The organism is Zoogloea oryzae (assembly GCF_030161255.1).
GTDB lineage: Bacteria > Pseudomonadota > Gammaproteobacteria > Burkholderiales > Rhodocyclaceae > Zoogloea > Zoogloea oryzae.
Window position 1 is genome coordinate 1 of sequence record NZ_BSPX01000039.1, and the last position, 44686, is coordinate 44686.

Annotated in this window: 48 protein-coding genes; 19 read left to right on the plus strand and 29 right to left on the minus strand. The window is 68.3% G+C overall.

The genetic code is table 11. The features are described 5' to 3' along the window. The coding region (locus QQK25_RS13305; RefSeq protein WP_284188338.1) for a ketopantoate reductase C-terminal domain-containing protein at nucleotides 1-231 on the plus strand (231 nt) is incomplete at its 5' end. A 13-nt stretch (nucleotides 232-244) separates the two neighbouring features. Here QQK25_RS13305 and QQK25_RS13310 read toward each other — a convergent pair. Then, on the minus strand, nucleotides 245-1186 hold the full coding sequence (locus tag QQK25_RS13310) for a LysR family transcriptional regulator (protein WP_284188339.1): 942 nt from the start codon (nucleotides 1184-1186) through the stop codon (nucleotides 245-247). A gap of 133 nt (nucleotides 1187-1319) precedes the next feature. Between QQK25_RS13310 and uraH the strand changes: the two genes are divergently transcribed. The 8 genes from uraH to QQK25_RS13350 all read left to right on the plus strand — a co-directional run bounded on the left by uraH (nucleotide 1320) and on the right by QQK25_RS13350 (nucleotide 8691). Then, the gene (gene uraH / locus QQK25_RS13315) at nucleotides 1320-1670 is read left to right on the plus strand and encodes a hydroxyisourate hydrolase (RefSeq protein ID WP_284188340.1); all 351 of its coding nucleotides are present in this window, start codon (nucleotides 1320-1322) and stop codon (nucleotides 1668-1670) included. 31 nt (nucleotides 1671-1701) lie between these two features. Continuing rightward, nucleotides 1702-2901, plus strand: a complete 1200-nt coding sequence (locus QQK25_RS13320; protein ID WP_284188341.1) for a urate hydroxylase PuuD — start codon at nucleotides 1702-1704, stop codon at nucleotides 2899-2901. Nucleotides 2902-2920: 19 nt separating this feature from the next. Then, nucleotides 2921-3466 (plus strand): 2-oxo-4-hydroxy-4-carboxy-5-ureidoimidazoline decarboxylase, encoded by a 546-nt coding sequence (gene uraD, locus QQK25_RS13325; protein ID WP_284188342.1) that lies wholly within the window; start codon nucleotides 2921-2923, stop codon nucleotides 3464-3466. Next, complete coding sequence (gene puuE, locus QQK25_RS13330) at nucleotides 3463-4392, plus strand: allantoinase PuuE (protein WP_284188343.1); 930 nt, start codon at nucleotides 3463-3465, stop codon at nucleotides 4390-4392. Before uraD ends, puuE begins: the two co-directional genes overlap by 4 nt. A gap of 22 nt (nucleotides 4393-4414) precedes the next feature. After that, complete coding sequence (gene alc / locus QQK25_RS13335) at nucleotides 4415-5455, plus strand: allantoicase (protein WP_284188344.1); 1041 nt, start codon at nucleotides 4415-4417, stop codon at nucleotides 5453-5455. 10 nt (nucleotides 5456-5465) lie between these two features. Next, nucleotides 5466-5969, plus strand: a complete 504-nt coding sequence (locus QQK25_RS13340) for an ureidoglycolate lyase (protein WP_284188345.1) — start codon at nucleotides 5466-5468, stop codon at nucleotides 5967-5969. A gap of 311 nt (nucleotides 5970-6280) precedes the next feature. Further along, a complete protein-coding gene (locus QQK25_RS13345; RefSeq protein ID WP_284188346.1) occupies nucleotides 6281-7804 on the plus strand; it encodes a nucleobase:cation symporter-2 family protein in 1524 nt (507 codons plus the stop codon). Nucleotides 7805-7833: 29 nt separating this feature from the next. Beyond that, a complete protein-coding gene (locus tag QQK25_RS13350; RefSeq protein ID WP_284188347.1) occupies nucleotides 7834-8691 on the plus strand; it encodes an outer membrane protein OmpK in 858 nt (285 codons plus the stop codon). A gap of 54 nt (nucleotides 8692-8745) precedes the next feature. Here QQK25_RS13350 and QQK25_RS13355 read toward each other — a convergent pair whose 3' ends face one another. From QQK25_RS13355 to QQK25_RS13395, 9 genes are all read right to left on the minus strand, one after another. After that, nucleotides 8746-11010: a response regulator gene (locus tag QQK25_RS13355; protein WP_284188348.1), complete on the minus strand. Its 2265-nt coding sequence runs from the start codon at nucleotides 11008-11010 to the stop codon at nucleotides 8746-8748. A 9-nt stretch (nucleotides 11011-11019) separates the two neighbouring features. Continuing rightward, nucleotides 11020-11730 carry a substrate-binding periplasmic protein gene (locus tag QQK25_RS13360; RefSeq protein WP_284188349.1) on the minus strand — a complete coding sequence of 237 codons (711 nt, stop codon included), beginning with the start codon at nucleotides 11728-11730 and terminating at the stop codon, nucleotides 11020-11022. Between the two features lie 153 nt (nucleotides 11731-11883). After that, nucleotides 11884-12723, minus strand: coding sequence for a hypothetical protein (locus tag QQK25_RS13365; RefSeq protein ID WP_284188350.1), 840 nt, complete (start codon nucleotides 12721-12723; stop codon nucleotides 11884-11886). After that, complete coding sequence (locus QQK25_RS13370; protein ID WP_284188351.1) at nucleotides 12720-13436, minus strand: hypothetical protein; 717 nt, start codon at nucleotides 13434-13436, stop codon at nucleotides 12720-12722. Before QQK25_RS13370 ends, QQK25_RS13365 begins: the two co-directional genes overlap by 4 nt. Nucleotides 13437-13576: 140 nt before the next feature. Next, nucleotides 13577-14074 carry a siroheme decarboxylase subunit beta gene (ahbB, locus tag QQK25_RS13375; RefSeq protein WP_284188352.1) on the minus strand — a complete coding sequence of 166 codons (498 nt, stop codon included), beginning with the start codon at nucleotides 14072-14074 and terminating at the stop codon, nucleotides 13577-13579. Next, nucleotides 14071-14541 carry an AsnC family transcriptional regulator gene (locus tag QQK25_RS13380; protein ID WP_284188353.1) on the minus strand — a complete coding sequence of 157 codons (471 nt, stop codon included), beginning with the start codon at nucleotides 14539-14541 and terminating at the stop codon, nucleotides 14071-14073. Before QQK25_RS13380 ends, ahbB (QQK25_RS13375) begins: the two co-directional genes overlap by 4 nt. Continuing rightward, entirely contained in the window at nucleotides 14538-15563 is a 1026-nt protein-coding gene (ahbB, locus tag QQK25_RS13385) for a siroheme decarboxylase subunit beta (protein WP_284188354.1), read from the minus strand. The genes QQK25_RS13380 and ahbB (QQK25_RS13385) overlap by 4 nt, the downstream gene beginning before the upstream one ends. A 1-nt stretch (nucleotide 15564) precedes the next feature. After that, a complete protein-coding gene (locus tag QQK25_RS13390; protein WP_284188355.1) occupies nucleotides 15565-16749 on the minus strand; it encodes a cytochrome D1 domain-containing protein in 1185 nt (394 codons plus the stop codon). A gap of 4 nt (nucleotides 16750-16753) precedes the next feature. After that, on the minus strand, nucleotides 16754-17104 hold the full coding sequence (locus tag QQK25_RS13395) for a c-type cytochrome (protein WP_284188356.1): 351 nt from the start codon (nucleotides 17102-17104) through the stop codon (nucleotides 16754-16756). Nucleotides 17105-17242: 138 nt separating this feature from the next. Between QQK25_RS13395 and QQK25_RS13400 the strand changes: the two genes are divergently transcribed. Then, entirely contained in the window at nucleotides 17243-17836 is a 594-nt protein-coding gene (locus QQK25_RS13400) for an IMPACT family protein (RefSeq protein ID WP_284188357.1), read from the plus strand. A gap of 50 nt (nucleotides 17837-17886) precedes the next feature. Here the strand turns inward: QQK25_RS13400 and QQK25_RS13405 are convergent, their stop codons facing one another. Beyond that, nucleotides 17887-18201: a c-type cytochrome gene (locus tag QQK25_RS13405; RefSeq protein ID WP_153162908.1), complete on the minus strand. Its 315-nt coding sequence runs from the start codon at nucleotides 18199-18201 to the stop codon at nucleotides 17887-17889. A 64-nt stretch (nucleotides 18202-18265) separates the two neighbouring features. Then, the gene (locus QQK25_RS13410) at nucleotides 18266-19981 is read right to left on the minus strand and encodes a cytochrome D1 domain-containing protein (protein WP_438696438.1); all 1716 of its coding nucleotides are present in this window, start codon (nucleotides 19979-19981) and stop codon (nucleotides 18266-18268) included. A 281-nt stretch (nucleotides 19982-20262) separates the two neighbouring features. On the opposite strand from QQK25_RS13410, the gene cobA reads away from it, so the two are divergent. Beyond that, complete coding sequence (cobA, locus tag QQK25_RS13415) at nucleotides 20263-21030, plus strand: uroporphyrinogen-III C-methyltransferase (protein ID WP_284188383.1); 768 nt, start codon at nucleotides 20263-20265, stop codon at nucleotides 21028-21030. Nucleotides 21031-21362: 332 nt separating this feature from the next. Here the strand turns inward: cobA and QQK25_RS13420 are convergent, their stop codons facing one another. Further along, entirely contained in the window at nucleotides 21363-21653 is a 291-nt protein-coding gene (locus QQK25_RS13420) for a putative quinol monooxygenase (RefSeq protein ID WP_284188359.1), read from the minus strand. A gap of 125 nt (nucleotides 21654-21778) precedes the next feature. Between QQK25_RS13420 and QQK25_RS13425 the strand changes: the two genes are divergently transcribed. Further along, on the plus strand, nucleotides 21779-22600 hold the full coding sequence (locus QQK25_RS13425) for an alpha/beta hydrolase (RefSeq protein WP_284188360.1): 822 nt from the start codon (nucleotides 21779-21781) through the stop codon (nucleotides 22598-22600). Here QQK25_RS13425 and QQK25_RS13430 read toward each other — a convergent pair. From QQK25_RS13430 to polA, 7 genes are all read right to left on the minus strand, one after another. Further along, entirely contained in the window at nucleotides 22576-22938 is a 363-nt protein-coding gene (locus QQK25_RS13430; RefSeq protein WP_284188361.1) for a cupin domain-containing protein, read from the minus strand. The two genes, QQK25_RS13425 and QQK25_RS13430, sit on opposite strands and share 25 nt — an antisense overlap. Before the next feature lie 285 nt (nucleotides 22939-23223). Continuing rightward, nucleotides 23224-23787 (minus strand): hypothetical protein, encoded by a 564-nt coding sequence (locus QQK25_RS13435; protein ID WP_284188362.1) that lies wholly within the window; start codon nucleotides 23785-23787, stop codon nucleotides 23224-23226. Between the two features lie 112 nt (nucleotides 23788-23899). Beyond that, nucleotides 23900-24934: a UDP-N-acetylmuramate dehydrogenase gene (gene murB, locus QQK25_RS13440; RefSeq protein ID WP_284188363.1), complete on the minus strand. Its 1035-nt coding sequence runs from the start codon at nucleotides 24932-24934 to the stop codon at nucleotides 23900-23902. Then, nucleotides 24931-25776 (minus strand): NADPH-dependent 7-cyano-7-deazaguanine reductase QueF, encoded by an 846-nt coding sequence (gene queF / locus QQK25_RS13445; protein ID WP_284188364.1) that lies wholly within the window; start codon nucleotides 25774-25776, stop codon nucleotides 24931-24933. The genes murB and queF overlap by 4 nt, the downstream gene beginning before the upstream one ends. Nucleotides 25777-25784: 8 nt before the next feature. Next, a complete protein-coding gene (locus tag QQK25_RS13450) occupies nucleotides 25785-26978 on the minus strand; it encodes a lytic murein transglycosylase (RefSeq protein ID WP_284188365.1) in 1194 nt (397 codons plus the stop codon). Then, nucleotides 26978-27490, minus strand: a complete 513-nt coding sequence (locus QQK25_RS13455; protein WP_284188366.1) for a DUF2242 domain-containing protein — start codon at nucleotides 27488-27490, stop codon at nucleotides 26978-26980. Before QQK25_RS13455 ends, QQK25_RS13450 begins: the two co-directional genes overlap by 1 nt. 48 nt (nucleotides 27491-27538) lie before the next feature. Continuing rightward, on the minus strand, nucleotides 27539-30265 hold the full coding sequence (gene polA / locus QQK25_RS13460; RefSeq protein WP_284188367.1) for a DNA polymerase I: 2727 nt from the start codon (nucleotides 30263-30265) through the stop codon (nucleotides 27539-27541). A gap of 55 nt (nucleotides 30266-30320) precedes the next feature. On the opposite strand from polA, the gene QQK25_RS13465 reads away from it, so the two are divergent. Then, entirely contained in the window at nucleotides 30321-31046 is a 726-nt protein-coding gene (locus QQK25_RS13465; RefSeq protein ID WP_153162896.1) for an LOG family protein, read from the plus strand. 63 nt (nucleotides 31047-31109) lie between these two features. Beyond that, nucleotides 31110-31451: a DUF2782 domain-containing protein gene (locus tag QQK25_RS13470; RefSeq protein WP_284188368.1), complete on the plus strand. Its 342-nt coding sequence runs from the start codon at nucleotides 31110-31112 to the stop codon at nucleotides 31449-31451. Between the two features lie 72 nt (nucleotides 31452-31523). Here the strand turns inward: QQK25_RS13470 and QQK25_RS13475 are convergent, their stop codons facing one another. From QQK25_RS13475 to sppA, 3 genes are all read right to left on the minus strand, one after another. Next, entirely contained in the window at nucleotides 31524-32285 is a 762-nt protein-coding gene (locus QQK25_RS13475; RefSeq protein WP_284188369.1) for a tetratricopeptide repeat protein, read from the minus strand. Next, a complete protein-coding gene (locus tag QQK25_RS13480) occupies nucleotides 32263-34290 on the minus strand; it encodes a bifunctional 2',3'-cyclic-nucleotide 2'-phosphodiesterase/3'-nucleotidase (RefSeq protein WP_284188370.1) in 2028 nt (675 codons plus the stop codon). Before QQK25_RS13480 ends, QQK25_RS13475 begins: the two co-directional genes overlap by 23 nt. Nucleotides 34291-34425: 135 nt before the next feature. Next, nucleotides 34426-36261, minus strand: a complete 1836-nt coding sequence (gene sppA / locus QQK25_RS13485) for a signal peptide peptidase SppA (protein WP_284188371.1) — start codon at nucleotides 36259-36261, stop codon at nucleotides 34426-34428. A gap of 83 nt (nucleotides 36262-36344) precedes the next feature. On the opposite strand from sppA, the gene QQK25_RS13490 reads away from it, so the two are divergent. The 5 genes from QQK25_RS13490 (at nucleotide 36345) to QQK25_RS13510 (ending at nucleotide 40316) form a co-directional block, all read left to right on the plus strand. Further along, on the plus strand, nucleotides 36345-36758 hold the full coding sequence (locus QQK25_RS13490) for a CoA-binding protein (RefSeq protein ID WP_284188372.1): 414 nt from the start codon (nucleotides 36345-36347) through the stop codon (nucleotides 36756-36758). Further along, complete coding sequence (gene dapF / locus QQK25_RS13495; RefSeq protein WP_284188373.1) at nucleotides 36755-37594, plus strand: diaminopimelate epimerase; 840 nt, start codon at nucleotides 36755-36757, stop codon at nucleotides 37592-37594. The genes QQK25_RS13490 and dapF overlap by 4 nt, the downstream gene beginning before the upstream one ends. 25 nt (nucleotides 37595-37619) lie before the next feature. Further along, nucleotides 37620-38270, plus strand: coding sequence for a DUF484 family protein (locus QQK25_RS13500; RefSeq protein ID WP_284188374.1), 651 nt, complete (start codon nucleotides 37620-37622; stop codon nucleotides 38268-38270). A 201-nt stretch (nucleotides 38271-38471) separates the two neighbouring features. Then, complete coding sequence (locus tag QQK25_RS13505; protein ID WP_284188375.1) at nucleotides 38472-39656, plus strand: class I SAM-dependent rRNA methyltransferase; 1185 nt, start codon at nucleotides 38472-38474, stop codon at nucleotides 39654-39656. Between the two features lie 120 nt (nucleotides 39657-39776). Continuing rightward, the gene (locus QQK25_RS13510) at nucleotides 39777-40316 is read left to right on the plus strand and encodes a hypothetical protein (RefSeq protein WP_284188376.1); all 540 of its coding nucleotides are present in this window, start codon (nucleotides 39777-39779) and stop codon (nucleotides 40314-40316) included. Between the two features lie 48 nt (nucleotides 40317-40364). Here QQK25_RS13510 and ruvB read toward each other — a convergent pair whose 3' ends face one another. The 6 genes from ruvB to QQK25_RS13540 form a co-directional block, all read right to left on the minus strand. After that, nucleotides 40365-41432: a Holliday junction branch migration DNA helicase RuvB gene (ruvB, locus tag QQK25_RS13515; protein ID WP_284188377.1), complete on the minus strand. Its 1068-nt coding sequence runs from the start codon at nucleotides 41430-41432 to the stop codon at nucleotides 40365-40367. Continuing rightward, complete coding sequence (locus tag QQK25_RS13520; protein ID WP_284188378.1) at nucleotides 41429-42493, minus strand: AI-2E family transporter; 1065 nt, start codon at nucleotides 42491-42493, stop codon at nucleotides 41429-41431. The genes ruvB and QQK25_RS13520 overlap by 4 nt, the downstream gene beginning before the upstream one ends. Before the next feature lie 76 nt (nucleotides 42494-42569). Beyond that, nucleotides 42570-43061 (minus strand): DUF4442 domain-containing protein, encoded by a 492-nt coding sequence (locus tag QQK25_RS13525; protein ID WP_284188379.1) that lies wholly within the window; start codon nucleotides 43059-43061, stop codon nucleotides 42570-42572. Then, complete coding sequence (gene ruvA / locus QQK25_RS13530; protein WP_284188380.1) at nucleotides 43058-43645, minus strand: Holliday junction branch migration protein RuvA; 588 nt, start codon at nucleotides 43643-43645, stop codon at nucleotides 43058-43060. Before ruvA ends, QQK25_RS13525 begins: the two co-directional genes overlap by 4 nt. Before the next feature lie 12 nt (nucleotides 43646-43657). Next, entirely contained in the window at nucleotides 43658-44269 is a 612-nt protein-coding gene (locus QQK25_RS13535) for a glutathione S-transferase family protein (RefSeq protein ID WP_284188381.1), read from the minus strand. After that, nucleotides 44266-44686, minus strand: a 421-nt coding sequence (locus QQK25_RS13540) for a hypothetical protein (RefSeq protein WP_284188382.1), incomplete at its 5' end; no start/stop codon positions are given. The genes QQK25_RS13540 and QQK25_RS13535, both read right to left, overlap by 4 nt.

The following is a 44686-nucleotide window of genomic DNA, read 5'->3' on the forward strand; positions in this document are numbered from 1 at the left end:
CTGCGGGCCGAAGGGCTGGCGCTCGACGAGGCCGCCGCCCATGCCCGCGTCGCGGCGGTCGCCGCCGCAACCGGCGCCAACCGGGCGAGCATGCTGCAGGATGTGCTGGCCGGCCGGAAGACCGAGATCGACGCGATCACCGGCGTGCTGCTGGCGCTGGCCGACCGCCACGGCCTGCCCGCGCCCACCCATCAGGCGGTGTTCACGCTGGTGAAGCGGCTGGAAGGCTGAGCGGGGCGGGCCTTCAGTCCCCGGTAAGGGGCTGGAGTCGCTGGCCGCAGTCGGTGAGGAGGCGGCGGATCCAGCGGTGGGCCGGCGAGGCGTGGTTGCGCTCGTGCCACAGCTGGTAGAAGCGCATCGGCGGGAAGGGGATCGGCGAGGCGACGATGGCCAGCGGCAGCAGGTTGGCGTAGAAGCGCGCGAAATGCCGGGTGGTGGTGAAGATCAGGTCGGTGCCGGGCAGCAGATGCGGCGCCGACATGAAGGACTGCACCTCCACGCGCTCGTCACGGCTGATCTTGCCGGCGGCGAGCACGGTGTCGATCACGCCGCGCTGGGTGATTGCATAGGGCATGGGCACCACGTGGGCGGCCCGCAGGAAGTCCTCCACCGTGAGCCCCCGCGCCGCCAGCGGGTGGCGCGCCGACAGCAGGCACACGATCTCGTCTTCCATCAGCATCGACAGGTGCATCCGCGACGGCGGCTCGGGCCAGTTGCCGATCACCACGTCCAGTTCGCCCTCGGCGAGGGAGCGTTCGAAATCGAAACTCGGGCCCAGCGCCTGCACCGACAGGCGCACGTGGGGTGCCTCCTGGCGCAGGCGCTCCACCACCGCAGCGATGAACACCGGCGCCAGGTAATCCGGCGTGCCGATCCGGAAGGCGGTGCGGCTGGTGGCCGGGTCAAATTGCTCCGGCGCACAGGTCATGCTGTCGATCTCGGCCAGGGCGCTCTTCGCGTGGGAGAGCAGGGCCAGGGCCCGCTCGGTGGGCACCATGCCGTTCTTCTCGCGCACCAGCAGCGGATCGCCAAGCAGCGTGCGCAGCCGCTTGAGGGCGAGGCTCACCGCCGGCTGGGTCTGGTTGAGCCGATGGGCCACCCGCGACACGCTGCGCTCGCTGATGAGCAGGCAGAAAACCCGCAGCAGGGCGGTGTCGAGCTGGTCTTCGGGGCGGGTGCGGGTCATGGCCGGGTTCTCCGCGCGAGGTGTCGCGTGCTTGATATAAGCAAAAAGGTATAAGCGTTATTAGCTCATGTCCATTTAATTATTGTTGCTGTGCACTAAACTCAAATCAAGATCGCAGGCAGGAGATTGCTTCATGGGACGTCTGACCACGCACGTACTGGATACCGCATCCGGCAAACCCGGCGCCGGCATCCGGGTGAGCGTCATCCGCATCGACGGCGAGCGCCGCGAGCTGGGCGCAACCGTCACCAACCACGACGGCCGCTGCGACGTGCCGCTGCTCGAAGGCGCGGCGCTGGTGCCGGGCAGTTACGAGCTGGTGTTTGGCGTTGGCGATTACTTCCGCGCCGCAGGCGTCGAGCTGCCGGAGCCGCCCTTCCTCGACGAGGTGGTGCTGCGCTTCGGCGTGGCCGACGCGGACGCCCACTACCACGTGCCGCTGCTGGTTTCCCCGTGGAGCTACTCCACCTACCGGGGCAGCTGAGCTCCGCCCGCCCCCGCAAGGACGACGCGCCATGGAAACCTACCTGCTCGACTGGGCCAACCTGCTGCTGCGCTGGCTCCACCTGATTACCGGGATCGCCTGGATCGGCGCGTCCTTCTACTTCGTGATGCTCGACAACTCCCTGCGTCCGCCGAAGAAGGCCGCCGACGGCGAGCGCGGCGTGCATGGCGAGCTGTGGGCGGTGCATGGCGGCGGCTTCTACTGCAGCCAGAAGTTCCTCACCGGGCCGCGGGGCGAACCCCTCACCGACGATCTCCACTGGTCCAAGTGGGAGGCCTACACCACCTGGCTGTCGGGCATGAGCCTGCTGGTGGTGATGTACTGGATCGGCGCCTCCACCTACCTCATCGACACTCGCGTGATGGCGCTCGGCCAGAGCGCCGCGGTGGGCATCTCGGTGGCTTTCCTGGCCACGGGCTGGCTGTTCTACGACACCCTGTGCAAGGCGCTGTTCGGACGCGACGGGCTGCTGGCGGTGATCGTGTTCCTCTTCGTGGTGCTGGCCGACTGGCTGCTGCACCAGGTCTTCTCGGCCCGCGGCGCGTACATCCACGTGGGGGCGATGCTCGGCACGATGATGGTCGCCAACGTGTTCTTCCACATCATTCCGGGCCAGCGGCGGATGGTCGTGCAGATCCGCGCCGGCCAGCCGGTGGACCCGCGCCCCGGCCAGATCGGCAAGCAGCGCTCGGTGCACAACACCTATTTCACGCTGCCGGTGCTGTTCATCATGATCAGCAACCACTACCCGATGACCTACTCCCACGCCAACGGCTGGCTGGTGCTGGTGGTGATGATGCTCGCCGGCGTGCTGATCCGGCAGTTCTTCGTGCTGCGCCACCGGGGCCAGGTGAAGTGGTGGCTGCCGGTGGCCGGCGTGGCGCTGATCGCCACCCTGATCGTGCTGATGGCGCCCAGGACGGTGGATGCCGGCGGCGAGCAGGTGAGCCTCGACGCAGTGCGTCAGGTGGTGGCCCAGCGCTGCCTCGCGTGCCACAGCGAGCAGCCCACCCAGCCGGGCTTTGCCCAGCCGCCCAAGGGCGTGGTGCTGCAGTCGCCGGCGCAGATCGAGCAGCACGCCGCCAAGATGGCCGAGACCGTGGCGAGCGGCTACATGCCCCTGGGTAACCTCACCGGCATCACCGACGCCGAGCGCCAGCTGATCGCTCGCTGGCACGCCCAGCAAAGCGTGCCCCAACCTTCCCGCTGATCCCGACCGGTCTTCTGCCATGTCCGACATCCGGCTCACCGATTCCACCCCCAACGCCCTGGCCGCACTGTCGGCGCTGCCCCAGGCCGACTTCATCGCCCGCCTCGGCGACATCTTCGAGCATTCCCCCTGGGTGCCCGAGCGGGCCTGGGCGTCGCGCCCCTTCGCCAGCATCGACGCGCTGCACGCCGCGATGGTCGCCATCGTGGATGCCGCCAGCGAGGCCGAACAGTTCGCGCTGATCTGCGCCCACCCGGAGCTGGCCGGCAAGGAGGCCGCGGCCGGCACCCTCACCGCCCACTCCACCGGCGAGCAGCGCGGCGCGGGGCTCGACCAATGCACGCCCGACGAGATCGTCCGCCTGCGCGGCCTCAACGCCGAATACCGCGCCCGCTTCGGTTTTCCCTTCGTGATCGCGGTGAAGGGTCTGACCCGCAACCACATCATGGACGCCATCGAGGCACGCCTCGCCAACGACCGGCCGACGGAGTTCCGCGCCTGCCTCGCGCAGATCGCCCGTATTGCCCGCTTCCGCCTCGACGCGCTGCTGGGAGCCGCGTCGTGAGCACGGCCTACCCGCGCGACCTGATCGGCTACGGCCGCAACCCGCCCCACGCCGACTGGCCGGGTGGGGCGCGCATCGCGGTGCAGTTCGTCCTCAACTACGAGGAAGGCGGTGAGAACTGCGTGCTCCACGGCGACTCCGGCAGCGAGCAGTTCCTGTCCGAGCTGTTCAACCCGGCCAGCTACCCGGACCGCCATCTGTCGATGGAAGGCATCTACGAGTACGGCTCGCGGGTCGGCGTGTGGCGCATCCTGCGCGAGTTCGAGCGCCGCGGCCTGCCGCTCACGGTGTTCGGCGTGGCGATGGCGCTGGAGCGTCATCCCGAGCTGACCGCCGCCTTCCGCGCGCTGGGCCACGAGATTGCCTGTCACGGCTGGCGCTGGATCCACTACCAGAACGTGGACGAAGCCACCGAGCGGGAGCACATGCGCATCGCCATGGAGATCATCCAGCGCCTCACCGGCGAGCCGCCGCTGGGCTGGTACACCGGCCGCGATTCGCCCAACACCCGGCGCCTCGTGGCCGACCACGGGGGTTTTCTGTACGACTCGGATTACTACGGCGACGATCTGCCCTTCTGGACGTCGGTGACGAAGACCGACGGCAGCGCCGTGCCGCATCTGGTGGTGCCCTACACCCTCGACACCAACGACATGCGCTTCGCGCTGCCCCAGGGCTTCTCCCACGGCGACGAGTTCTTCGACTACCTGCGCGACGCCTTCGACGTGATGTACGCCGAGGGCGACGAGCGTCCGGCGATGCTGTCGGTGGGCATGCACTGCCGCCTGCTTGGCCGGCCAGGGCGTTTTCGCGCCCTGCAGCGCTTCCTCGACCACATCGAACGCCACGACCGGGTGTGGGTGTGCCGACGCGTGGACATCGCCCGCCACTGGATCGACCGCCACCCCCATCGCCCCCAGCCCTGACCGCGCACAAGGAACCCGTACCATGGCCAGCCTTCCCGGAACCCCCGTCTTCGCCCCGCCCGCCGAGCTGCCCGAATGGGCCGCGCGGGCGGTCAATCTCGCCAACCCGCGCCTCGGTGCCCGGGCGCTGGGCGCGTCGGACGACTTCTTCGCCGAAGTGGGGCGGATGCTCAACCCCGATCCCGCCGCCTTCGTGCCCGGCAAGTACGACACCAACGGCAAGTGGATGGACGGCTGGGAATCCCGCCGCAAGCGCGTCGCCGGCCACGACTGGGCGCTGGTGAAGCTCGGCGTGAAGGGCGTGATCCACGGTTTCGACGTGGATACCAGCCACTTCACCGGCAACTACCCGCCGGCGGTGTCCATCGAAGCCACGGTATCGGCCAGCGACGACGTGGCGACGCTGCAGGCCGCGGAATGGACCGAGATCCTCCCCGCCACCCCCCTCGGCCCCAACAGCCATCACCTGCTCGAATGCGGAAGCAGCGACGCCTGGACCCACCTGCGGGTGAACATCTACCCGGACGGCGGCATCGCCCGCCTGCGCGTGTATGGCCGCCCCGTGAGCGCCCTGGAAAGCCTGGCCGGCGACGCGCTGGTCGATCTGGTGGCGATGGAGAACGGCGGCCGAGCCGTGTCGTGGAACGACGCCAGCTTTGGCTCCAGCGTCGCGGCCCTGCTACTGCCCGGCCGCGGCATCAACATGGGCGACGGCTGGGAAACCCGCCGCCGCCGCGAGCCCGGCAACGACTGGTGCGTGCTGGAGTTGGGCGCCCCGGGCACCGTCGAGAAGATCGAAGTGGATACCGCCTTCTTCAAGGGCAATTTCCCGGACCGCTGCTCGATCCAGGCCGCCTGCGTGAGCGGCGGTACCGACCGCTCGATCACCACCCAGAGCATGTTCTGGCAGACCCTGCTGCCCGAGCAGAAGCTGTCGATGGACGCGGTGCACTGCTTTGCCGAGGAAATCGTCCAGCTCGGCACGATCACGCACGTTCGCTTCAACATCTTCCCCGATGGCGGCGTTTCGCGCCTGCGCCTGTGGGGCCGGCCGGCGCGCTGAGGGAGCCAACGTGAAACCCCCGGTCCTGCGCCCCGAGCCGCTTACCCGCGAGGCCTTCGCCCCCTTCGGCGAGGTCATCGAGGCCAGCGACGCGGTGCGCCATTTCACCATCAACGGCGGCAACACCGAGCGCTACCACGATCTGGCCGACATCGACGTCGGCCCCGACGGCCGGGTGATCGTGTCGATCTTCCGCGGCCAGCCGCGCAGCCTGCCCTTTGTGGTGGAGATGATGGAGCGCCACCCCCTCGGCACCCAGGCCTTCGTGCCCCTGAACGGCCGGCCGTATCTTGTGGTGGTGGCGCCCGCCGGGCCGGCGCCCACGGTGGCCGACCTGCGCCTCTTCGTGGCCCGGGGCGACCAGGGCGTCAATTACGGCCGGGGCGTATGGCACCACCCGCTGCTCGCACTCGACACGATCTCCGATTTTCTCGTCATGGACCGCAGCGGCAGCGCGCCGAACTGCGACGAAGTCACCCTCGACCTTCCCGGGCTGATCTCCCAGCCCGTCTGAGCGCAACCTGCGTTCTTCCTGCCATCGGCCCCGGTTGCGTACCGGGGCCTTCTCCCGGAGATGGCCCGGTTTCAGCGATGCCCGAACTTGGTGCTGGATGCACACAATAGATGCACGTTAGGCGACGTTAACGCCATTTAATGGCACTTTTAACGCCTTTTACTGCATTTTGCGGCATGGCATGTTTCTAGCTTTTCCTTTCCTGCAAGCGCAGGGCTGTGGTTGATGAAGTTCTCTTCCAGCGCAGCCCCTGTTCAACCCCGGTGTCGCCGGCAACGGTTGCGGCGGCCCAAACAGGTAAAGGAAAAGACATGTCGGACCTTGCGCACAAAGGTGCCGCCCCCGGGGCGGACGCGGTCGACGAGAAGCTGCCCGGCGGACGGCTGTTCGCCCTTGGCATGCAGCATGTGCTGGTGATGTACGCGGGCGCGGTGGCGGTGCCGCTGATCGTCGGGCGGGCCCTCAAGCTGAGCCCCGAGCAGGTGGCGATGCTGATCTCCGCCGACCTCTTCTGTTGCGGGCTGGTCACCCTGATCCAGTCCCTCGGCCTGGGGCGTTTCTTCGGCATCCGCCTGCCAGTGATGATGGGCGTCACCTTCGCCGCCGTCGGGCCGATGGTGGCGATGGCCAACGCCCAGGGTGGGCCGGAAGGTGCTCGGGCGATCTTCGGCGCGATCATCGGCGCCGGCATCATCTCGATCGCCATTGCGCCGGTGATGAGCCGACTGCTGCGTTTCTTTCCGCCGGTTGTGACCGGCACCATCATCGCGATCATCGGCATCAGCCTGATGCGCGTGGGCATCGGCTGGGCGATGGGCGGCCCGGCGCCCCAGGCCCAGAGCGTGGACGTGCCCAAGCTGGTGGCAATGGTGGACAAGGCCCGTGCCGATGCGGCCACCGCCGCGGCGAGCCAGCCTCCGGGTGCCAGCGCACCGGACCTCAAGCTGCCCGGTCCCGTCCCGATGAAGGACAACCCCAACTATGGCGCCCTCGACAACATGGGCGTGGCGGCCTTCGTGCTGGCGGCGATCCTGCTGCTGGTGCGCTACGCCAGGGGCTTCGTGGCCAACATTGCGGTGCTGCTGGGCATCATCATCGGCTGTGGCGTGGCGGTGGCGATGGGCAAGATGGGCTTCGAGAAGGTCGCCAAGGCCCAGTGGTTCGACGTGGTCACGCCCTTCGCCTTCGGCATGCCGACCTTCGACCCACTGATGATCCTCACCATGACCCTGGTGATGATCGTCGTGATGATCGAATCGACGGGGATGTTCCTGGCGCTGTCGGAGATCACCGGCCGGCGCATCAGCCACCGGGATCTGTCGGCGGGCCTGCGCACCGACGGCCTCGGCACGCTGCTGGGCGGCATCTTCAGCACCTTTCCGTACACCAGCTTCTCCCAGAACGTCGGCCTCGTCGGCGTGACCGGGGTGAAGAGCCGCTGGGTGTGCGTGGCGGCGGGCCTGATCATGCTGGTGCTCGGCCTGCTGCCCAAGATGGCCGCGCTGGTGGAGTCGGTGCCCACCTTCGTGCTGGGCGGCGCCGGGCTGGTGATGTTCGGGATGGTCGCCGCGACGGGTATCCGCATCCTCGCCAACGTTGATTTCAAGGGCAACCGCAACAACCTCTACATCGTCGCCATCTCCGTCGGCTTCGGGATGATCCCCCTCGTCGCGCCGCGCTGGACCCAGCAGATGGCCCACAGCCTGCACCCGCTGCTGGAGTCCGGAATCCTCCTGACCTCCATCGCCGCAGTGCTCCTCAATCTCTATTTCAACGGCGGCGAAGCTGACGAGCGCGGCGCCATCGAGGCTGCCCGCGTGGCCGAAGCCCACTGAACACCATCCAATCCTCAGGGAGCACAACCATGAAAACCATCCAGACCCTTGCCCTCGTTGCCCTTGCCGGCACCGCCAGCCTCGCCCACGCTGCCACCTGGAGCGACAGCTTCCTCGGCTACCGTTACGGCACCCAGTTCCATGAGCCGAGCAACACCAAGGACGTGCGCAAGCATGTGCTGCAGTACAGCCAGGCCAGCGGCTACGCGTTCGGCCAGAACTTCGTGAACCTGGACATCCTGCAGTCCGACAAGAACGACCCCAGCAGCGGCGGCGACACCGGTGCCACCGAGTTCTACCTCACCTACCGCCACCAGCTGCACCTGGGCAAGCTGCTCGAGCGTGATCTGTCCTTCGGCCCGGTGAAGGAAGTGGCCTTCACCGCCGGCTTCGACCTCAACACCAAGAACACCACCTTCGCGCCCCGCAAGCGCCTGCTGGTGGCCGGCCCGACGCTGAAGTTCAACGTGCCCAACAACGGCTTCTTCGACCTGAGCCTGCTCGCCGGCAAGGAGTGGAACCACTGTGGCCTGGCCAGCTGCACCGATCACGAGCATGGCTTCGACAATCAGCTGATCCTCAGCGCCGCCTGGGGCCTGCCCTTCCAGGCCGGCCCGGTGCCGCTCAAGTTTCAGGGCTTCATCAACTACAACACCGACAAGGGCAAGGACTACGCCGGCGTGAAGACCGAGGCCGAAACCCTGATGCGCACCTCGCTGATGGTGGATGTGGGGCAGATGGCCGCCGGGCGCAAGAACACCCTGCTGGTGGGCGTGGGCTACGAGATGTGGCTCAACAAGTTTGGCAACCACGCCACCGCGGCGGGCGTGACCAAGCCGGGCATCAACACCTACGCGCCCACCCTGCAGATGGAATGGCACTTCTGAGCTGGCCCGCTGGCCTACGGGCAGCCGGCCTTCGGGCGGCTTGCCCGGCCGGGCTCAGCCTGGCGCCGGGCCACTCCGGGACAGCCATTTGAGCAGGGTTTCGAAGAGGTGGTCCGGGTCGACGGGCTTGGCGATGAAGTCGTTCATCCCGGCCTCGAAGCAGCGGGCCTTGTCTTCGGCGAAGGCGTTGGCGGTCATGGCCACGATGGGCACCTGGGCGCCGCCGGGGAGCGCGCGGATCGCCCGGGTGGCGCCGGGGCCGTCCATCACCGGCATCTGCATGTCCATCAGGATCAGGTCGTAGGCGTTGCGGCGGGCCAGCTCGACGGCCTGCTGGCCGTCCTCGGCGATATCGACCTTGAGCTGCAGGTCTTCGAGCAGGCACAGGGTCACCTCCCGGTTCACTTCTTCGTCCTCGACGATGAGGATGCGCCGGCCCCGGTGGTCGCGGATCAGGGCTTCCTCGGCCGAGCAGTCGGCGGCCCGGTCGGGGGGGCTGGTGGCCGCGCTGCCCTTCTGCAGGCGGGCGGTGAACCAGAACCGACTGCCCGATTCGAGGGCGCTGACCACGCCGGCGTCGCCACCCATCAGCTGGGCGAAGCGGCGGGTGATCGCCAGCCCCAGCCCGGTGCCGCCGTAGCGGCGGGTGGTGGAGTTGTCGGCCTGCTCGAAGTTGGAGAACAGGCGCTCGGCCACCTCCGGCGCCAGGCCGATACCGGTGTCTTCCACCTCGAAGCGCATCAGCACACTGTCGGGCGTGTCCTCCACCGGGAGGGCGCGCAGGGTGATGCTGCCGGCGTCGGTGAACTTGACCGCGTTGGTGGCGTAGTTGAGCAGGGCCTGCTGCAGGCGGGTGGGGTCGCCCACCAGCGCGTCGGGTACGCCCTGGGCGTCGACCAGCAGGCGCAGCTTCTTGGCCTGGGTCTGGCTGTAGAGCATCGACGAGACGTTGGCGATGATGGCGCCAATATTCACCTCGGTCTCGTCGAGGGTGAACTTGCCGGCCTCGATCTTGGAGAGGTCGAGGATGGCGTCGATGACCTCCAGCAGGTGCTGGCCGGCCACGTTGATCTTGTCGAGGCGCTCGGCCTGGCGGGCGGTCACGCCGTCGCGGCGCAGCAGGTGAGCCATGCCGATGATGGCGTTCATCGGGGTGCGGATCTCGTGGCTCATGTTGGCCAGGAAGGCGCTCTTGGCGATGCTGGCGGCTTCGGCGATCTCGGCCTTGCGGCGCTCGGCGAGGTTGCGCAGGATCAGCACGAAATGGATGTCGTCGGGCTCGGTCATGCGCGACACGGAGAGCTCTGCCGCGAAGTGATGGCCGTCCTTGCGACGGGCCTGCACTTCCGACACCCGGCCGACGAGTTCGCCCAGATCGGGCAGGTGGGCGTCCCGCTCGGTGCTGTCGATGCCGATCCGGCTGGCTGTCGGCACGCCGATGAGCTCGCCGCGCTCGTAGCCCAGCATGTCTTCGGCGGCGGCGTTGGCCGAGAGGATGCGCCCGGCCCGGTCGGTGGTGAGCATGCCCTCGGTCATGCTCTCGATCACCGCACGAAAGCGTGCCTCGTTGCGGGCGGCGGCCAGCAGGGCCTGGCTGCCGGTGAGCTGCAGCGCGTCGATGGAGGCGGCCAGCTCGTCCACCTCGTCGCGGTTGACGCCGGGCGGCAGCAGGGCAGCGAGGGGCTTGCCGCGGGCGGCGTCGCGCAGGTCGTCAGCGGTCACCTCGCGCACCCGGCGGGCGATGATCACCAGCCGGCGGGTGACGACAGTCTGGTAGATCAGCGCCAGCACCGCGGTGACCAGCAGGATCACCAGCGCGTTGCCGAGGACGGTGGCCACCCAGATCCGGGCCATCGCCGCCCGGTCGTCGCTCAGATCCTTGATGAGGGTGAGGGTGCCCAGGTTGTGGGTGCGGCCGTCCTCGAAGTAGATCACCGGGCGGGTGTGCTCGTGGAGGTCGTCGGAGAGCGCGGTGGCGCCAAAGCGCAAGGGCGACTGGCCCTTGAGGTCGAGGCGCACGGCGGAGACATCCGCCAGCTCGGTGATTCCGGCCATCTGCAGCTCGATCTGTTCCCGGTCGAAGGCCCAGGCGCTCTTGGCAAGGGACGGGGTGATGAACTCGCCGAGGGATTCGAGCTGGACTTCGATGTGGTCGATCCGCTGCCGGTAGGCGTAGAAGGATTCGCCGATCGAGACCGCCAGCATCCCGATGCAGCCCACCAGCAGGGCCCACAGCATGAGGCGCCGGGCCACCCGGCTGGAGAGGCCGAGGCGGTCGTGGGCGGGGGCTTCGGGCAGGGCAGGGTGACGTTGGGTCATGCCCCGGTCCTAGTAGATGCCCGACAGGATGCGGTTGTAGGTGCCGTCGGCCTTGAGGTCGCGCAGTGCCTGGCTCAGGCGCGGCACCAGTGGCTGGTGCTTCTTGTGGAGGTAGAGGTACATGTCCACGTCCCTGAGGTGCGGCGACAGGGGCGCGATGCTGGTGAGGCCCAGGCTGCGGGCCAGCTGCATGCCGTCAGCGCGGGTGTACAGCACCAGATCGACGCGGCCGTCGTCGAGCATCCGGAACATCTGGTCGGGTTTGTCCACCTTGTGCACCACCCGGGCGCCGCTGGCGTTGGCCTCGAACATCTTCCAGCCGTTGATGAAGGCCACCCGGTAGGGCTTGAGGCTGTCCCACCCATTGTCGAGGGGGATCGTGGCGTCCTTGGCGAAGGCGACGAAGCTGATCCGCACGAAGCGCTCGGGCACCTGCACCAGGTTGGGATACTGGGCGCTCAGGCCGGCGACGCGAAGCCCTTCGCCGTCCACCTCACCCAGGTTGGCGGCGACGAGGGAGCGTTCGGAGGGCAGACTCACCACCTTGATGTCGACGCCGATGCGGTGGAAGCCCTCGCGGGCGATGTGCTCCAGCGCCTGGCGGTCGAGGGGGGTGTTGTTGGTGCTGATGGTGAGGGCGCTGCCTTCTGCCGCAGCGAGGCCCGCCAGCAGGCTCAGACAGGTGGCGACAAAGGCGCCAAGGAGGAAACGGATGGGCATGGTGCGCAGTTAGGTGAAAGCGGGTGTGCGTTGAGCTGAAGGCACACAAGGAGCAGGCGTCTTTCTTGCCCCTGCGCACCAGTCAGGAATTACGGCAAGACGGGCTGTCCCTGAAGTCTGATGTCTGCTCAAGTCATCCGGATGTCCCCGTCGTCAGGGCGGGCAGCTGGCCGTGGCGCTTTTGGCGGGCACCGACATGAGGTGCCCGCGCAGGTTGCGGATGATCAGCCGGCCGCAGTGCTGGCGAACGATGACTGCGCGCTCCATCCGCTCCGTGCCGCCTTCGTCGTAGCGCACGGTGCGCTGAGCGGGTGGGGCCGGTGCCACCACCCCGGCGGGCCTGGCGTCGAGCAGCGCCATCTCGATGGATTCGGCCACCAGCCGGGCGCATTCGTCCTTCAGCCGCTCGCCGCCACCGGCAAGCCAGTCGCTGCGGGGCTCGGTGCCCTTTGCCGGGTCGGAGACCACCCGCACGATGCCCTGATAGACGCCCTGCGGCCCGGCGGGGGTGCCCCGGAAGGTGATGAGGTTGTCGAGCACGATGGCCTTCTCGTCCTGGGTGAGGGCGAACATCGGCGCGCTCTCGACAACCAGTTCACCCTCGTCGGCGGCCATCGGACTTGCTCGACGGTGCACCCGCTGGCGCAGCTCCGGGTGGCCGAAACCGTCGAGCACGCCGCGGTATGGCGCCACCACCGCGTTGGCGGCGGCGAGCAGCTTCTCCCGCTGGGCCCTGCGGGCCGAATCGACGAGCAGGCTGTGGGTGAGGATGGCGACCACGAGCCCGCCCGCGTTCGGGGCGGGATACATCATCGGCGTGCCTGCCATGCCGTCTTCGTCGAGGCTGGCGACTCCGATGAACTGCACGGGCGCGTCGGCCGGCAGTTGCAGCGACCAGCGGGGCAGCGGCTCGTCGGCAAGGCTGCTGCCGGCGAGCGTCATCAGCGTCAAGGCGGCCAGCCAGCGTCTTCGCCAGGATGGGCGCCGGGTCATTTTGAGGTGCTCGCGGTGGCCCCGTTGCTGGCAAAGGGCTTCAGAAACTGGTCGCGCCCGATTTCGATGGCCTGGTAGAAGGCGTTGGTGAGGCCGGGGTAGGCCGGCGGCTCGTCCCACACCTTGTCGGCGCTCTTGATGACGGCCACGGGCAGATACCACTCGTAGGCGTTGGTCTTCATGTCGATCATGTAGCCCGCGCCGTTGAAGGTGGCTTTCGGGTCGCTGGTGGGCACGTAGCTGGCGTAGTTGCGGGTGAAGCCGACCGTGGTGACGCGGATCATCACGAGGTGATCGATCTGGTGCTGCTGGCCGAGGCCGCGGTAGTCCTTCGGGGCGACGTTGGGCGCCTGGCTGGCGAAGTCCGGCAGGGCGTCGATCTTCACTTCACCGTCGATCACCTTCACGTCGGCGCCGCGCTTCCGCAGCAGGGCGGCGATCTCCTCGCGCAGGGGCAGGGCGTCGCTGGCCGAGAGGGTCTTGGTCTGGGTGGTGAGGGCCGAGTTGGTGGCCGCTGCGGTGGCGTAGCACAGCAGGCAGTCGGCGCCGGGGAAGAAGGTGTCCGGCGCGGGCAGCGGCGCCATCGCGACGCCGATGCGCCCGGCTTGGCCGCTGGCGGCGGGTTCGGACAGGGCGATGGGATTCTGGGGTGCAGTCGCACAACCGGCGAGGATGGCGGCGGCGATCGCCACGCAGCTTGAACGGGCTTTCATCTTGCGCTCCCTGATTTATTGTCGTGACTGGCTGGAATGAACCGGACGCCTGGGTTGCAGCGAATGTCCGGTCCAGCCAATTTCAATATAACAACTGCCAGGGAGGGTGTTGGCGCTGAATGCCGACTTGTTGGCTCAGGTCAACTTTCGGCGCCGATGCGCAGGCCGGTCTTCTTGAGGATGGCGCTGGAGAACAACACGTCGTGCTGCCGGCAGGCCGGGCCGAGGAGGGCGGCGATCTCTTCGATGTGGGCGAGCACGGTGGCGCGGTCGTGGCCGTGCACCATCGCGAAGAGGTTGTAGGGCCAGTCGGGCAGGGCGCGGGGGCGCTCGTAGCAGTGGGTGACGAAATCCAGCCGGCCGATGGCTTCGCCGAGCTCGGCGATGCGGGCGTCGTCCACATCCCACACCGACATGCCGTTGGCGGTGTAGCCGATGGCGTAGTGGTTGGGCACCGCGCCGATGCGCCGGATGCGGCCGCTGTCGAGCATCGCGGCGAGGCGGCGCTTGACCTCGTCGGCGCTCACGCCGAGCTGTTCGGCGAGCAGGTCGTAGGGCCGCGGCACCAGCGGCAGGCCGGCCTGGGTGGCGATGACCAGGCGGCGGTCCAGGTCGTCGGGCGGAGGGGTGGAAGTCATGCCTTGAGCCTCATGTCCACGAAGAATTCCCGCAGCTTGGGAAAGGCGAAGACCGGCAGCCCGGTGGCGGCCTCGATGCGCCGGGTGGCGTCGGCGATGCCGTCGGGGGTTTCGGTGGCGAGCACGAACCACATGTTGAGGTGGTGCTCGCGCCGGTAGTTGTGGGCGACCTCGGGCAGGGCGTTGACGAGCCCGGTGACCTCGGCGAAGCGGTCTTCGGGTACCGCCAGCGCGGCCAGCACGAAGCGCCCACCCAGGCGTTCGATCTGGAACATCGGGCCGAAGCGGGTCAGTACCTTGGCGGCGAGCAGGCGTTCGAGGCGGGCGAGGAGCTCGGCCTCGGTGGTGCCGAGCTCCTCGGCGACTTCGCGGTAGGGCTCGTCGGTGATCGGAAAGCCGCCCTGCAGCGCGTTGATGATGCGCCGGTCGAGCGCGTCGAGGACGGCGGGCGTGGGGCGGGCGCTCATGCGGCGAGGCCCGGAAGTGACTGGCTGAGGTAGCGCGGGCTGGCGGCGTCGGGGGCGCGGTAGCGGGCGCCGCACTGCTTGTAGCAGTCGGTGGAGAACAGCACTGCGGCGGGCACGCCGGCGAGGCCGACGGCCTCGGCAATCTCGTCGCGGCGGGCCTCGACGGCATCGCGGCTGTGGCCGTGAATCATGCAGAACAGGGTGTAGGGCCATTCGGGCCCGGGGCTATGGCGACGGTAGCACAGGCTCACGCCGTCCTGCCCGGCAAGGAGGTGGCCGAGACGGCTCACCTCGGCTTCTGGCGCGGCCCACACGCACATGGCGTTGGCCCGGTAGCCCAGCTCGCGATGCCGCACCACCACGCCGAAGCGGCGCAGCAGGCCTTCGTCCAGCCAGCCGCCGAGGGTGTCGAGCACGCGGGCTTCGCTCATCCCGGCGGCGTCGGCCACGGCGCGGAAGGGGCGCGCCTGCCACTGCAGGCCGTCGTGGAGGGCGTGGATCAGGCGCCATTCGGTGGCCCCGAGTTCGCGCCGCCCGGCGGGCAGGCCCACAGCGTGGCGGGTGCGTCGGCCGCTGATGAGGTCGAAGCCCAGGTCGATGTGGTATTCCTCGACCAGCGGCAGGCTGATCGGCGGGCAGCCGGTGGCGGCGCCCATGGTGCCCAGGAGGTCGGCCAGCTCGGCTTCGCTGCCGGCGTTGGCGACGAACCACAGGTTGTAGCGGTGCTCGCGCCGGTAGTTGTGATTGACGCCGGAGAAGGCGCTGACGATGGCCGCCACCCGGGGCAGGTCGGCTGTCGGCACGGCCATCGCGGCGAGGGTGCTGGCGCCGATGCGGTTGGGGGCGAACACCGGCCCGACGCGGCTGATCTTGCCGCCGTCGCGCAGGGCGGCGAGCTGGGCGAGCACGTCGGCGGTGCCGCAGCCAAGCTGGGCGCCGATGGCGGCCCAGGGCTCGGCGACCAGCGGAAAGCCGCGCTGGAATTCGTTGAGGAGGCGGAATTCGAGGTCGGTGGCGTTCATCTCAGAATCCGATCCGCTGGGCGCGGGAGGTGAAGAAGATGCCGGAGGGCGCGTCGACGGCAAGCTCGCGGCGGATCGCGAAGCTGGCGGTGTCCATCACCGTGACCCGGTGGCTGTCCCGGGCGGACAGCCACACCTCGTCGCCGCGGGGCGTGAATTCCAGGTGCAGCACGGCCTTGCCGGGGCTGAAGGTGTGGACCACGCGTTTTTCGACGGTGTCGATGACCTGCACCCACTCGTTGTCGGGGAAGGCGAAGTTGACCCACACCTGGCGCCCGTCCGGCCGGGCCATCACGAACACCGGCTGGCCCTTGACGGCCACGCGGCCGGTCTCCTTCCAGCTGGCGGCGTCGGCGACGAGCACCTCGTGGCGGCCGATGGCGGGCAGCCAGGCCTGCCCGGCGGCCAGCGACCAGCCGCGCAGGTGCGGCATCTTGAAGACGGGCAGCTTCTCCTCGCCACGGCCGTAGCCGGAGAGGATCTTCCGCGCGCCGGCTTCGGGCTTCCACAGGTCAAGGAGCGAGATGCCGTCCTCGCCAAACAGCCCGGCCAGGAAGTAGCGCCCGTCGGGCGTCACGAGGCCGTCGTAGGGCTGGTGGCCGGCGGGGTAGCGGGTGGTGACCGGGTGCTTCGGATCGGAGAAGTCGGTGACGCGGATCTCGTCGGCGTCGAAGAGGGCGTACACGAAGCGCTGGCCGGGGATGTCGGCGAGGCCCACCACGCGGGAGAACTTGCCCGGGGCGTATTCGGCCGGCACGTCGGCGACGAGCTCCAGCGTATCGGCGTCGAAGGCCTTGATGCCGCCGGGCTCGTAGTTCTGGGCGACCACCAGCCGGCCGTCCTGGGACACCGAGCCGCCGATGGAATTGCCGGCCTGGATCACCCGCCGGTCGATGCGCCGGGCGAGCAGGTCGACCTTGGTGAGCCCGCCGTCGCGGCCGAACACGTAGGCGTAGCGTGCGTCCCGGGAGAAGGCCACGTGGGCGTGGGAGAGGTCGCCGAGGCCCTCGACGGTGCCGAGGATGCTGTCGTGGCTGTGCTCGACCACCTTCACGCGGCCGGCGGCGCGTTCGATGACGACGCCCAGGTCGCCGGTGCCGCGCACGGCGTCGGCGGGCAGGCTGCTGCAGCCGGCAAGGGCCAGGCTGGCGAGGAGGGCGGCGGTGAGTTGCTTGAGGGCGCGCATGGGGTCAGTCCAGGAGCGGGAAGCCTTGCTTGAGGCGGGCGACGATCCAGCCGGCTTCGGCTTCGGTCACGAAGCGCTGCCAGCCGGGCATGGCGGTGCCGGGGCGGCCGTGGAGGATGGTGGCGACGAGGGAGTCGTCCGGCCATTCGGCCAGTCGCGCCGGGGTGAGGGCCGGGCCGAGGCCGCCGGCGAGGCGCATGCCGTGGCACGAGCCGCAGTCCTGGCGCACCAGGTGCACCAGCGCCTGCTGGCGGGCCGGGTCGGGCTGGGGTGGCTCGGCGGACTGGGCGGTCGTCACCGCCAGGGCGGTGAGGCCCAGCAGCACGGCCACGTGGATCAGCAGCGGACGGTCCATCGGACACTCCTTCAGATAACGCCGTCACAGTAGGTCGACCGGCCAGCAGGGTCATTGATGGGCATCAAGTGGGCCGGCGCGGGTGGCCGGGGCGAATTTCGTTATCCTTGGGTGCCCGCCTCACCGCCCTTCCGGCCCATGTCCCAGACCCTTGCCGCGCCTGCCCACAGCGAAATCCTCATCAAGAAAAGCCGCTTCATCGGCTGCGTCGAACCCATGGCCGACCGGGCTGCGGCCCAGCGCCGGGTGGCAGCGCTGCGCGCTGCGCATCCGGGTGCAGCCCACGTGTGCTGGGCGCTGCTGGCGGGTGGTCAATCGGCGGCGGTGGATGACGGCGAACCCGGCGGCACGGCGGGCCGGCCGATGCTCGACGTGCTGCGCCACCAGGATCTGGACGGCGTGCTGGCGACGGTGGTGCGCTACTACGGCGGGGTGAAGCTTGGGGCGGGCGGGCTGGTGCGGGCCTATACCGACGCGGTGGCCCAGGCCCTGCTGGGGGCCACCAAGGTGGCAATCGTGCGCCAGCGGACGCTTGCCTGCGCCGTGCCCTACGCGCTGGAAGGGCTGCTGCGCCGGGAGCTGGAGCTGGCCGGCGCCGAGGTGGCGGACGTGACCCACGCCGATGAGGTGGTCTTCCGCTTCAAGCTGCCGGAAAGCGCCGCCGATGGGCTGGTGGCGCGGTTGGGCGAGGCTGCCCACGGGCGCTTGAGGTGGATCGCGGAGGAGGGCTGAAAAGAAAAAGGCGGAGCCCTCGCTCCGCCTTTCGTCCTGCCGGGCGCAGGTCAGCCCTTGAGGATCCAGCCCACGACGTCCTTCAGGTCGCCGTCGCTGATCTTTTCCGCGGGGTTGGGCGGCATGGGGATCGGGCCCCACACGCCGGCGCCGCCCTTGCGGACCTTGTCGGACAGCTTGGCCACGGCGTCGCCCTGACCCTTGTACTTGGCGGCGATGTCCTTGAAGGCCGGGCCGACGAGCTTCTTGTCCATGGCATGGCAGGCCATGCAGCCGGCTTTCTGGGCGGCGGCGGCCGGATCGGCCAGCGCGCTGCCGCTGGCGAGGGTGCCGAGCAGGGCGGCGAGAATCAGCGAGTATTTCATTGCATCCTCCTTCTGAGCGAAAAGCCGCCGGCAGGGCAACCCGGCCGGCGGCGGTCGGCGACGATCAGTAGATGTCGTGCTGGGTGTTATACACGTTGAAGTGGCCGGTCGGGGTGATCAGGCGCGGATCCTTGATGACCGTCTTGAGCTGCAGGGTCTTGTCATCCACGACCACGATGGCCGATTCCTTGTTCTTGGCGCTCCACACCGAGAACCACACTTCGTCGCCCGCCTTGTTGTACTCGGGCTGCACCACGCGCTTGGCGCCGTCGTCCTTCAGGCCGGCCCATTCGCCGATGGGCAGGGTCTTGTAGCCGGCGGCCAGGTTGTTGATGTCAAACACGGCGACCGACTGGGACAGCTTCGGATCCGGGTTGAGCGGGGTGTCGGAGTACAGGTGGGTGGACTTCGGGTGGCTCTTGATGAACAGCGCACCGCCGCCGGGGCCCTTGATGGATTCGACCATCTTCCAGGCGTACTGCTTGTGCTTGACCGGATCGGTACCGATCAGGGCGATGGATTCGTCACCCAGGTGGCCGGTTGCCCAGACGGGGCCGTACTTCGGATGGATGAAGTTGGCGCCGCGGCCCGGGTGCGGGATCTTGCCCACGTCGATCAGGCCGGCCAGCTTGCCGTCCTTCACGTCGATGGCGCCAATCTTGTTGGACTGGTTGGCGGCGACCATGAAGTAGCGCTTGGAGCTGTCGAAACCGCCGTCATGCAGGAACTTGGCGACCGGGATTTCCTTGGTGGCGATCACGTTGAGGTCGGTGTAGTCGACCATCAGCGTCTTGCCGGTTTCCTTCACGTTCACCACGAACTCGGGCTTGAAGTGCGAGGCCACGATGGAGGCCACGCGCGGTTCGGGGTGGTATTCCTGCTCGCCGACGGTCATGCCGCGGGTGGCCATGATCTTCAGCGGTTCGAGGGTGTCGCCCTTCATGATCACGTACTGGGGCGGCCAGTAGGAGCCGGCGATGGCCAGCTTGTCTTCGTAGCCCTTGTACTTGGAGGTGTCGACGGAACGGGCCTCGAGACCGACGCGGATCTCGGCGACGTTGTCGGGTTTCTCCATCCACAGGTCGATCATGTTGATCTTGGCGTCGCGGCCGATCACGAACAGGTAGCGGCCAGAGGCGGACAGGCGGGAGATGTGCACCGCGTAGCCCGTCTTGACCACGTTGATGATCTTCTTGGTGTCGCCGTCGATCAGCGCCACTTCACCCGTGTCGCGCAGGGTGGTGGAGAAGATGTTGGCGATGTTGTAGTTGTTCATCTTCTTCGTCGGGCGCTGCTCCGGCGGAACGATGACCTTCCAGGTGGACTTCATGTCCTTCATGCCGAACTCGGGCGGCTGCGGCGGCGTCTGCTGGATGTAGCGGGCCATCAGGTCCACTTCATCGTCGGTCAGCTCACCGGAAGTGCCCCAGTTGGGCATGCCGGCGGGCGAGCCGTACTTGATGAAGACCTTCAGGTAGTCGGTGCCGGCGGCGAGGGTCTTGTCGGTGGTCAGCGGCTTGCCGGTGGCGCCCTTGCGCAGCACGCCGTGACAGCCCGCACAACGCTCGAAGTAGATCTGGCGGGCCTTGTCGAACTCGGCCTTGCTCATCGGCGGGGCCTTCGGATTGATATCCTGGTACATCTCGACATTGGCCAGCGGCGAGCCGGCCGACTGGTACTTGGCCTCGGGGGCGTTGGTGGTGGTCTTGGCCTCTTCGGCGAAAGCCTGCGACATGGCCAGCGGCAGCAGGGCCGCCGCGATTGCTCCGGTTTTCCACATTCTCATCGTGCATCTCCCTTGAAATGAGCTCAACGAGCGGACAGTCCCGCTTCCCATTCAGGTTGCGCCAGGGGGCTATACCCCTTCCTTGATAGCGGTCAAGTTCGAAGACGCGAGTGGACTGATAGATTCCGGTCGTCATGATTCCCGGGAGTTTCGCCATGCCGCCGCCCGTCACCGCCAGTCTGGAAATGCCAGCCGCCGGCGCATTGCGCGCCTTCCTCCACCAGGTGCTGGGTGGGCCCGCTGGTTTTGCGCCGGATGCCGCGCGGCCGCTCGCCATGCCGGCCGGCGGATCGGGCCGGGTGGCCCTCGTCGGGGCCGGTCCGGGCGATCCGGAGCTGCTGACGCTGCGCGCCGCGCGCCTGATCGCCAGCGCCGATACGCTGGTGGTCGATCATCTGGTGGGCGACGGCATCCTCGATCTGGCCCGGCCCGGGGCCGAGCGCATCTACGTGGGCAAGGAGGCCGGCCACCACACCCTGCCCCAGGAAGACATCAACCGCCTGCTGGTGCGCCTCGCCCGGGAGGGCAAGCAGGTGGTGCGGCTGAAGGGCGGCGATCCCTTCATCTTCGGGCGTGGCGGCGAGGAACTGGAAGAACTGCTGGATGCGGGCGTGCCCTTCGAGGTGGTGCCGGGCATCACCGCCGCCTGCGGGGCTGGCGCGTATGCGGGGATTCCCCTGACCCACCGGGATCACGCCCAGTCGGTGGTGTTCGCCACCGGCCACCGCCGGGCCGGCGAATCGGCGCTGGATTGGGTGGCGCTCGCCCGGCCCAAGCAGACGGCAGTGATCTACATGGGCGTGGGCATGCTGGCGGCCCACTGCGCAGCCTTGATCGAGCACGGCCGCGGCGCCGACACGCCCGCCGCACTAGTGGAAAACGGCACCCGCGCCAACCAGCGGGTGGTCACCGGCACCTTGACGACCCTGCCCGACGTGGCCGCCGCCGCCGGCATCCGCCCGCCGGCGCTGCTGATCGTGGGCGAAGTGGTGGCCCTGGCGGACAAGCTGGCGTGGTTCAACCGGGCCCAGGCGACGGTCTGAGCGGCTTTCCTTGAGCCCCTGTAGGTCGGACTTCAGTCCGACATTGCGGGTTGATCAGGCAGGGTTTGTCGGACTGAAGTCCGACCTACACGGCGTGGCCGGCGCTGAGGGCGCGACGCCGCCGCTCGACGCCCCGATCGCAATCCATCCACCCACCCCCAGGCAAGCGTGCCCCCTGTAGGTCGGACTTCAGTCCGACATTGCGGGTTGGTCAGGCAGGGTTTGTCGGACTGAAGTCCGACCTACACGAGGCGGGCGCTGGTGCAGGTGTGGCTGCCAGAGCTGGCAGTCCGACCCCCAGGCGTGGCAGTCGGACGTGCGGGGCTGAAGCCTCAGGCGGCGGCGGTGAGGAAGCGCACATCCACCGGGCAGGCCACCAGCGGGGCGGAATCCATCAGCACGGCTTTCAGGTGCGGCGTTTGCATGTGGGCGTCGATGGCGGCCTGGCTGGCCCATTCCTCGACGAAGGTGAAGTCGGTGGCGTCGGCGGTGTTGTTCAGCAGCTCGTAGCGGATGCAGCCTTCTTCCTTGCGGGTCGGCGCCAGCATGCCCAGCAGCAGCGTGCGCAGGGCGTCGATGGTGTCGGGCTTGGCGGTGAAGCGGGCGATGATGTGGATGCTCATGGTGTTCTCCTGAAGGGTTATGGTTTTGGGCCGGCTATTCTAGCCCGGGCGTCCGCGTTGTCATCCGGCGCGGCGGCATGACGTGACAGAATGCGGCTGTTATCCGCATCGCTCGAAAGCTCCCCATGTCCGTTCATTCCCTCGCCGTCCATCACCATCCGTCCGCCCGCCCCAATGGCCGGCCGCCGCTGCTGTTCGTCCACGGCGCCTACACCAACGCCCAATGCTGGCAGCTGCACTTCGTGCCCTTCTTCAATGAACGCGGGTTCGACTGCTACGCGCTGGATCTGTCGGGCCACGGCGAGAGCAGCGGGCACGACCGCATTGACGACTTCGGCCTCGACGACTACGCCGACGATGTGGCCCGGGCGGTGGCGGGGCTGCCGGCGCTGCCGGTGCTGATCGGCCATTCGATGGGCACCCAGGTGGTGGAGCGCTACCTCACCAGCGGCGGAGAGGCGGCGGGCGTCGTGCTGATGGCGCCGGTGCCGCCTTCGGGCACGGGCGGTTCGGCCAGCCGGCTGGCGCTGACCCGGCCGGATTTCTTCGAGGAGCTGCCCAACGCGGTGTCGGGCCGGCCGACGGAGGCGACCTTCCAGGTGATGACCGATATCTATTTTTCGCCGGAGATGCCCCACCAGGAGCTGGTGGCGTTTCTGCCGATGATGGAGCGCGAATCGGACCGGGCGGTGGCCGAGATGGTGGCGCTGCCCTTCCTGCGCACCGGGCGCCGGCCGGCGATACCGGCGCTGGTGATGGGCGGCGGGGTGGATGCGGTTTTTCCGCCGTCGATGCTGTTCTTCACCACCCTGGCGTGGCGGGCAAAGTCGGTCACGGTGCCGGGCTGCGGCCACATGCTGATGCTGGACCGCCCCTGGCCGCAGGCGGCGGAGGCGCTGGCGGGCTGGCTGGAAACGACGTTTCAGACCCGGTCGAGCATCACGTAACGCTTCTCGACGCGCTCGATCACCTCGAAGGTGCCGATGAAACCGGCGGGGATGATGCCCGCCTCGCCGGGCCCGAACTCCCGGGCGTTACCGGCGGTATCCACGATGCGCAGCCGCCCGCTCACCACCTGGAAGAACTCGTGGCGCCCCGGATGGAAGGCGATCCGCCACGCGCCGGGCTCGCAGGCCCAGTCGCCGATCGACAGCGCGCCATCCTCGGCGGCGTAGCGCTCGGCGGTGAGGCGCAGCGGCGGCGAACCAATCGCCCGGCCAAGGGCGGGGCGATCTTCGACAGGTTCGGGGGCGGGATCGGAAAAATGAATGACAGACGGCGGCATGACGAAGCGGAATCCGGTGGGCAGAATCGGAAAGCCGCGGAGTTTACGCCTTTGCCGCCGACATGGCGCAGCGGGTGGATTCGCTTACAAAAAAGAGGGGCGATCCGGCCCCAAACCGACATCCTGTAGGTCGGACTTCAGTCCGACAAACGCCGCACGATTGACGAGTGGTGTCGGACTGACGTCCGACCTACAGGCTCGCGCCAAGCAAGACAGTGGTCGAGAAGCCGTCGCGAGCACTGGAGTCGCAGGATCGTGATGCGCAGCAGGCTTATCGGCTGCTCTCTAGAAGAGTTCGACGTCGTCGCCTTTGTCCTTCATCTCGGCCTTGTAGTGCTCCAGGGCTTCCTTCACCGGCATGCCCTGCATCACCGCGTTGAACATCTCGAGCTCTTCGCGGGTGGAATACTTGGCGCGGATCTTCTCCTGCAGCGCGACCCACTCGAAGGGGTTGTAGAGCTTGCGCTGGTCGGTGACCAGGCCGCCGAGGGCTTCCAGGCTGTGGGACACGTGGGCGAGGCGCTGGGAGAGCTTGTCGTAGAACTGGAAGGCGATGATCGAGCGCTGGACGCGGCCGGCGACTTCGCTGGCGTGGCCGATCAGGGTGGACTTGAGATCGGCGGTGGCAGGGGTGTCGGGCAGGGATTCGAGGGCCTGGCCCATCATCCGCATGTAGCCGGCCATCGAGGTGAAGGAGTCGGTGAGCACCTCCACCGAGCTGTTGCCTTCCTTCAGCGCCGAATCGATCTGGCCGACGGCCAGTTCGAGCATCAGCACGGTTTCGCGGACTTGGCTCCAGTCGAGATCGGGGGTGAGGGCGCTGCTGCCGCGCCGTTCTTCAGCTGCCATGAGAGGGCTCCGTACATCGTGGTCGATGTGCGGTTTTCGGCATGGTTCCGAAAAGCTTTAGGGCGCCCATGCCGGCGTCGTGGCACCGGCGTGACGGATGCCGTGCGCGGGTTCAGCCGCCGACGAAGACCGGCTCCGGTTCCAGCTCGACGCCGAAGCGGGCGCGCACGTCGGCACGCACCGCGTCGCTCGTGGCGCGCACGTCGCTGCCCCGGGCGCCGCCGTGGTTGACCAGCACCAGCGCCTGATTGGCGTAGCAGCCCACCGGGCCGAGGCGCTTGCCCTTCCAGCCGGCCTGTTCGATCAGCCAGCCGGCGGCGAGCTTCTGGCTGCCGTCGGGCTGCGGGTAGTGGGGCAGGGTCGGGAAATCGGCGGCGAGGCGGGCGTAGGCCTCGGCCGGGACCACCGGGTTCTTGAAGAAGCTGCCGGCGTTGCCGATCTCGGCCGGGTCGGGCAGCTTGCGGCGGCGGATGGCAATGATGGCATCCGACACCTGCAGCGGCGTGGGCTGGGCGATGCCGAGGGCGTCGAGCTCGCGGGCCACGTCGGCGTAGTTGGTGCGCGGCTGCCACTGCTTGGGCAGGCGGAAGGTGACGGCGGCGATCAGGTAACGTCCGGCGCCGGCCTGCTTGAAGAAGCTGTCCCGGTAGCCGAAGTGGCAGTCGCGCTTGTCGAAGCCGACCGTCTTGCCGGTTTCGAGGTCGTAGGCGCGCAGGCTGTAGAAGTGCTCGGCCATCTCGATGCCGTAGGCGCCGATGTTCTGCACCGGCGCGGCGCCGACGGTGCCGGGGATCAGCGAGAGGTTCTCGAGCCCGGGCCAGCCCATCTCCAGTGTCCAGCGTACGAAGTCGTGCCAGTTCTCGCCGCCGCCGGCGCGGATGTAGAAGGCGTCGGCGTCTTCCTGCACGCGGCTCTTGCCGTGGAAGGCGACCTTCAGCACCAGGCCGGGAAAGTCTCCGGCGAGCACCAGGTTGGAACCACCGCCCAGCACGAAGCGCGGCAGGCCGGCGACGCGCGGGTCGTCGATCACCGCGCGAAGCTGGTCGGCCGAATCGACGGCGGCAAACCACGCGGCGCGCGCCGCCAGGCGCAGGGTGTTGAGGGCGTCGAGGGCGACGTCCTGCTGGAGCAGGTCGGGGGTGGTCATTGGCGGATTTCGGCGAAGTCGGGCGGCGGCGGCAGATCGGGCGTGCGCCGGGCCGGGTTGATGTCGAGCCCGCCGCGGCGGGTGTAGCGCGCCCACACCGACAGGCTGGCGGGCCGGCACTGGCGCATCACGTCCATGAAGATGCGCTCGACGCATTGCTCGTGGAATTCGTTGTGCTGGCGGAAGGACACGATGTAGCGCAGCAGGCCCTCGCGGTCGATGGGCGCGCCGCGGTAGCGCAGCACCACCATCGCCCAGTCCGGCTGGCCGGTGACGAGGCAGTTGGACTTGAGGAGGTGCGAATACAGTGTCTCGCTCACTTCCGGCTGGCTGGCGTCGGCGCGGAGCAGGCCCGGCGCGGGCGAATACTGGTCGATGGCGATGTCGAGCTCGTCCAGCAGCACGCCCTTGGGGTAGCCCATCGGGCGCTGGGGGCGCGTGGACAGCGGCTCGACCTTCACCGTAACCGGCGCGCCGGCGGCGGCCGACAGATCGGCGGTGAGGCGCGCGGCGAGCTCATCGACGCTTGCGAGCTTCGTCTGATTGAACGAGTTGAGATACAGCTTGAACGACTTGGATTCGACCAGATTGGGCGAATCGGCCGGCACGCGGAACTGCGCCAGCGCCACCATCGGCTTGCCCTTGGGGCCGAGCCACGAGACTTCGTAGGCGTTCCACAGGTCTTCGCCGACAAAGGGCAGGCTGCCTGCGGCCACGCCGATCTCGTCGCGCTTGCCCTGGCGGGCGATGGGGAACAGCAGCTCGGGCGCGTAGTGCTCGGCGTAGGCGACGGGCTTGCCCAGGGGCGAGGCGTCGGGGTGGGCGGGAATGTGGTCGGTCATGGTGCGGATCAGGGCTTGCGCAGGGCGGCGAGGAGCTTCTGGCCGGCGCGGCCGTCGACCGTGTGGCCGAGGCGCTGCTGTTCGCTGCGGATCGCGGCGCGGCTGGCGTCGCCGAGCATGCCATCGACGGTGCCTATGGCATAACCCTTTGCTATCAGCAGGGTTTGTAGCTCCCGGCGCTCGGCGCGGGAGAGGCCCGGGTCGTCGGTGGGCCACGGGGTGGCGAAGGCGCCGCCGCCCTTGAGGCGGTCGGCCAGGTGGGCGATGGCCAGCGCGTAGCTCTCGGCGGCGTTGTAGCCGAAGATCACGTCGAAGTTGCGGAACACGATGAAGGCCGGGCCCTTGGGGCCGGCGGGCAGCAGCAGGCCGGCGGAATCCGGACCGCTGAGCGGGCTGCCGTCGATGCGCGTGATGCCGCGCGCGGCCCAGCTGGAAAGCGCCTGCTTGTTCTTGCGGCCGGCGCCGCTGGTGTCGAAGCCGGCGGGCAGGCGCACCTCGTAGCCCCAGGGCTCGCCTTCGCGCCAGCCGGCCTTGCGCAGGAAGTTGGCGGTGGAGGCCAGCGCGTCGGGGATGCTGCCGACCAGATCGCGGCGGCCGTCGCCGTCGTAATCCACCGCCAGGCGCAGGAAGGTGGAGGGCATGAACTGGGTGTGGCCGAAGGCGCCGGCCCACGAGCCGACGAGTTGCTCGGCCTTCACGTCGCCGGAATCCACGATCTTCAGGGCGTCGAAGAACTCGCCGCGGAAGTAGGCCTGTCGGCGGCCGTAGCACGACAGGGTGGACAGGGAGGTGAGCAGCGGCCGGGCGCCGAAGTTGCGGCCGAAGTTGCTCTCCACGCCCCACACGGCGACCACCGTGGCCGGATCGACCTTGTAGCGCGCCGACACGTTGGCGAGCACTTCGGCCCATTGTTTCTGCATCGCGCGGCCGTCGGCGACGCGCTCGTCGTCCACCAGGCCGGAGAGGTAATCCCAGATCGGGGTGCGGAACTCGGGCTGGTAGTCGAGGAAGTCGAGCACCTTCAAGTCTGGCGCCAGATTGGCGGTGAGGCGGTCGTAGCTCGGGCCTGCGATGCCGCGGGCGGCGGCGTCGGCCTTGAGGCCGGCGACGCAGGGGGCGAAGCGGGCCGGATCGGGGGCGTCGGCGGCGTGGGCGGTGGCAAGGCCGAAGACGGCAGCGAGGGCGGCGAAGGTGGATTTCATCAGCGTATGAAGGATTGCATCAGGGCGAAGAAGCGCCCGTAGAACTCGGCGTCGGTGACGGTTTCCTCGCCCACCTTGACCAGGGTTTCGTTGTTGCCGCCGAAGGGCAGCGACAGGGAGCCGATGCCGGTGACGCTGAGGCCGGTGCTGGCCGAGCCGGCCTTGAGCTCCTCGCGCAGCTGGCGGACGTTGGCGAACACGGCGGAGCCGTCGCCTTCGGCGAGGCACGACAGGCTGAAGGTGAGCTGGACCTGGGTTTCGCGGTTGGGCTGGAAGAACTTGCGGGCGCGCACCTGATCGGGCTTGCTCTCGTCGATCAGGTAGCCCTGGCTCAGCAGCGCCCGCCGGCCGGCTTCGCAGGCGGCGGCGGGGCCGATCTCGAAGGACTGCTCGAAGGGCGAATCGGGCGTGAAGTGCTCGAGCTTGTAGCTGTCGTCCTTCTTCTTCGACGAGAAGACGCTGCACGCCGACAGGGCGAAGATCAGCAGCAGCAGGGTGATGCGGTGGTACATCCAGAGGCTTTCAAGAATTGCGGGGGCGGCCGGCGCCCGGGCGCCCGCTCAGTGCGCTTCGTCCCAGTTGCTGCCGACGCCCACTTCGGCAACCAGCGGCACGGAAAGTTGCGCCACGCCGGCCATGAGCTTCGGCAGCTGGTCGCGGATCAGGGCGACCTCGTCGTCGGGCACTTCGAGCACCAGTTCGTCGTGGACCTGCAGGATGAGCTTGCTCTTCACGCCGGACTCGCGCAGCCAGGCGGAGGTGGCGATCATCGCCTTCTTGATGAGGTCGGCGGCGGTGCCCTGCATGGGCGCGTTGATCGCGGCGCGCTCGGCGGCCTGGCGGCGTCCGACCTGCTGGGCGCGGATCTCCGGCAGGTGCAGGCGACGGCCGAAGACCGTCTCCACATAGCCGTTGGCCTTGGCCTCGGCGCGGGTGCGGTCCATGTAGGCGGCGACGCCGGGGTAGCGGGCGAAGTAGCGGTCGATGTAGTTGGCGGCGGCGACGCGCTCGATGCCGAGGTTCTTGGCGAGGCCGTGGGCGCTCATGCCGTAGATCAGTCCGAAGTTGATCACCTTGGCGTAGCGGCGCTGCTCGCTGGTCACTTCCAGCGGGGTGACGCCGAAGATCTCGCCGGCGGTGGCGCGGTGCACGTCCTCGCCGTGGGCGAAGGCGTCCAGCAGTCCCTTGTCGCCGGAGAGGTGCGCCATGATGCGCAGCTCGATCTGGGAGTAATCCGCCGAGATGATCTTGTGGCCGGCCGGGGCGATGAAGGCGGCGCGGATGCGGCGGCCTTCCGGCGTGCGGATCGGGATGTTCTGCAGGTTGGGCTCGGTGCTGGCGAGGCGTCCGGTCACGGCCACGGCCTGGCTGAAGCTGGTGTGCACGCGGCCGGTGCGGCGATTCACCATCAGCGGCAGCTTGTCGGTGTAGGTGTTCTTGAGCTTGGCGAGGCTGCGGTGCTCGAGCAGCAGCTTGGGCAGCGGGTAGTCTTCGGCGAGCTGGGAGAGCACGTCTTCGTCGGTGGACGGCTGGCCGGTGGCGGTCTTCTTGACCACCGGCAGGCCCAGCTTGGTGAACAGGATCTCGCCGAGCTGCTTGGGTGAGCCCAGGTTGAAGGGCTGGCCGGCGAGCTCGTGGGCCTGGAGTTCCAGCTCGTGCAGGCGGCGGCCGAGCTCCTCGGAGTGCTGGGCGAGCAGGAAGTCGTCGATCAGCACGCCGTTGCGTTCCATCTCGAACAGCACGCGGGCGGTGGGCAGCTCCACGTCGCGGTACAGCGCGGCGAGGGCCGGCTCGGCGGCGAGCTGGGCGGACAGCGCGTGGTGCAGGCGCAGGGTGATGTCGGCGTCTTCGGCGGCGTATTCGGTGGCGCGGGCGAGCTCCACTTCGCCAAAGCCGATCTGCTTGGCGCCCTTGCCGCATACCTCGGCGTAGGTCAGCGTCTTGATGCCCAGGTGGCGGCTGGCCAGCGAATCCATGTCGTGGGACTTGTCGCTTTCCAGCACGTAGGACTCGAGCAGCGTGTCTTCCGCGATGCCGGCAAGCAGGATGCCGTGGTTGGCGAGGATGTGGGCGTCGTACTTGAGGTTCTGGCCGAGCTTGTGGTGGGCGTCGGATTCGAGCCAGGGCTTGAGCTTTTCCAGCACCTCAGAAATCGGCAGCTGGGCCGGGGCGTCAGCGTAGCCGTGGGCGAGCGGCAGGTAGGCGGCCTCGCCCTCGACGGTGGCGAAGGACATGCCGACAAGCGTCGCGACCATCGGGTCGAGGCCTGTGGTCTCGGTGTCGAAGGCGGTGAGCTCGGCGGCGGAAATTTTGGTCAGCCAGGCGTCGAAGGCGTCCCAGTCGAGGAGCGTCTCGTAGGCGCTGCGGTGGGCGCCGGGCTCTGCGGCGGGCGTGGCGGTGTCGCCGGCACTGGCGGCGGCCGGCGCAGTGGCGCGCTGGGCGCCGTCTTCGAGCTCCTTCAGCCAGCCCTTGAACTCCATGCGCCGGTAGATGGCGGCGAGCGCCGCCTTGTCGTCTTCCCGGGCGGGCAGGTCGGCCGGGCCAACGGCCAGCGGCAGATCGGTGACGACGGTGACGAGCTTGCGCCCGAGCGGCAGGAAATCCAGGTGCTTGCGCAGGTTTTCGCCGACCTTGCCGCCCACCTTGTCGGCGTTGGCGATCAGGTTGTCGAGGGTGCCGTATTCGGTGAGCCACTTGACGGCCGTTTTAGGGCCGCACTTCTCGACGCCGGGCACGTTATCGACGGTGTCGCCCACCAGCGCCAGATAGTCGATGATGCGCTCGGGCGGCACACCGAACTTGGCGGTCACGCCGTCCGAATCCAGCACTTCCTCGCTCATCGTGTTGACCCAGCGCACGCCGGGCTGGACGAGCTGGGTGAGATCCTTGTCGCCGGTGGAGATGACGACCTCCCAGCCGGCCTCGACGGCCTGGCGGGTGAGGGTGCCGATCACGTCGTCGGCCTCGACGCCTTCCTCGACGAGCAGCGGCCAGCCCTCGGCCTTCACGGCTTCGTGGAGCGGCTCGATCTGCGCCCGCAGGTCGTCGGGCATCGGCGGGCGGTGGGATTTGTAGTCGGGAAACCAGTCGTCGCGGAAGGTCTTGCCCTTGGCGTCGAAGATGCAGGCCCGATACTCTGCCTTGTAGTCGGATTCGAGCCGACGTAGCATGGACAGCACGCCGCGCACGGCACCGGTCGGTTCGCCTGCCGAATTGCGCAGGTCGGGCAGGGCATGGAAAGCGCGGTACAGATAGCTGGAACCGTCTACGAGCAACAGGGTAGGCATGGGCACGTGGGCTGATGAGGCATCGCGCCCCTCACCCTTCACTCCTAACAAGACAATGACTGCAAAAGAAAAACTCCCGAAGGAAATCCCCACCACTGCGGCGCAGAACTTCACCGCCCGGGAGTCGTGGCGGATTTTCGGGATTATGGCAGAGTTCGTCGAGGCCACTGAGCGCCTCAAGCCGATCCGCCCGGCGGTGTCGATCTTCGGCAGCGCCCGCACCAAACCCGATCACCCCTACTACGAGAAGACCGAGCGCATCGCCCGGCTGTTGTCGGACGCCGGCTTCTCGGTGATCTCCGGCGGCGGCCCCGGCATCATGGAAGCCGCCAACAAGGGCGCCTACTTCGGCAAGTCGCCCAGCGTCGGCCTCAACATCCAGCTGCCCATGGAGCAGCAGGCCAATCCCTACCAGGACATCTCCCAGACCTTCCAGCACTTCTTCGCGCGCAAGTTCATGTTCGTGAAGTTTGCGGTGGCCTACGTGGTGATGCCCGGCGGCTTCGGCACGCTGGACGAGCTCCTTGAGGCGATGACCCTGATCCAGACCGGCAAGAGCCGCAAGATCCCGGTGATCCTGGTCGAGTCGGCCTTCTGGGGCGGCCTGCTCGACTGGTTCAAGGACCGGCTGGTGGACGAGAAGATGATCAACCCCGACGACCTGAACCTCGTGCAGGTGATCGACGAGCCCGAGAAGGTCGTCGATGCGATCTTCAACCACTACCAGAGCCGCGGCTTCCTGCCGCTGCCCGAAGAGCACGAGCTGATGCTCAACCTGTAAGCCCATCGCCTGCCGGCTGCCGAGGCCGGCGGGTTACAATCGCGGCATAGTCAGGAGACCGCCATGCCCCGCGTAAAAGAATTCGCCGCCCTGCTGTTCGCCGTCACGGCGTCGGCCTGGGCTCAGCAGCAACCCCCGAAACTCGAACCCCTGCCCGAACCGCCTCCCCCGCCGCCGGGCATGGAGCTCGACGCCGAGCAGGAACCCCAGGTCACCATCCTGAAAAAAGGTGAGGACACGGTCGAGGAGTTCCGCGTCAATGGCCAGCTCTACATGGTCAAGGTCACTCCGCCCCACGGCGTGCCGTATTACCTCTACGACGACGTGGGCAACGGCGACTTCACCCGCCGCGACGCCCAGGATGCCGGCGTGCGCGTGCCCAAGTGGGTGATCAAGCGCTGGTAAGCGCCGCCCGCCAGTGACGGATGCGCAGGGTGATCGCCCTGCGCTTTTTTTTGTGCAGCGATTCTGTCGCGATCAGGGGCGCAGCGCCGGGTGCTTGAGGGCGTGGGCTGTCTCCAGCATGAAATGACGGGCCTGCATCTCGTCCCGCGCCAGGCCCAGTTCGCCGTCCCGGTAGGCCATCGCCAGGGTCTGGACGGCTTCCGGATGATCCTGTTCGGCCGCTTCGGTGTAGAGGCGCAGGGCTTCGCGTTCGTCGCGGGGCACGCCGTCGCCCGTCCGGTAGGCATTGGCGAGCATGAACTGGGCGGCGGGGATGCCCTGCTCCGCCGCCACCTGGAACCACCGCGCCGCCTTGATCGCATCCCGCCCCACGCCGTTGCCGTTGCGGTGGGCGATCCCCAGATGAAAGGCTGCGCCCCCATGGCCGGCCTCGGCGGCAGCGCCCAGCCACATCGCCCCGCGGGCGGGATCGCGGGGGATGCCGGCGGCGCCGTCCATCAAGGTCTTGCCGAGCAGGAAAGCGGCGTGGGCGTCGCCGGCCTGGGCGGCGATGCAGAGCCAGACCTGGGCTTCGACGGCGGATTCCCGGTTGCCCAGCAGGGCCTCGCCCAGTGCGCGGCGGCCGAGGGGCGTGTTGCGTTCGGCCAGCGTCCGCAGCCGATCCAGCGCGGCGGGCTGCCTGCCCGGGCCGGCCAGTACCTGCAGCTGACGCGGGTCGTCCGGCAGGCTGTCACGCGGGGTGGCTGCGCTCCAGGCCAGGGCGGCGGCCAGGGTCAGGCCGGCGGCGAGGGCGCCGCCGATCCGGCCCCGCTTACTTCGAAAGATCGATTGCATAGAGCGCCAGGTTCTTGCCGCTGCCGTCGTCGGCCTGGGCAAGGGTGACGTTGGTCAGCCCCGCCGCCGTGGCCAGGGCGAGCTTGCCCTGGGCGGAATGGAAGACCACGGGCCCCGCGGTGGCGACCTTGACGAAGCGCCAGCTGCGGTCCGAGCCGTTGGCGGCGCGGGTGACGGTCTTGATCGTCTTGATGTACGCGATCAGCACGTCCCGGTTGGCGTCCGGCGATGCGTAGATGGTCTTGCTGCCGTCCAGGCCCGGGAAACCGCCGCCGCCGCTCGCCCGGTAGTTGTTGGTGGCGACGATGAATTCCTTCGCCGGGTCGATGGCGGCACCCTTGTACTTGAGGTTGACGATGCGGCTGCCGACAGCCTGGGTGACGTCGATCTCGTAGCTGATGTCGGGGCTGGTGAACATGTCGAAGTTGTAGCCCGGGAAGCTGCTGACCAGCTCCTGCGGGGTGGTCTTCGTCGGATCGATCCGGTTGAAGCGCTTGGCCGCGGTTTCGAGCCAGTTCCGGAGGTCGGCGCCGGTCACCTTCACCGCGTAGATGGTGTTCGGGTAGAGGTAGAGGTCGGCTGCGTTGTTGATCGCCACATTGCCCTGGGCCACGTCGGTGTAGTCCGAGCCGCCGGCGAAGCCGCTCTTGAACGGGGCGCTCACCGACAGAACGGGCAGGCTGGCGTACTGGGGCAGGTTGGCCGCCACATAGCGGGCCACGTAGTCGGCCTGGGCCTGGTTCACCAGCTCGATCGCGCCCGGATCGCCCACGTCGGCGAAGTAGGACGACATCTCGAAGTCGGTGCTGCCGATCGGCGTCTTCACGTAGTCGATGGTGGCCTGGTGTTCGGCGGCGATAGCGGCGGCGACGGAGGGCGTGACGGCCACGTAGGTCTTGTCGGCGTTCTGGGCCGAGCGCGCCTGGACGACCGTCTTGGTCTTGTCGACGGTCCATTTGCTGCCGTCGTAGGCGAGGCCGAGCTTGATCACGCCCAGGTGCTTGCCCCAGTAGTTGGCCATCACGGTGGGAACGCCATTCACGGTGCCGGCAACCTTGTCCACCCCGGGCAGGTTGAACTGCGCCACGGTGCTGGTGGCGTTGGGGAAGATCTGGTGCGAGTGGCCGATCAGCATGGCATCCACGCCCGCCACGCTGGACAGGTGGTAGCTGCCGTTTTCCATGGTCGGCGAATAGGCGCTGTTGTCGAGGCCGCCGTGGGAGATCACCACCACCAGATCGGCGCCCTTGGCGCGCATCTCGGGGATGTACTTCTCGGCGGCTTCCTTGACGCCGGTGGTGTAGACCTTGCCGTCCAGCCAGCGCTTGTCCCAGCTCATGATGGCCGGCGGCGTGAAGCCGATGATGCCGACCTTGACGACGCCGGTCACGGCGCTGCCGTCGGGCCCGGTGGCGGTGACGGTCTTGTCGATGATCGCGTAGGGCTGGAACAGGGGCTGGCCGGTCTTCACGCTGTGGACGTTGGCCAGCACCAGCGGGAAGTTCGGCCCCTTGCAGACGGGCTGGTCGGCCGGCTCGGCCATGCCGGTGATGCTGAAGCGGTTGCCGGTCACCTGGCTCAGGAAGGGCAGGCCGTAGTTGAACTCGTGGTTGCCGATGCCGCCACCGTCGTAGCCGGTGGCGTTCATCACCTTGTACATGGCCAGCGTCTCGCTGCAGGCGAGGGGTTTGACGGTGGCCTGGTAATCCGACAGGGCGGTGCCCTGGATGGTGTCGCCGTTGTCGATCAGCAGGGTGTTGGGGAATTCCTGGCGGGCGGCGGCGATGAGGGTCGCGGTGCGCTCGAAGCCCAGCGACGCGTCCTCGGTGAGCTTGAAGTAGTCATAGCTCATCACGTTGGTGTGGAGGTCGGTGGTCTCCAGCAGGGCCAGCGTGGCGGTCGAGCCGGTGGGCACACTGGGGGCGTTGCTGCCGCTGCTGCCACAGCCGGCAAGGAGGAGGACGGCGGCGGCGCAGGCGCCGAGCTTGAACGAAGGAGCGGACATGACTTTCCCGGCACGTGATGTGGTGCCGGGAAGTATCGGCAGGGCGGATTGCCGGGGCGTGACGCGGATGTTGCCGGTCAGGGACAATCCGGCGACATTCCGCTTACAGGCAGTGAAAGCGCCCGAAGGCCCCGGCTACGGCGCCTCGCACAGGCAGTGCAGATACACGTGGCCCGGGTCGTTCCACAGGGCCAGGCCCTGGAGTTCGGCGCGCAGGCGGGCGACGGTCTGATCCACCAGCGAGCGGCTGCCGGGTTCCCCGCCGTCGGATTCCTCGCCGTTGTCGAGGAGCTTGGCGAGGAGCTGGTCACGGGGCGACAGGGGCTTCTCGACGTAGCTCACGTCGTAGTCGGTGAGCCCGGCGCGGGCGGCAGCGGCCTTGAGGGCGGCGTCGAGCCCGCCGAGCTTGTCCACCAGGCCCTTTTCCTTGGCCTGGATGCCCATCCACACGCGGCCCTGGGCCACCTGATCGACGGCTTCCGGGCTCATCTTGCGGGCTTCACCCACCACGCCGAGGAAGCGCTTGTAGCCGTGCTCGATGCTCGACTGGAGGAGCTTGCCGATCTGCGGGTCGAGGGGCCGGCGCGGGTCGAGGCCGGCGGCGAGCGGCGTGGTGCCGATGCCGTCGACGGTGAGCCCGAGCTTGGCCATCGGGCCGGAGAGATCCGGCAGCATCGCGAAGATGCCGATCGAGCCGGTGATGGTGGTGGGGCTGGCCCACACCTCGTCGGCGGCCATGGCGATCCAGTAGCCGCCGGAGGCCGCCACCGATCCCATCGACACCACCACGGGCTTGCCGGCCTTGCGGGTCAGCGCCAGCTCGCGGCGGATCACCTCGGAGGCGGTGGCGCTGCCGCCAGGGCTGTCGATGCGCAGCACCAGGGCCTTGATGGCGTCGTCCTCGCGGGCCTGGCGGATCAGCCCGGCGACCGAATCGCCGCCCACCACGCCGGGGGGCTGTTCGCCGTCAACGATCGCCCCCTGGGCCACCACCACGCCAACCCGTGCGGCCGGATGGGGCGCCTCCTCGCGGACGCGGCCGATGTAGGTGGCCAGATCCACGTGCTTGAAACCCTTGCCGTCGGCGGCCGGGCCCACCAGCCCGCGCACGAAGTCACGCCACTCGTCGGCGCTCTTGAGGCCATCCACGAGGCCGGCGTCGAGGGCCATCTTCGCCGCATCGCCATCGGCGGCGGCCAGCAGCTCGGGCGCCTCGCCCACGTAGCGGGTGATCTGCGCGCCAGCCTTGGGGCGGGCCGCGGTGATGTCGGCCTGATAGGCCTGCCACGCGGCGTCGAGGTATTCGCGGGTCGCGTCGCGGTCTTCCGGCGACATGTCGCTGCGGGTGTAGGGCTCGACGAAGGACTTGTAGGTGCCCACCCGGAAGACCTGCATCTTCACGCCGATCTGGTCGAACAGGCCCTTGAAGTAGGTGGGGTAGCGCCCGAAGCCGGTGAGCAGCACGTAGCCGTCGGGATTGAGGAAGACCTGATCGGCCTGGGCCGCCAGGTGGTATTGGGACTGGTTGTAGTTCTTGCCCCAGGCGTACACCTTCTTGCCGGCCTTGCGGAAGTCGGCCACGGCTGCGCCGACCTCCTCTAGCTTGGACAACCCGGCACCGGCGAGGCCGTCCGGCTCGAGGATCAGCACCTTGATGCGCGGGTCGGTGGCGGCGTTGCGGATGGCGTCCACCACGTCGCGCAGCAGCACCTGACGAATGCCGTCACCGCCTTGCAGCACGTTTATCGGGCTGCGCACGCTGCGCTGCTCGACCAGTGTGCCGCTGGGCGCGATGACCAGCGCGGCGTCAGTGGGCAGCGGCTCGATCTGGCTCGACCACCAGCTGGCGACGATCACCGCGATGACGCCAAGGAACAGCAGGTTGATGCTCGCCCGGCGCAGCCGGTCCACCCCACGCCAGATACCCGACCAAACTCTTCTCACGACACCCGGCCGCGTACTGCGATCCATCCTGCTCTCCAATGTTTGCCTGTCATGCTGCCTGCGGTTGCCCGCAAGGTTTCGGCGCCCCGCCAATCCGGTAGAATCCGTCCATGTTTGCCAATCCCCCGCCCGACCAGATCCGTCGCCTCCTGCAGGAGGTCAAGACCATTGCCGTCGTCGGCCTGTCGCCGCGCGTCGAGCGCCCGAGTTACCGGGTGTCCCGCGCGATGCAGGGCTTCGGCTATCGCATCGTACCGGTTCGTCCGGCAGTTTCCGAGGTGCTCGGCGAAAAAGCCTATGCGCGCCTGTCCGATCTGCCCTTCGTGCCCGATCTCGTGGATGTCTTTCGCGCATCCGACGAAGTCGGCCCGATTGTGGACGAATGCATCGCCCTCGGCGTCAGGCGCCTCTGGCTGCAGGACGGGGTGATCAACGAAGAAGCCGCCGCGCGCGCGCAAGCTGCCGGCATGACGGTGGTGATGGACCGCTGCGTCTGGCGGGATTACCTGGATTTTATCCCATGAGCAGAAAGCTCGCCTTTACCAAGATGCAGGGCCTCGGCAACGACTTCGTGATGATCGACGCCGTGCGCCAGCCCATCCAGCTCACCGAAGACCAGGTGCGCTACCTGGCCGACCGCCATTTCGGCGTCGGTTGCGACCAGCTGCTGGTGGTCGAGCCGGCCCAGACGCCGGGCGTCGACTTCCGCTACCGCATCTTCAACGCCGACGGTGGCGAGGTCGAGCAATGCGGCAACGGCGCCCGCTGCTTCGCCCGTTTCGTGTTCGAGCAGGGCCTCACCGACAAGCGCGAGATCCGCGTCGAGACCAAGAAGGGCATCATCGCACCTCGCCTCGAGGCCGACGGCAACGTGACCGTCGACATGGGCGTGCCGGTGCTGAATCCCGCCGATGTGCCCTTCGTCAGCGATTCCGACGCCTACGTGCAGCCCCTCGATGTGGCCGGCACCAGCGTGGCGATCACCGCCGTCAGCATGGGCAACCCCCATGCGGTGCAGGTGGTGGCCGACGTGGATACCGCCCCGGTGGCCGAGCAGGGCCCGCTGATCGAGCACCATCCGCGCTTTCCGGCGCGGGTCAATGCCGGCTTCCTGCAGGTGGTCGATGAACACCGCGTGCGCCTGCGCGTCTTCGAGCGCGGCGCCGGCGAAACCCTGGCCTGCGGCACCGGCGCCTGTGCGGCGGTGGTGGCGGGCATCCTGCGCGGCCTGGTGGCCTCGCCGGTGGCCGTCGAAACCCGCGGTGGCGAACTCACCATCGCCTGGAACGGCGTCGGCACCCCGGTCCTGATGACCGGCCCGGCCGTCACCGTGTTCTCCGGCGAACTCACGCTCCCCTGATCTTCACCCCACCCGGCCCCTCGCCATGAAAGCTTCCGACGTCATCCAGTTCCTGCAGGCCAACCCCGATTTCTTCGACGACAACTCGGGCCTGCTGACCGATCTGACGGTGACCCACCCCCACAACGGCCAGGCCATCTCGCTCATCGAGCGGCAGATGCTGGCCTTGCGCGAGCGCATCGCCCAGCTCGAGAACAAGTTCGCCGAGCTGCTCGAGTTTGGCGAAGAGAACGACGCCATCGGCGAGAAGGTGCATCGACTCACCCTGTCGCTGCTCGAGGCCGAGGATTTCGAATCCATCCGCCAGGCGATCTACACCCACCTGCAGGAAGACTTCACCGTGCCCCACGTGGCCTTCCGGGTGTGGAACAGCGTGCTGTCCCGAAGCGGCCCCGAGTTCCTGCCGGTGGGTGAGGAAGTGCGCTTCTTCACCGGCGACCTCACCGGGCCCTACTGCGGCACCCCGACGATCCGCGAAGTCATCAACTGGTTCGGCGCCGCCGGCCGGCAGGTGAAGTCCGTGGCCTTGGTGCCCCTGCGCCGCGACGAAAAGACCTTTGGCCTGCTGGCCATGGGCAGCGAAGATCCCGAGCGTTTCTATCCGGCGATGGGCACGCTCTACGTCACCCGCATCGGCGAGATGGTCTCCGCCTCCCTCGTCCGCCAACTCGGCTGAGGGGCGCATAAAGCTACTGCGCAGGCCGATCTTGCGTCTGTGATGCTCGCCGTACCGATGTACGGCTGCGCTTCTCATCGCGACCTCGGGCCGCTCGCTACGCGCTCTTCGCCCCTCAGGTTTCGGGAGAGGCGCACGGTGTAGCAGTTGCCCCATTTCCCACTCCCCTATTTCCCAATCCCCACAATCCCACATCCCGCCATGGCCGATCTCATTCTCAAACCCGGTAAGGAACGCTCCGTGATGCGTCGTCACCCCTGGATCTTTGCCGGTTCGGTGGATCGGCTGGAGGGGCGGGCGCGGGCGGGCGACACGGTGCTCGTCAAGGATGCCGGCGGCAAGCCGCTGGCGCGGGCCGCGTGGTCGCCGGAATCGCAGATCCGCGCCCGGGTGTGGACCTTCGACTGCGAGCAGTCGATCGACCACGCCTTCATCAAGCGTGCGGTGGCCGCGTCGGTGGCGCGGCGGGCGGCCCATCCGTGGCTGGCCACGCAGGACGGCGTGCGCCTCATCCACGGCGAATCCGACGGCCTGCCCGGCGTGATCGCCGACCGCTACGGCCCGGTGGTGGTGGTGCAGCTCACCAGCGCGGGCGCCGACAAGTGGCGTGAGGCCATCGTCGCCGGGTTGGTCCAGGCCACCGGCTGCAGCGCGGTGTATGAGCGCTCGGATTCGGACGTGCGCAAGCTCGAAGGCCTCGGCCCCGTGAGCGGGCTGGTGTTCGGCGAGATGCCCGAGCAGCTCACCATCGTCGAAAACGGCGTGCGCATGGAAGTGGACGTGGCCGGCGGCCATAAAACCGGCTTCTACCTCGACCAACGCGACAACCGCCTGCTCACCGGCCAGCTGGCCGCCGGGCGCGACGTGCTCAACTGTTTCTGCTACACCGGCGGCTTCTCGCTGCAGGCGCTGGCGGGTGGCGCGAAGAGCGTGATCTCCATCGATTCGTCCGGCCCGGCGCTGGCCACCGCGGCGCGCAACGTGGCGCTCAACCCGCAGCTCGACGCCGCCCGCGCCGAATGGCGGGAGGACGACGTCTTCCAGGCCCTGCGCACCCTCAAGACCGAAGGCCGCAAGTTCGACCTGATCGTCCTCGATCCGCCCAAGTTCGCGCCCTCGGCCGCCCATGCCGACCGGGCCGCCCGCGCCTACAAGGACATCAACCTGCTGGGCTTCCGCCTGCTCAACCCGGGTGGCATTCTGATGACGTATTCGTGCTCCGGTGGCATCGGGCTCGAACTGTTCCAGAAGATCGTTGCGGGTGCCGCGGCGGACGTCGGGATCGAGGCACGCATTTTGCATCGCCTGTCCGCATCCCCCGATCATCCCATCGGTCTGGCGGTCCCGGAGGGCGAATACCTTAAGGGCCTGGCCTGTCAGGTGTGAATTAGTCCATAGCGAGCGCAGTTTTTCGCAGTTTCGCAAGACACGGGTATGTATTCTCCGGGCATTGAATGGTTAAATGATGTTACACACCATTCAGCCAGAAGCATCATGGAGAACTACATGAACACCCTGCTGCCCCCTGACTCCAAAGGGTCAGTTCCACCCGGCGACGCGACCGGGACGACGGGGCCCGAAGTTCCTCGCGAACGGCGCCTGGCCGCCTTGCATCTTGCCCGTTACAACCTTCGGTATCTGGTACGGCTTTACGGCGCCTTCGATGGCGATCTGCTGCTGCCCATCGTCCTCGGTGAAGTCGGCCTCTACAACATGGGCAGCCTGGCGCTCGGCGACGGTTCCAGCATGCCGAGCTGCTGCACCGACGAAGAAACCTTCAGTCGACTGTCGCTGCGCCCGTGCAATGCCTTCTCGATCAGCTCGTCCACCGGCATCCCGCGGGAAACCGTCCGCCGCAAGGTGAGTTACCTGATCCAGAACGGCTTCATCGACCGCGACCCGAAGGGTGGCCTGACGATCACCGCCAAGGCCGTGTCGCTGTGCCTCAAGCCCTTTGACGAAGAAAACCAGAGCGATTTCCTCACCACCGCGAGCCGCATCGAGGCCGTGATGGCGAGCGCCAAGGTGGCCCGGCAGACCGCCTGATCCCCCTGCTGCCCGCAGCGCCGGCCGGATTTCAGCCAGCGTGGCGGGTCAGCTTTCTTCCCACAGGCCCTGGCCGCCGCCCGGCGGCCGCAGCCCGAAGTGTTGCCAGATCGACGCGGTGGCCATGCGCCCCCGCGGCGTGCGCTGCAGGTAGCCCTGCTGGATGAGGTAGGGCTCCAGCACGTCCTCGATGGTGTCGGACGATTCGCCGATCGCCGCCGCCAGGTTGTCGAGCCCCACCGGGCCGCCGCCAAACTTTTCGAGCATCGCGCCCAGCAGCTTGCGGTCCATCAGATCGAGGCCCAGGTGATCCACGTCGAGCATCGTCAGCGCCGCATCCGCCACTTCGGCGGTGATGCGGCCGTCGGCGCGCACCTCGGCGTAGTCGCGCACCCGCCGCAGCAGGCGATTGGCGATCCGCGGCGTGCCGCGGGCGCGACGGGCGATCTCGAAGGCGCCGGTGTCGTCGATCTCCACATCCAGCAGGCGTGACGAGCGGCTGACGATGTAGGCGAGCTCCTGCGCGGTGTAGAACTCCAGCCGCGACACGATCCCGAAGCGGTCGCGCAGCGGGTTGGTGAGCATCCCGGCGCGGGTGGTGGCGCCCACCAGCGTGAAGGGTGGCAGATCCAGCTTCACCGAGCGCGCCGCCGGACCTTCGCCGATCATGATGTCGATCTGGAAATCCTCCAGCGCCGGGTAGAGGATTTCCTCCACCACCGGGCTCAGGCGGTGGATCTCGTCGATGAACAGCACGTCGTGGGGTTCGAGGTTGGTGAGCAGCGCGGCCAGATCGCCGGCGCGCTCCAGCACCGGGCCGGAGGTCTGGCGCAGATTGACGCCCATCTCGGCCGCCACGATGTGGGCGAGGGTCGTCTTGCCCAGGCCCGGCGGCCCGAACAGCAGCACGTGGTCGAGGGCCTCGCCGCGTTTCCTGGCGGCCTGGATGAAGATTTCCAGCTGGTTGCGGATCTTCTGCTGGCCCACGTAATCGGCCAGCCGCTTGGGCCGCAGGGCGCGTTCCAGCGCCTCTTCCTGGTTGCTGGCCTTGGCCGCGCCGATCAGCCGGGCGGTGGCGTCGGGCTGGCCGGCCTTGATGGCATCGGTCTCGATCATTGGGATTCGTCCGTCGTGACGGGGGGAAGGACGGCGTCATGGGCGGTCCATTCCCGGAACAGGGCCTGGCCCAGGGCCAGGAAGGTGGGGCCGAGGAACAGCCCGATGAAGCCGAAGGCCAGCACGCCGCCGAAGGCGCCCAGGGCGATCAGCAGGATCGGCAGGCTGGCGGTGCGGCTGATCAGGAAGGGCTTGAGGAAGTTATCCACCGAGCTCACCGCCAGCGCACCCCACAGCACCATGAAGATCGCCCAGCCGCTCTCGCCCTGCTGGTACAGCCAGAACGCCGCGCCGCCCCAGATCAGCGGCGGGCCCACCGGCACCAGCGACAGGAAAAAAGTGCCCGCCGCCAGCAGCAGCGCGCCCGGCACCCCGGCGATCACGAAGCCGACCAGCGCCACCAGGGCCTGGGCCGCGGCGGTGCCGACGATGCCGATCATCACCGCCTTGACGGTGTTGGCGGCCAGATCGAGCAGGCGGTTGCCCAGTTCGCCTCCCAGGCGCTGGGCGCCGGTTTCGAGCTGGTCGTAGATGGTCGCGCCATCCCGATAGAAGAAGAAACCGATGAACAGCACCAGGGTGATCTGGAGCAGCCCCTGGCCCAGCACGCCGCCCAGCCCGAGGGCGAACTTGCGGGCCGGCTCGACCGCCTGCAGCGCGAGCTTGCGCATCTCCTGCTGGCTGTGGGTGAGCTTGCGCACGTAGGCGTCGAGGTCGCGGCCCACTACCGGGATTTCCTTCACCCATTCAGGCGGGCGGCCGTCGGATTGTTCAATGGCCGTCCGCGCCCAATCCACGGCTTCCATCGCCGCGTCGGTGAGGGACGCCGCGAGCCCGATCATCGGCACCAGCAGCACTGCGGTGAGCAGGAAGGTCATCGAAATCGCCGCCAGCCCGTTGCGCCGGCCCATCCGGCGGTGCAGCGACTGGTAGATCGGCCAGGTGGTGATGCACACCGTCCCGGCAAACAGGATCGCCGCGAAGAAGGGGCTGAGCACGAAGGCACAGCCGAGCAGCAGAAAGGCGGTGATGGCCACCTGGGCAGTACGTCGCGGAGCCATGGGGGAGTCTCGGGTTGGGGATGGGGGGATTATCCCTGAATCGGGCGGCGCCAAGCGTCCGGCGCGGCGGGCGGCTTCAGATGCCGGGTTTGCGCCTCACATAAACCGTCTTCTCCACCGTCGCTACCACTTCGCCCTGGCGGTTGACCACGTCCACCGTGAACACCGGCTCGAACTTGTCGCCGCCGGCGGTGGCCTGGCGGATGGCTTCGACTTGCTCTGGCGTGACGCGGAAGCGGGCGCGGACGGTGCCGCGGCCGGGGAGCTTGTAGTCGATGCTGGAGGCCTTGTCCCACACCACGTAGCCGCGGCCGAGCTGGTGCATGACCAGCAGCGCGAAGAAGGGGTCGGTCATGGCGTACAGCGAGCCGCCGAAGTGGGTGCCCATGTAGTTGCGGTTGAGCAGCCCGAGGCGCATCCGCACCACCGCTTCGGTGTAGTCGGGGGACAGTCGCTCGACGTGGATGCCGGCGCCGATGAAGGGCGGCCACAGGTTCATGAGCAGGCGCAGGGTGCCGGCGCCGAGCTTCACGTTGCGCATGAAACCCTGCTTGAGTTTGGCGCTCATGCCTTCGACAGGCCTTTGAGCGCCTGGCGGATGCCGTCGGAGACGCCCACGCCGTCGGGCAGCTGCTTGACTGCGCCGAGGGCTTCCTTCTCGTTGTAGCCGAGGGCCAGCAGGGCGTTGATGATGTCGCCCCGGTCGTCGCCGGGCTGTGCGGCGGCCTGGGCGGCGAGGCCGGGGAGGGCCTTGGGCAGCTTGTCGCGCAGCTCGAGCAGCAGGCGCTCGGCGGTCTTCTTGCCGATGCCGGGGATCTTGATGAGGCGGCCGGATTCCTGCAGGGCGATGGCCTGGGCCAGATCGGTGACCGACAGCCCGGAGAGCACCGCCAGCGCGGTGCGGGCGCCGATGCCGGCGACCTTGAGGAGCTGGCGGAAGGTGGCGCGCTCGTCCTCACTGGCGAAGCCGTACAGGAAGTGGCCGTCCTCGCGCACCGCCATGTGGGTGGCGAGGCTGACCGTCTGGCCGGTGGCGGGCAGGCCGTAGAAGGTGCTCATGGGCACTTCGAGTTCGTAGCCGACGCCGTTTACGTCGATGAGGATCTGCGGCGGGTTCTTCTCGGCCAGGCGGCCGGTGATGCGTCCGATCATGGGGGCTTTCGTTCAGGTGAAATCAGCGGCGCGGAAGGCCGGCAGGCCTTCGGCCTGGGCGGCGAGGCCGGCGAGGTGGGGGTAGTCGCTGTCGTCCACCAGGCCCGGTGCGGTGTGGTGGGTGAAGCGCCACGCCACGGCCACGGTGATGTCGGCCTGGGTGGGGCGATCGCCGCACAGCCAGTCGTCCTGGCCCACGTGGCGGTCAATCAACGCGTAGGTGTCGCGGATCTGGCCGGTGACGCGATCGATCCAGTCGGGCGAGCGGGCTTCCTCGGGGCGCACCTTGGTCTCGTAGTAGCGCTGGACGCTCTTCTCGGCGGCGGCGAGGCCCCAGCTGGTGAGCTGCAGGCAGCGCTGCAGGCGGGCCGCGTCGGCGGGCAGCAGGCTCTTGCCAGGGGTGGCGGTGCGCTCGAACCAGTCGATGATGAGGCTGCTGTCCACCATCACGCCGCCGTCGTCGAGCACCAGGGTGGGCGCCTTGACGAGCGGGTTGATGGCGTGGAATTCGACGAAGTTGCGAAACACCGACAGGGATTGGTGTTCGAAGGGTACGCCGAGCATCCGGGCGCTGATGAAGGTGCGGCGGACGAAGGGCGAATCAAGCATTCCGACGAGTTTCATGGAGTGGCTCCGGTGGTGGATTGGGCGCAGCGGGCGGCTGCGGTGCGCAGGCGGGCGAGCACGGCGTCGGCTTCGTCGCGGCTCCTTACCGGGATGCGCGCCTCGTGGCCGCTGCCCAGGTTGCCGCCGCCGAAGTAGATCCGGACTTCGTCGGCCCGCAGGTCGACATACTGAACGATACCCAGATTGATGAGCCGCTGGGTGGCGTTGTCGGGGGGCAGGGCGAACAGGCAGAAGGCGGTGGAGCCTGCCGCGGCCGGCTGCGAGTCGGCCGCGCCGGCGGGCAGGGCGAGCGCGGCGAGGAGGGCTGCGAGGTAGCGCATCGCGGTGGTCATCCGGCAAAGAAGCGGGCGAGATCGTGCAGGCTGGCGGCGAGCGGCACGCCGGCGGCGCGCACGTCGTCGGCGGGCTGGAGGA

Coding starts and splice junctions, on each gene's coding strand:
- QQK25_RS13355 (WP_284188348.1), bottom strand. CDS start 11,010: ATGACCCAACGTCACCCTGCCCTGCCCGAAGCCCCCGCCCACGACCGC.
- QQK25_RS13450 (WP_284188365.1), bottom strand. CDS start 26,978: ATGAAATCCACCTTCGCCGCCCTCGCTGCCGTCTTCGGCCTTGCCACC.
- dapF (WP_284188373.1), top strand. CDS start 36,755: ATGAGCAGAAAGCTCGCCTTTACCAAGATGCAGGGCCTCGGCAACGAC.
- QQK25_RS13410 (WP_438696438.1), bottom strand. CDS start 19,981: ATGTGGAAAACCGGAGCAATCGCGGCGGCCCTGCTGCCGCTGGCCATG.
- QQK25_RS13430 (WP_284188361.1), bottom strand. CDS start 22,938: ATGCCGCCGTCTGTCATTCATTTTTCCGATCCCGCCCCCGAACCTGTC.
- polA (WP_284188367.1), bottom strand. CDS start 30,265: ATGCCTACCCTGTTGCTCGTAGACGGTTCCAGCTATCTGTACCGCGCT.
- QQK25_RS13405 (WP_153162908.1), bottom strand. CDS start 18,201: ATGAAATACTCGCTGATTCTCGCCGCCCTGCTCGGCACCCTCGCCAGC.
- QQK25_RS13500 (WP_284188374.1), top strand. CDS start 37,620: ATGAAAGCTTCCGACGTCATCCAGTTCCTGCAGGCCAACCCCGATTTC.
- ahbB (WP_284188354.1), bottom strand. CDS start 15,563: ATGAACGCCACCGACCTCGAATTCCGCCTCCTCAACGAATTCCAGCGC.
- alc (WP_284188344.1), top strand. CDS start 4,415: ATGGCCAGCCTTCCCGGAACCCCCGTCTTCGCCCCGCCCGCCGAGCTG.
- uraD (WP_284188342.1), top strand. CDS start 2,921: ATGTCCGACATCCGGCTCACCGATTCCACCCCCAACGCCCTGGCCGCA.
- murB (WP_284188363.1), bottom strand. CDS start 24,934: ATGACCACCCCCGACCTGCTCCAGCAGGACGTCGCCCTCGACGCCCTC.
- QQK25_RS13380 (WP_284188353.1), bottom strand. CDS start 14,541: ATGAGCGCCCGCCCCACGCCCGCCGTCCTCGACGCGCTCGACCGGCGC.
- QQK25_RS13365 (WP_284188350.1), bottom strand. CDS start 12,723: ATGACCCGGCGCCCATCCTGGCGAAGACGCTGGCTGGCCGCCTTGACG.
- QQK25_RS13510 (WP_284188376.1), top strand. CDS start 39,777: ATGAACACCCTGCTGCCCCCTGACTCCAAAGGGTCAGTTCCACCCGGC.
- QQK25_RS13345 (WP_284188346.1), top strand. CDS start 6,281: ATGTCGGACCTTGCGCACAAAGGTGCCGCCCCCGGGGCGGACGCGGTC.
- QQK25_RS13350 (WP_284188347.1), top strand. CDS start 7,834: ATGAAAACCATCCAGACCCTTGCCCTCGTTGCCCTTGCCGGCACCGCC.
- QQK25_RS13525 (WP_284188379.1), bottom strand. CDS start 43,061: ATGAGCGCCAAACTCAAGCAGGGTTTCATGCGCAACGTGAAGCTCGGC.
- QQK25_RS13475 (WP_284188369.1), bottom strand. CDS start 32,285: ATGCAATCGATCTTTCGAAGTAAGCGGGGCCGGATCGGCGGCGCCCTC.
- ahbB (WP_284188352.1), bottom strand. CDS start 14,074: ATGACTTCCACCCCTCCGCCCGACGACCTGGACCGCCGCCTGGTCATC.
- QQK25_RS13425 (WP_284188360.1), top strand. CDS start 21,779: ATGTCCGTTCATTCCCTCGCCGTCCATCACCATCCGTCCGCCCGCCCC.
- cobA (WP_284188383.1), top strand. CDS start 20,263: ATGCCGGCCGGCGGATCGGGCCGGGTGGCCCTCGTCGGGGCCGGTCCG.
- QQK25_RS13360 (WP_284188349.1), bottom strand. CDS start 11,730: ATGCCCATCCGTTTCCTCCTTGGCGCCTTTGTCGCCACCTGTCTGAGC.
- QQK25_RS13320 (WP_284188341.1), top strand. CDS start 1,702: ATGGAAACCTACCTGCTCGACTGGGCCAACCTGCTGCTGCGCTGGCTC.
- QQK25_RS13470 (WP_284188368.1), top strand. CDS start 31,110: ATGCCCCGCGTAAAAGAATTCGCCGCCCTGCTGTTCGCCGTCACGGCG.
- QQK25_RS13480 (WP_284188370.1), bottom strand. CDS start 34,290: ATGTCCGCTCCTTCGTTCAAGCTCGGCGCCTGCGCCGCCGCCGTCCTC.
- QQK25_RS13310 (WP_284188339.1), bottom strand. CDS start 1,186: ATGACCCGCACCCGCCCCGAAGACCAGCTCGACACCGCCCTGCTGCGG.
- QQK25_RS13465 (WP_153162896.1), top strand. CDS start 30,321: ATGACTGCAAAAGAAAAACTCCCGAAGGAAATCCCCACCACTGCGGCG.
- QQK25_RS13490 (WP_284188372.1), top strand. CDS start 36,345: ATGTTTGCCAATCCCCCGCCCGACCAGATCCGTCGCCTCCTGCAGGAG.
- QQK25_RS13420 (WP_284188359.1), bottom strand. CDS start 21,653: ATGAGCATCCACATCATCGCCCGCTTCACCGCCAAGCCCGACACCATC.
- QQK25_RS13395 (WP_284188356.1), bottom strand. CDS start 17,104: ATGGACCGTCCGCTGCTGATCCACGTGGCCGTGCTGCTGGGCCTCACC.
- QQK25_RS13520 (WP_284188378.1), bottom strand. CDS start 42,493: ATGGCTCCGCGACGTACTGCCCAGGTGGCCATCACCGCCTTTCTGCTG.
- ruvA (WP_284188380.1), bottom strand. CDS start 43,645: ATGATCGGACGCATCACCGGCCGCCTGGCCGAGAAGAACCCGCCGCAG.
- QQK25_RS13505 (WP_284188375.1), top strand. CDS start 38,472: ATGGCCGATCTCATTCTCAAACCCGGTAAGGAACGCTCCGTGATGCGT.
- ruvB (WP_284188377.1), bottom strand. CDS start 41,432: ATGATCGAGACCGATGCCATCAAGGCCGGCCAGCCCGACGCCACCGCC.
- QQK25_RS13370 (WP_284188351.1), bottom strand. CDS start 13,436: ATGAAAGCCCGTTCAAGCTGCGTGGCGATCGCCGCCGCCATCCTCGCC.
- QQK25_RS13435 (WP_284188362.1), bottom strand. CDS start 23,787: ATGGCAGCTGAAGAACGGCGCGGCAGCAGCGCCCTCACCCCCGATCTC.
- QQK25_RS13535 (WP_284188381.1), bottom strand. CDS start 44,269: ATGAAACTCGTCGGAATGCTTGATTCGCCCTTCGTCCGCCGCACCTTC.
- QQK25_RS13400 (WP_284188357.1), top strand. CDS start 17,243: ATGTCCCAGACCCTTGCCGCGCCTGCCCACAGCGAAATCCTCATCAAG.
- sppA (WP_284188371.1), bottom strand. CDS start 36,261: ATGGATCGCAGTACGCGGCCGGGTGTCGTGAGAAGAGTTTGGTCGGGT.
- uraH (WP_284188340.1), top strand. CDS start 1,320: ATGGGACGTCTGACCACGCACGTACTGGATACCGCATCCGGCAAACCC.
- QQK25_RS13455 (WP_284188366.1), bottom strand. CDS start 27,490: ATGTACCACCGCATCACCCTGCTGCTGCTGATCTTCGCCCTGTCGGCG.
- QQK25_RS13390 (WP_284188355.1), bottom strand. CDS start 16,749: ATGCGCGCCCTCAAGCAACTCACCGCCGCCCTCCTCGCCAGCCTGGCC.
- queF (WP_284188364.1), bottom strand. CDS start 25,776: ATGACCGACCACATTCCCGCCCACCCCGACGCCTCGCCCCTGGGCAAG.